Consider the following 56620-nt stretch of genomic DNA (forward strand, 5'->3'; position numbering starts at 1 on the left):
CCGTCGACCATATCGACGACATCGCCATCGCCGGGCTCACCGAACTGCTCGGCACGGTGAGTCCGGTAGCGCAACATTCGCGCAGCCGGCCGCGGTTCTGACATCTGTGCGCGCCCTCTTGCATCGTCTGCTGCCCGCGTTGAATGATCGGCCATGCGCAAAGATCGCGGCATCAACCGCTGGGAGTTGGTCACCTGCGCGCTCGCAGGCCATGTGACGTACGCGCCCGAGGAGCAGGGGCTTGCCGACCGGCTCAGTGGCATGACCGGACTCGGCGAAGTGTGGCGGTGCCTGCGCTGCGGGGAGTTCGTCGTCGGCGAGCCTCATGGCCGGGGCCACGCCGAGGACGCGCCGATGATCATGCGTGGCAAGGCTTTACGGCAGGCGATCATCATTCGTGCCCTCGCGGTTGAGCGCGTGTTCCGGGCGGTGGTGATCGCGCTCGCGGCGTACGCGGTGTGGACGTTCCGCGGCGCACGGGGATCCATCCAGGCCACCCTCGATCGCGACCTGCCGATTTTTCGGGCCGCCGGATTCAGGGTCGACCAAATGACGCTCGTGCACGAGCTGGAAAAGGCGTTGGCCGCCAAACCTTCCACGTTGGCGCTGCTGACCCTGATGCTGACCGCCTACGCCCTGGTCGAGATGCTCGAGGCCGTCGGCCTGTGGTTACTCAAGCGCTGGGGCGAATACTTCGCGGTGATCGCCACCTCGGTGTTCTTGCCGTTGGAGATCCATGACCTGGCCAAGGGCATCACGATGACGCGGGTGGTCACCTTCAGCATCAACATCCTGGCGGTGATCTACCTGGTGGTCTCCAAACGACTGTTCGGCGTGCGCGGCGGTCGCAGGGCCTACGACGAGGAACGACGCGGCGAGCAGCTCCTCGACGTCGAGCGGGCCGCTATGACGACGTGATGGTCACGCCCTGGGGGTGATGAAAATGCCCTCGGCTTCCACGGTGACACCGTCCGCGTCGGCGATGTGGCCGACGGAGAACGTCTTAACCCCTTCGATGCGGTCGACGTGTGCTTCGGCCCGCAGCAGACGACCGAGCGCGGTGCGGCGCCGGTAACGCAAAGTCAGAGTGCCGGTATAGGCGGGGCGGCCCAACTTGTGCGCCGTCGCCCCCAGCACGTGGTCGAGGATCAGGGCGGACACCCCGCCGTGCACGTGCTCCGGTGGGCCTTCGTAGGCCGCTCCGAGATTGAACTCCGACCACACCAGTCCGTCGGCCTCGTGATGCAGCACCAGCGGTGGGGCGACCGCGTTGCGCAGACCGACCACCGCATTTCCCCATGCGACGGTGTCGCCGTCCGGCGTGGTGTGGACGCCGAAGGTCCCCGGCCGCACCGATGCACTCAATTCGTCTGCGGCCCTGTCAATTTTGGCCTTTGCCGCCGCGACGGTCGCGGGGTCCGCTTCGGTCCGAATGCTGAGATCGACGAGCCGGCGCACCGATTCGGCCAGCGGGCCGTAAATCGATTCGAGCCGGCGGTAGTCAATGCAGAGCATCTCGTCAGACATATAGGAAACCTAACAGTCCGCTGGCGGCATGCCGCCGGCGGATGTGGCAGACTGGACCTGCCCAGCGTTGGGCTTAGGGGATTTCCCTTGTGGCAGCGGCATTTTCGCCGGCGTGAAGCTAACCGTTATCGTCGGGGAACACGATGGGCGTGGGCTCCCGCGTTTCTGCGCCGCAGACCGGATTAGTGCTGGTCACGGGCGTGGTGAGCGGGAATAGATGCCGTGGAATGTGCGCTACCACACAAGCCGGATTATCACCGCGTTTACCCGCTTGCTGCACACTTGTAAAACAGCTGGGGTGAAATTGACGAGTCGGCTGACTAGGCCGGCGAAGGAGGGGTCGAGACTGTGCCTACACTGCAGACCTTGATCAACCAGAGCTCCACCAACCTCGAGGTAGTTGCCCCGATCAAAGCCCGCGCCTGCGACGCACTGAATCTTGTGCTGAGGAACAGGTCGCGCGGGCAGGCAGATGGCTCCCGCGTCATGCGCAGGGGCGCGGAGCGCTGCTGACCCCCTGACCGGGCCGATACAATCGCCGACGGTGCCAGAGCCAATGGCCGGCGATTGGAGTTTCGAGTTGTCCCCCAACCCAGCGCGGTGACGGTCGGCGTCATCTGTGCAATCCCGCAAGAGTGGGCTTATCTGCGCAGTGCGTTGTCCGGGGCGCGGCGCGAACAGGTCGCACAGGTCACCTTCGACACCGGCGAACTCGGTGCACAGCGGGTGGTGTTGGCCGCAGCCGGCATGGGCAAGGTCAACACCGGTCTGGTGGCGACGTTGCTGGCTGATCGATTTCGTTGCCACACAATCGTTTTCACGGGTGTAGCGGGCGGACTGGATCCACGGCTGCACATCGGTGACATCGTTATCGCCGACCGGGTGGTGCAGCACGACTTCGGGGTCATCGAAAACGGGCGACTGGAGCCCTACCAACCGGGGCACGTCCCGTTCATCAACGCGACCGAGCGTTTCGGCTACCCGGTAGAACCCGAACTCTTCGATCGCGTTACCCGTCGTCTCGAGGGATTCACCCTTCCGGTGCTGCCACCGGCGGCGGGCGGCACCGGTACGCCGCCGCAGATCAGCTACGGCACTGTCTTGACCGGCGACCAGTACCTGCATTGTGAGTCCACCCGCGACCGGCTGCACGAGGATTTCGGTGGCCTGGCCATCGACATGGAGGGCGGCGCGCTGGCCCAGGTCTGCGAGGCATTCGGGATCCCCTGGCTGGTGATTCGCGCGTTGTCCGACCTGGCCGGCGCCGACTCCGGCGCCGACTTCAACCAGTTCGTGCAGCAGGTCGCGATCAGCTCGGCTCGGGTCCTGCTGCATCTGTTGCCGGCGCTGGACTGAGCCGGTCGTCCTGCGCGGCGCGCTCGCGTTCGCGCCGCCGCGCCCGCGAGGCCCGCAGGTTGGCGACGTTGCCGCACGTCTTGGCATTGCACCAGACGCCGCTGTTGTTCTTCGAGCGGTCATAGAAGGTCGACGCGCACGGTTGGTGATGGCATTTCTTGAGGCGCCGCCAGGTGCCGTCGCGTTGGCCCAGCAAGATCTCGCCCCACAATGCCGAGGCCAGCCAGCGCCAGCCGCTGCCCGCGGGTTCCAATCGGACATCGCCGGTCTCGGACACCGCGAAGGACGCCGAGGTCGCCGTCATGCCCGCCCCGGCCGCTGCTTCGCCGCGCACCAGCTGCGCGATCACCTCGCGCAATGCGCGAAGCTTCGGCAGGTCCGCGTCCGTGATGGCAGGCGGGTCGGCGGGCACGCCGCGGACCTGTGACCAGGTCCGTACCGCGCCGCCCACCCAGTCCCGCGCGAGCGTGGCGTCGTCGAGTAGATCCGGGCTGTCGCGCTTCACGTCGATGGTGTTGAGGAAGTCCTGGACCAGGCCGAGGCCGCCGGGTGCGGTCGCGAGTTCGTACCGGTGTGACGCAGACCATGAAGACATAACCAAATGCTACTTGACTATGTCGATAGCGGCAATTACTTTGACAGGGACAAAGCTATTTCACCTCAGTCAAGGAGTACGGATCATGGTCAACATCGAAGGCTCGACGGTCGTGGTAACCGGCGGACAGCGCGGACTCGGCAAGGCCATCGTGGACGAGTTCCTGCGTCGCGGTGCGGCCAAGGTCTACGCCACTGCACGCACACCCAAGCCCAGCACCGACCCTCGTGTCGTAAGTGTCGCGCTCGACGTTACCAAGTCGGATTCGGTTGCGGCGCTGGCGATTACCGCCGCCGACGCCGACATCGTGGTCAACAACGCCGGGATCCTCGGTGCGGCGAAGCTGCTGACCAGTGACGTCGACGAAGTCCGCGAAGTGTTCGAGACCAACTACTTCGGTGCGCTGCGGGTGGCCCAGGCGTTCGCCCCGATCCTGGCCGAAAATGGCGGCGGAGCGCTGGCGGATATCAGCTCCGTGTTGGCCTGGGTGGGCGGCTTCGGTGGCTATGGCGACTCCAAGGCCGCGATCTGGTCGCTGACCAACTCGCTGCGGGTCGAGCTCGAGAAGCAGGGCACCCTGGTCACCTCGGTGCACCTGGCCTACACCGACACCGACATGACCACGGGGTTCGACGTGCCGAAGAACGACCCGCAGGACGTCGCCAGGCAAATCGTCGACGGCATCCGGGACGGCGAGGCCGAGGTGCTGGCCGACGAGCAAACCCGTCAGGCCAAGACGGCTCTCTCGGGACCGGCCGAGTTACTGCGCATCGGCTGATCATCAGCCGGTTTGGGGGTCGGCACGATGCCGGCCCCCATTGCCGTACGCAACGTGTTTGGATTGGCGTATGGCTGATACCGATCCCGAAGGCATTGTCAGCGCCACCCGCGTCATCTCGGCCAGCGCCGAGCGCATCTTCGAACTGATCGCCGAGCCAACCAGTCAGCCCAGCTGGGACGGCAACAACAACCTCGCCTCGGCGCCGCCCGGGCAGCGCGTCCGTGCGGTCGGTGACGTGTTCAAGATGACGCTGACCAACGGTGCCGTGCGGGAGAACCACGTTGTGGAGTTCATCGAAGGCACCAAGATCGCTTGGCGCCCAGCCGAACCCGGAAAGCAACCGCCCGGTCATCTGTGGCGCTGGGAGCTCAGCGAGATCAACTCCACGCTGACCAACGTCACCCACACCTACGACTTCACCGCGCTGGCCGACCCGAAGCGGCTGGAGAAGGCGCATTCGACGACGTCGGAGATGCTGCGCGATTCGATGGACAAGCTCGCGATGCTCGCGCAGCGCCTCGGGTAGCGTCCGGCTTGCCGGACTGAACCTCAGCCGTTTTTGGCGCGCACCCACTGGAGCGTGCCGACGTTTTTGACGCGCACGCTCACGAAGCCGTTGTCTTCGAGAATGTCGCCGATTTCGTCTTCGCCGAAGATGTGCGCGCCGATGTTGGGCAGCAGCCGCCACGCCCGTGCGGCACGCCCCGCGGTCGGGACCATGATGGCCAGCCGTCCGCCGGGTCGCAGCACTCGCGCCATCTCGGCCAGCGCGGCCGCCGGATCTGGAACCAATTGCAGTACCGCCATCGAGACCACCGCGTCGACGGTGTCGTCGCGCAGCGGAAGCCGTTGTGCGTCAGCCCTTATGAAGCCGACGTGCGGGCCTGCCTCGTTGCGCACGGCCCGGGCCAGCATCGCCTCGGAAATGTCGACGCCCAAGGCCAGTCCGTCCTTGCCGGCCGCGCGCGCCAGCGACGCGGTGACGGTGCCCGGCCCGGAGCCCACATCCAGCGCGGTTCCGCCCGGCGGGATGTCCAGCCAGTCGGCCGGGTGCTGCAGCGCGGCGATCAGCCGTCGGGAGAAAGCCTGCGCGTTGTCGTAAAGCATCGAGCCGATGGGCGATGCCCACGCCGCCTGGATCGGGCCGGTGTTCTTCGGGATGTCTTCGTCGCCGAGCAGATCGAGGTACCCCTTGCTGGCATCCGGAATCGCCGGCGGATCGGCAAGCAAATCCAGCGCACGGCGCAACGCGGGCGGAAGCGAGACGTGCACGTCGGTCATGCGTACTCCTTCGATCAAATGTCAAGCTGTACGCCGAAATCCGGGAGCCGCGACGCTGACAGCTTCCCCAACGCAGCCTACGCGCGGGCGCCCGGAGCCTCGACTCGCCGAGTGGTGGCGTTCGTCAGCGCTTGACGACCGCGTGCTCGCTTACCAAGGCGTACAACCGCCACTGGCCCGGCACGCCTTTGAGCGCGGTCTCGCCGCGGTCGGTGAACCTGTGCCGTGAGCCGGTGACGATGTCGCGCAGCGTCGACGACACCAAGACCTCGCTCGGGCCTGCCTGGGCGGCGACCCGGGCGCAAATGTGCACCGCCATGCCGGCGATGTCGTCCTTGACGGCGCCGCCGCGCACCTCCACCTCACCCGCGTGGATGCCCGCGCGCACCTCGATGCCCAGCACCCGAACCGCGTCGACGATGGCGTCCGCGCACGCGATCGCCGCGCTCGGGCTGCTGAACGTGGCGACGAATCCGTCTCCGGCCGTGTTGACTTCGCGCCCGGAGAAGCGCTGCAGTTCCCGGCGCACGATGGCGTCGTGGTTGTCCAGCAGGTCGCGCCATCGATCGTCACCGAGCAGGGCGGCCCGCTCGGTCGAACTGACGATGTCGGTGAACACGATCGTGGTCAGCAGGCGTTCGGCGTCCGAGCCGCCGCGCAGGCCGGTGATGAACTCCTCGATCTCGTCGAGCATCGGAGCCGTGTTGCCGGTCCAGTACAGGGCATCTTCACCCGGTAACTCCACCAGGCGCGACCCGGCGATGTGCTCGGCCATGTAGTGCGCGTGGCCGATCGGGCTGAACTCCGGATTGTCGCGGTGCAGGATCAACGTCGGCGTGGCGATGCGAGGCAGGATGTCGCGCACGTCGGAGCGCCGGATGGTCTCGATGACCACGCGCGCCATGCTCGGGGATGCGGCGCGGTTTCCGGACTGGTCCCACCACGCGCGGAATGCGTCGTCGCCGGCGACCGAGGGCGCGATGATGCCCAGCATGTCGAAGCCCTGCTCGACGGCGTCCGGTTCGACCCCGACCGTCGTGTACGGCGTTGCCTCGACCTCGTCGGTGCCGATCGGGTAGTCAGGACCACGCATCGTCCTTGCCGCGCCGTTGAAGATCACCAGGTTGCAAACCCGATCGGGGAATTCGGCGGCGAGCACCAGTCCGGCCAACGAGGTGAAGCCCGGGGCGAAAACCGTCGCCCGCTCGCACCCCGCCGCGTCCATCACCGCGATCGCGTCCTGTGCCCAGGACCTGGGCCCGATCATGTCCAACGAGGGAACCCGCGACGACATGCCGATCCCACGCTGGTCGAACCGGATCACCCGGCTGAAGGATGCCAGCCGTCGATGAAAGCGGTACATCGACGGCTCACTGTCGACGCAGTCAATCGGAATGAGGGGGCCCGGCAGCACCAGCAAGTCGATCGGGCCATCGCCGAAGACCTGATAGGCGATGTCGAGTTCGCCGCAACTGGCGTACCGGGTCCGCGGAACCGGCGCCACGCCACCAGGTTAATGCAGGGCTACGACAAATCCGGGGCCGAGCCGCCGATGATGGGCACCAGGTACCGTCCGGCGTACTCCCGAACGGCGGTGTGGTCCGAGATGTCGAGCCGATCGGTGGGGAAGACGATGATCCCCAGCGCCACCCGCAGCAGCACGTCGGCGATGTTGGCCAGGTCGGCATCGGGAATGTCCGCGCCGCATCGGCGCAACGTGCGGGCGATCCCGGCGGCGAACTGGCTGATCGGGAAGACATGCGACCGCGAGAACAACCCGAACAGCTCGGGTTCGCTTTCCACGATGCGTGAGTACAGCGGGGAGTCCTGGACCAGCCGTACGCCCAGCGTGAACGCCTCGACAACTGCTTCGGCCGGAGTGCAGCCCGCGGTGGCCCGGTCCAAGGTCGCGAAGAACATCTCGCCCTCGCGGCGGACCACCTGTTCGACCAGGTCGTCCTTGGTGGGAAAACGCCGATAGAGGGTGCTGCGGCTGACTCCGGCCCGGGTGGCGACGTCCTCCATGTTCGCGCGGCGCACGCCGTAGGTCTCGAAGACCGCGCGCGCGGTGTCCAGGATGGTGTCGTCCGTGTCGCTGATGTCGACGAGGGTGCCGTCAAGGCTGTGTTTCCGCATGGACGACGACCTCCTCGGCAATGTTGGTGCCAGAATGCTACGTTGAAACAAAGATACAGTTTTGTGTCACTGATTCACGGGAGGTTGGGCATGACCGCCCAGAAGGACCAGTTGGCCGGCCCGACGGCCGGCGCCCGTTTCGACATCGGTGTTCGCGAAGCCGTCCCGGTGCTGGTCGAGGGACCGGTCGACGACGAGATCGCCGAGACCGCGCCGCGGCTGGGGCCCGATTCCCTGATCTGGAAGTTCTATGGCGATCACCGCACCCAATTCTTCGGGTTCCAGCGCGTCGCGGGTGTGGAGAACTGCATCGAGCAGCTTGCCCAGGGAGTGCTCGATCACTCGGTGATCTTCAGCGACACCTTGGGCCGCGCCAAGCGAACCGCGCCGCCGTTGATGAAGACCGTCTACTCCGACGATCCTTACGAGTGGGGTCGCAAGGTCCGCGACTTCCACAAATCGATCAAGGGCACCATCAGCGACGGCTCGCGCTACCACGCGCTCAACCCCGAGTTGTTCTATTGGGCGCACGCGACTTTCGTCGACCAGGTCATCTACAACACCGACACGTTCATCCGGCGGCTGTCGGAGGCGGAGAAGCAACGGATCTTCGACGAGGGCAAGGTCTGGTACAGCCTCTACGGCGTCAGCGGGCGCGGCCAGCCGCAGACCTATGCCGACTTCGTCAGCTATTGGGACGACATGCTCGAGCGGTTCGTGCCGCACAAGACCGTCCTGTACGGCACCGGCTACATCCGCAAAGGGATTCCGGGACCGCGTTGGATGCCCAAGGGCATCTGGAAGGTCTTGTCCGCGCCGCTGAACGCCTACACCCGTCTCGTCCTGGTCGGAACCATGCCGCCACAAATGCGCGAGGTGTGCCAGCTCGAATGGGATGCCAAGAAGGAGAAGCGGTTTCAGCGCTTTGCGGCGGTCGTGCGTGCGCTCAATCCGGTGCTCAACCGGTTTCCGCTCTGGTTCCTGTACACGCCGTGGGCGGTGACGGCGTGGCGGCGGGCGGGCGTCGATCCGCGCCGGCTGCACAACCGCGCCGGCTAGGTGATTCGCAGCAGCCGTTCGGCATTGCCGTGTGCGATCTTCTCGCGGTCGGCGCGCGCCAGCGTCGTCTGTTCGAATCCCTGGACGGCGTCGTAAGAGGATTCGTAGGGGTAGTCGATGGAGAACATCAACGCGTCGGCCCCGACCTCCAGCACGGCTCCGAGCATCACCGCCGGTGAAAACACGCCACTGTTGGTGAAGACGACGTTGGTGCCGAGGTACTCCGAGGGCGCGCGCCGCAGCGTGCTGGTCTCCGAGAGCGATGTCGAGGCGAAGCGGGAGTCGATGCGGCTGCGCTGGAACGGCAGAAACTCGCCCAGGTGCCCCAGGATCATCGTCGCCGCGGGATGGCGGTCGAATACGCCGCTGAACAGAATCCGCAGCGCATGCCCGCTGACCTCGGCGGCCCAGCTCCAGGTTGCACCGTACAGCTCGGGTCGCCCCTCGATGACCTGCCAGTGATCAGCCGGCGGTGCGCCGGGGTGCAAATACAGTGGCACGCCAAGAGATTCGACCGCCGCCCACAGCTCGTCGTATTCGGGCGCATCCAGGTAGCGACCGCCGGGTCCGGTGATGCAGTCGTTGACCAGCGCGCCGCAGAATCCGTCCTGGGTGACGGCGTGTTCCAGTTCAGTCACCGCCGCGGCGGGATCCTGCAAGGGCAACGCCGCGAATCCGCGGAAGCGGTCCGGATTTTCACCGATGGCCTTCGCCAGGTAATCGTTGGCGAAGCGCGCGTTGTCACGGGCATGTTCGGCGTCGATGTCGACCTGCAGACCGGGAGACGTCAGCGAGAGCACCTGGATGTCGATGCCGGCATCGTCCATCTCGGCCAGCCGGTGTTCGGCGAAGTCGGGGAGCCGCAGTTCGCAGCGCCGGGCCCATTCCGTCGTCATGCGCTTCTGCAGCTGCTGATGCTCCGTGGTGGGCTGACGCTCGGCCAGCTCGGGGATGAAAAATGCTTCCTCCAAGGCGATGTAGCGCATCGGCGTTCCTCACTGTCGGATTACTCTGTCTCCGTTCGACTCTGCACTCCGGCCAGCTATTTGTGAAATGAATATCCTGCATAGCGAGTATGTCTACGGCGCATACTGGGCGAGTTGGTCTGAAGGGTGGTGACTCCGGCGGAAACTCGTGGTTACCTCGAGGCATATCGAGGCATCCCGCTACGTCAGCCCGAGCGTGAGGAGCACAACCGATGGAAATGACGGGTAATACCGTTCTGGTCACAGGCGGCGGCAGCGGAATCGGCCGCGGTTTGGCGGAGTCGTTCCATCGGCTCGGCAACCAGGTAGTGATCGCGGGCCGCCGTCGCCAGCTGCTGCAGACCGTCGTCGAGGCCAATCCCGGCATCGGCTACCTGTCACTGGATCAATCCGACGCGGCCGACGTGAGGCGCTTTGCCGTCGAGCTGACGGACCGCTATCCCGACTTCAACGTCTTGGTCAACAACGCCGGCACGCAGCGCGTCGAGGACCTAACCGCCAGCAACGTCGGCCTGGCGGAGCAGAGCATCGCGATCAACCTGCTCGGCCCGATCCGGCTCACCTCTGCATTGCTCCCGGCGCTCCTCAGAAAGCCGCGCGCCACGATCCTCAACGTGACGTCCGGGCTGGCCTTCATGCCCAGCGCGCTCACACCGACCTATTGCGCCTCCAAGGCCGCGTTGCACTCCTACACGCAGTCGCTGCGTTTCCAGCTTCGTGACACCGCGATCCAGGTCATCGAGATCATTCCGCCGCATGTGCAGACCGCGCTGCAGGGCGACGAGCGCGGATTCGACCCGAGAGCGATGCCGCTGGACGACTATGTCGCGGAGACGATGTCGCTGCTACGGACGGAACCCCTGGCCGACGAGATCGTCGTGGAGCGTGTCAAGAATTTCCGCTACGCCGAACGCGACGGCACCTACCGCGACATCTATCCGGCCTTCAACGAGGCGATGACGGCCTGGCTGCGCAGTGCGAGCACCACCCAGGGTGCCCGCTGAAAACCTTACGGCCACACGGAATTCGCCGCGCCATGGGCTAACGTTCAGTGTTTGTATGCCCGGTGAGGTCCGAGCCTGCGTGGCGGGCGGAACCGGCATAAGACAGGATCGAGGGCATGGCCGATATCGACTTCTCGTTGTTGGACGTCCCGAGATCGGCACCGATCGACGACCCCGAGGCTTACCTGCGCGCGGCGATCGCGTGGCACTTCGGTGCGGACACCGGCTCCGCGTTTTGGCTGCGGACCGCCGAGACACTGGACTTCGACCCGTTGACGGACGTCAAGACCTTCACCGATTTGCGATTGTTCCCCAACCTGCTCAGCGAATTGCGCAATGTTCCGGTCGAGGATCTGATCCCGCGGGGATACGGCGCCCCGCCGCCGGTGCCGCAGGTTTTCGAATCCGGCGGGACCACCGGGGCTCCGAAACGTACTGCGCAGCTTCCCGATTGGGTCGCACAAGTCATCGAATGGCAAACCGAGGACTTCGCCACCGGCGGCTTCCAGCGGGGCCGGGGCTTCCTGTGCCTGATGCCGAGCGGTCCGCACGGCGTGGGCTTTTTCTCGCGGCTGGTCGCCGAGCGGCTCGGCTCGGCGTTTCACGCGATCGACATCGATCCCCGCTGGGTGAAGAAGATCGCCGCGCGCAATGCCGCCGGAGAAGTCGCGGCCTACGTCGACCACGTCCTCGAGCAGGCGGTTCACGTGCTGCAGACGCAGCACGTCGCGAACCTGCACGCCACTCCGCCGTTACTGGAGGCGATTGCCCGCAACGACGACCTGGTGGACTTGGTGAACGCCAAGATCCGCTATCTGTTGCTCAGCGGCGCGCACGTGGACGCGGACACGCTGGACCTGTTGCGCGACATCTTCCCCGAGACGACGATCACGATGGCGTTCGGCAGCACGATGATTCTGTCGCAGGCCGTCACCCGGACCGACGGCGACGCATTCGTCTTCGATCCGCGGACACCGTACGTCGTGTTCTGGGTGATCGATCCCGACACCGGAGAGCAGGTGCCCTACGGCGAACTGGGACAGGTGGTGATGAACCACATCAGCAAGGGCATGTTCCTGCCGAACAACCTGGAACGTGACATGGCGATCCGGATGCCCGGGCCCGCGGGCCAACTCAGCGATTCGGTCAGCGCGGTACGGCCGGTCGCCACTTTCGAGGGCGAGGCCGTCATCGAGGGCGTGTACTGAGGTGTCCGGTGAAACCCCAAGTTTAACAGCCGATTTAGTGCTACTCGACGCGCTCGGGCCTAGCGGCGAGTACCGGACCCGCAACCGTGAGATAGTGGCCACCACCGCAGGGGTGCCGGTCGCCGAATTGAGTTTGGTGCCAGCACTCTACGTGTCGCGCGCCATCGGCGCGCAGCGCAAGGTCGCGCCGCTGCCGGTCGCGGAGCGGGAAAAGGCATTGGCCGCCGCGGCCGACATCTTCCGGACCGCGCAGATCGGCGGCCTGGGCTTCGACGCCTATGTCGAACTGGCCAGCCGGATTTCGGGCGTACCGATCATGGTCACCCGGACCGGGGCCCGCAACGTCGCGGACGCCGTCGCGCACGCCTTCGATGCGGTGCGCCCGGCCCAGCCGATCGGCGCGGCCCGCGACTGGCGCGAAGAACGCACCCGTGCCGGCAGTGCGGTCTGGACACGGCGTGGCGAGATATTCGCGGTGCACGCCGCGGGAAACGGCCCGGGCGTGCACGGCCTGTGGCCCCAAGCGCTCGCCCTGGGCTACCGGGTCGCGGTGCGCCCGTCGCGGCGCGAACCGTTCACCGGACATCGACTGGTTAGTGCTTTGCGCCAGGCTGGGTTTCGGCCCGAGGATGTCGTCTTTCTGCCCACCGATCACGGCGGAGCCGACGAGATCATCCGCTGCGCCGACCTCGCGATGGTGTACGGCGGCCAGGACGTCGTCGACAAGTACGCCGTCGATCCGACGGTGATGGTGAACGGACCGGGCCGGGCGAAGATCCTGATCACCGCCGATCGCGATTGGCGTGACTACCTCGACCTGATCGTCGACTCGATCGCGAATCTCGGTGGTATGGCGTGTGTCAACACCACCGCCGTGCTCTACGAGGGCGACCCCGCCCCGCTGGCCGCCGCGATTGCTGACCGGTTAGCGGCGATCGAGCCACTGCCCACCGAGGACGAGCGGGCGATCCTGCCCACCCAGCCCGTAGACAAGGCGCAGGCGTTGGCCGGCTATCTGGCCACCAAGGCCGCCGGCACCACCGCGCTGCTCGGCGCCGACCAGGTCGTCGCCGCGTTGGGTGACGGCTATGCCGCGCTGCGCCCGGCCGTACATCTGCTGGCCGAGCCCGATGTCGACAAGCTCAACGTCGAACTGGCGTTCCCCTGCGTGTGGGTGTCGCCGTGGTCGCGCGCCGACGGCCTGACGCCACTGCGACAATCGTTGGTAATCAACGTAATTACCGGTGACGATGACCTGATCGACGACGTGCTGGCTGACCCCACCATCGGCAATGTCTACCGCGGTAACCACCCGACCTTCTACAGCGCGCCCGAGATCCCGCACGACGGATTCCTGGCCGACGTGTTGATGCGCAACAAGGGTTTCATCCGGGACTAGCGCTCGGCGATGTAAGGCAGCAGCGCCATCTCGCGGGCATTACGGATCGCGGTGGCCACCTGACGCTGCTGGCGCACCGTCAGGCCGGTAACGCGACGGGACCGGATTCGGCCCCGTTCGGAGAGGAACATCTTCAGCGTCGAAACATCTTTGTAGTCAACGTATTTGATACCGAGGCCGCTGAGCAGGTTCTTCTTCTTCTCGACCGGCTGGGTACGGCTTGGCCGGATCTTCTTGGCGGTCATCTACCAACTGGCCTTTCGTACGCCGGGAAGTTGCCCCTCGTGTGCCAGCTCGCGCACCCGCACCCGGGACAGGCCGAACTTGCGCAGGTGCCCGCGGGGACGACCGTCGACCGAGTCGCGATTGCGTACCCGCACCGCGCTGGCGTCGCGAGGCTGGCGGGCCAGTGCCCGTTGCGCGGCCAGCCGCTGTTCGGGAGTGCTTGCCGCAGAGCGGATGATCTGCTTGAGCATGGCGCGGCGCTCCGCGTAGCGGGCCACGATCGCGCGGCGCTGGTCATTCTTGGCGATCTTGGATTTCTTGGCCATTCAGCGTTCCTCCCGGAACTCGACGTGGCGGCGGATGACCGGGTCGTACTTGCGTAGCGTGAGCCGGTCGGGATCGTTGCGCCGGTTCTTGCGGGTGATGTAGGTGTAGCCGGTGCCGGCCGTGGAGCGCAGCTTGACGATGGGGCGAATCTCATTGCGCGCCATCAGATTCGCTGACCTTCGCGGCGCAGTCGCGCGACGACGGCCTCGATGCCGTCGCGGTCGACGACCTTGATGCCCTTAGCGCTGACTCGTAGCGTGATACGCCGGCCCTCCGAGGGCAGGTAATAGGTCCTGGTCTGGATGTTGGGCGACCACCGCCGCGAGGTACGGCGATGCGAGTGTGACACCGCGTTGCCGAAACTCACTGTGCGGCCGGTGACCTGACAATGCTTGGACATCACGCCTCCTCTCTGACGGTCGCCTTATTGAAAATCATTTTCGACAACGTCTGCTCGGCACTGTACCGTGGCGCAGGCGTTATTGAAAATCATTTGCAATAAGGAGTTGGGATGCGGACCCCGGTAGTGCTGGTTGCGGGTCAGGGCGACACCGACGCGGTGGCGGGGGCGTTCCTGCGCCGGCCTGCGACGGTGGTCGTCGAGCACCGGTTCGACGGCCACGTGGTGCGGCGCACGACGGCCATGTTGTGCAAGGGCGAGTTGACCACCGCCGAGGAAGCATTGGAGCTGGCGCACGGCTGCGTGTCCTGTACCGTCCGCAACGACCTGCTGATACTGCTGCGCAAGCTGGCCCGTCACGCCGGAGTCGAGCGCATCGTCGTGCATCTGTCGCAGTGGCTGGAACCCGAACCCATCTGCGTCGCGATCAACCACGTCCGGGTGCGTGTCGGCCCCGGCTACGCCGACGGCCCGGCAGCCCTGGACGTGGCGATCGCCGGGGTGGTGACGTGTATCGACGCCCACAGCTGGCTTTCCCGCGCGCTGGGCGAGGCCGTGCTGCGCGACGGTCGCACGATGGCCCAGGTCGTCGTCGGCCAGGCGGAGTTTGCCGACCTTTTGGTGCTGACGCGTCCGGAGCCCGTGACGCTGGCCGTGCTGCGCAGGTTGGCTCCGCGGGCGCGGATCACGGTGGGGCTCGAGCGCGTCGACATGGCGCTGGCGAACCTGGAGGACGACTCGCGACGGGGGCGCAGCGATCATCCGCATGGTTGGCTGCTGGCCGGCCGGCCGCCGCTGGGCGCCGAGGGAATGGTGCGAATCGTCGAGTTCAACGCCCGCCGCCCGTTTCACCCCGAGCGCTTGCACGCCGCCGTGGATCTGCTGTTGACCGGGGTGGTGCGCACCCGCGGCCGGCTCTGGCTGGCCAGCCGCCCCGACCAGGTCATGTGGATGGAGTCCGCCGGCGGCGGATTGCGGGTCGCCGGTGCGGGGAAATGGCTGGCGGCCATGACCGCGCAGGAGGCTGCCAAAGTCGACGCCGAACGGCGACTGTTCGCCGAGTTGCAGTGGGAATACCGCTTCGGTGATCGGCACACGGCGATGACCGTGCTGGTCTGCGGCGCAGAGCCGCCCGATCTTCTCGATGCCTTGCACGGGGCGCTGCTCACCGACGCGGAGATGGCGCAACCGCGCGAGTGGGGCGGCTACCCGGACCCGTTCGGCGACTGGCATGCGGACCCCTGCGACGAGTCCTCCCCGGGCTCCGAAGAAGTCGTGAGCGACGCCGACCGCCGGGAGTCGTGAACTCACACCTTCAGCCGGTACCGGGGTTCGCCCGGTGCGGGCGGTCTGGTAGCTGTAGGTTACGAGTCGCAAAGCGTTGGGAAAGCAGCGCTGCACCAGGACTCGGCACGCCATCTCGGTGAATGCGGTGTGAAGGTGAACTTGTTAAGCCAGGCCATTAAGACGGCGACGGACCGATTGGCCAACCCGGCGCGGGTGGGGGACCCCGACAAGCTGCGCGCCGCGGTTTCGGGCAAGACGGTGCTCGTCACCGGCGCTTCCTATGGGATCGGGGAGGCGACTGCCCGCAAGCTGGCCGCGGCCGGGGCGACGGTGCTGGTCGTCGCCCGCTCGGCGGAACGGCTCGACGACCTCGCCGCGGCGATCAACGCCGGCGGCGGGCATGCCTTCGCCTACCCGACGGACCTGAGCGACGAGGACGCCGTCCACGGACTGACCAAGCAGATCACCGAGAATCACGGCCCGCTCGACATCGTCGTCAGCAATGCGGGTAAATCGCTGCGCCGTTCGCTGCATCAGCAGTACGACCGCCCGCACGATTTCCAGCGCACCATCGACATCAACTACCTGGGGCCGATCTGGCTGCTGCTGGGTCTGCTGCCGGCCATGCGGGAAAACGGTGGCGGCCTCGTGGTGAATGTGTCGAGTGTCGGCGTGCGCGTGGTGCCGGGGCCGCAATGGGGCGCGTATCAGGCGTCCAAGGGCGCCTTCGATCGCTGGCTGCGCAGCGTGGCGCCGGAACTGCACGCCGACGGGGTGGACGTCACATCGGTGTACTTCGCCCTGGTTCGAACCCGGATGATCGCCCCGACGCCGATCCTGGGCCGTCTTCCCGGTCTGTCGCCCGGGCAGGCCGCCGACGCCATCGCCAAGGCGATCATCGAGCGCCCGCGCACCAACGAGCCGCCCTGGGTGTTTCCGGCCGAGCTGGCCTCGGTGCTGCTGGCAGGTCCCGCCGATTGGGCGGCCCGCGTGTGGCATCGTTCGCTGGCCAGCCGGTTTTTCGCCGACTCGCTCGGGCGAAAGGACCAGGGATGACCGACGGTGTGGTCGCCACGACGGCCCGGGCCCTGGTGTCGTCGCGGCTGCTCAGTGTGCCCACCCCGATCGCGGCGCTGCGGTTGATCCGCGAGCTGTATCGCGGCGGCACCAACCTGTCCACGCTGGTGGCCGTCGCGGCGGCGCGCTGGCCGGAGCGCACGGCGATCATCGACGACGACGGGGCGCTGAGCTACCGAGAACTGCAGTCCAAGACCGAGGCACTCGCGCACGAGCTCGTCCGCGACGGTGCCGGGCCGGGCGAGGCCGTGGGGATCATGTGCCGCAACGGCCGTGACTTCGCGGCGTCCGTGTTCGCCGCGTCCCTGGTCGGAGCCGACGTGGTGCTGGTGAACACGGAGTTTCGCAGCACGGCTCTCGCGGGTGCGCTGAGTTCGCATCAGGTCAGAAACATGTTCTGCGACAACGAGTTCACCGAACGAGTCGCCGAGGCCGCACCGTCGGTGGGTGTGATCGACCCGGCGACAGTGCCGACTCGGCCGGGCGCGCGGCGTCCACGCGTCGTCGAGTCCGGGCGGTTGATTCTGCTGACCTCGGGTACCACCGGTGTGCCCAAAGGTGTTCCGCGGATGCCGCGGATGAGTTCGGGCATCGGCGTCGGCATGACGATTCTCGAGCGCACCGGGCTGCGCGTCGGGTCGCGAATCGCGGTGGCGGTGCCGATGTTTCATGGCCTTGGCCTGGGCATGCTGATGCTCGCGGTCAGCCTGGGCGGCACGGTCCTGACGCGTCGGCGCTTCGATGCCGAGGCGACGTTGGCCCAGGCATCCCTGCAGCGCGCCGACGCGCTCAGCGTGGTCCCGATCATGCTGGCGCGCATCCTGGACTTGCCCAACCGGGTCCGGATGCGAAACCCGTTGTCGCTGCGGGTCGTGATATCCAGCGGCGATCGCCTCGACCCGAGCCTCGCGCGGCGGTTCATGGACACCTACGGCGAGATTCTCTACAACGGATACGGTTCCACCGAGGTGGGGATCGGCGCCCTGGCAACACCTTTCGAACTGCGCCACGCCCCGGACACGGTGGGACGGCCCGTCGCGGGCTGCCCGGTTCGCATCTTCGACAAAAACGGCCGAGCGGTCGGGCCGCGGGTGACCGGCCGCATCTTCGTGGGCGGCGAACTGACGACCAAGGGCTACATCGGCGGCGCCGACAAGACCGTCATCGATCAGATGACCAGCACCGGCGATATGGGCTATCTGGACAACGCGGGCCGACTGTACATCGTCGGCCGCGAGGACGACATGATCGTGTCGGGCGGTGAGAACGTGTATCCGCGTGCGCTGGAAAACGCGCTCGCCGCGCACCCCGACGTCGCCGAGAATGCGGTCGTCGGGGTGCCCGACGAACAATTCGGCCGCCGGCTTGCGGCGTTCATCGTCGCCCGCGCCCAGCGTCAGATCGACGTGACGGCGTTACGGGAATACTTGAAGGACAAAGTTTCTCGTTTCGAACAGCCCAGAGACATCCACGTCGTCGACAGCATTCCGCGTAATCCCGCCGGCAAGGTCATCCGAAAGGAACTGGCGACCTAGGCCTGCGGTTCGTCTTCGTCCTGGCCGTCGGGCTGGATGACACCGATGGCCTTGTTCAGCCAGTTGGGCGCCAGCCACGAAATCGCGGTGGCACCGGCCGTGGCTCCCATCACGCCCGACCAGGCGACCGGTCCCAGCGGTGTGCACCCGAAGAATTGGCTGACCACCGGGGTTTGCACGATGCCGACCAGCACCCCGGCGCTGCCCAGTGCGGTCGCCACGACGAGCGGGCTGTGCTGGCGCGTCAGCAGTGTCTGGGCCAGCTGCGTGGTCACCAGTGCGGTCAAACCCATTGTCGCCGTCCGGCGTTCACTTCCAGGGGTCCACCGCCCGATCGTCCAGGCGGCTGTCGCGCCGGCAGCCGTCACGACACCGCGGGTGACGATCTGGCGCATCAGTGGCGCGTCGAGCGACGGCGTGGGCCCGGTCAGCACCGCGAGTCGGTGTGCGGCGCGCGCCTTTTCGGCCTGCTCTTCGGATTCGTACTCGGTCTCGTCGGGCTCGACGTACTGCGATGTGACGGCAACCGCGAGTGCGGGGAACATGTCGGTGAGCAGGTTCACCAACAACAGCTGACGGGTTCCCACCGGCGCGCGGCCCTGGCCGAACGCCGTACCGATGATGGTGAAAAGTACCTCGCCGACGTTGCCGCCGACCAGGATCGTGACAGCGTCGCGAACGCCGGCCCACATGCTGCGGCCCTCCACCAGCGCGTCGAGCAGCACCGACAGATCGCGATCGGTCAGGACGATGTCCGCGGCGCTACGAGCGGCCGACGAACCGCGGCCGCTCACGCCGATGCCCACGTCGGCCATCCGGATGGCGGCGGCATCGTTGGCACCGTCGCCGACCATTGCCGTCACCCGCCCGCAGCGCTGCAGCGCGGCCACGATCTGCACCTTCTGCTCGGGGCTGACGCGGGCGAACACCTGGACGTTGGAAACGACCTTGGCGGCGGCGTCCTCGTCCAGACCGGCCAGCTCGGCACCGGTGATGACCCGCGCGTCCGCCGGCAGTCCCAGCTGCCGGGCGATCGCCCGTGCGGTGATCGGGTGGTCTCCGGTGATCAGCACCACGTCGCGGCCGGCCGCCTCCAGCGCCTCGATCAACGGGCGCGACGATGCGCGCGCGGTGTCGGCCAGACCGACGTAGCCCAACAACTCCAGGTCCTGCGCGGTGGCATCGACGGCTTCGACGTCGGTGTCTTTGTCGTGGGTGGTCCCGTTGGGCCAGGGGCGTCGCGCCACCGCCAACACCCGCAATCCCCGCTCGGCGAGGCTGTGCACCACCGACTCGGCGTGTGCACGGTCGGCCTCCGGGTCGGCGAAACGGCAGCGGGGCAGCACCACTTCGGGCGCGCCCTTGAGCATCAGCACCGGTTTGTCGGCGTCCGCGCTCAGGGTGCCGATCGCGGCGGCATAGCCACGACTGGACTCGAACGGCACCTCGGCCAGCAGCTGCCAGCCCGAATTGTTCTTGGTGAGAAGGAAGCTCGCCGCGGTGACGATCGCCTCGTCGGTGGCGTGCGCGTGGCCCTGACCGTCTTGGGGCTGGGGGGACGCCCAGGCCGCCGCCCGCAGGACCGCGGCCGAGCGCGGATCCTCGGCTTCGGGGAAGGGATCGCCCGGTCGAGCATCGTGCGGCATCGCGCACAGCACACGCAGCCGGTTCTCGGTGAGCGTGCCGGTCTTGTCGAAACACACGGTGTCCACCCGGCCCAGCGCCTCGATTGTGCGCGGCGAGCGGACCAGCACCCCATGCGACGTCAGCCGCTGGGCGGCCGCGAGCTGGGACAACGTGGCCACCAGCGGCAGACCCTCCGGCACGGCGGCCACCGCGATCGCGACGCCGTCGGCGACGGCCTGGCGCAGCGAGGCGCGGCGCAGCAACGCCAGCGCGGTCACCGCGGCACCGCCGGTCAGGGTCAACGGCAGCACCTTGGACGTGAGCTCGCGCAGCCGGGCCTGGACCCCGGCCGCCGTCTCGACGTCGGCAACCGCCGAAATCGCCCGGTGCGCAGCGGTATTGACGCCGGTGGCCACGACGATCGCGCGAGCGCGGCCCGCGACTATCGTGCTGCCCTCGAACAGCATGCTCGCGCGCTCGGGGTCGTTGACGGCAACGGGTTCCACCTGCTTGTCCACCGGCAGCGACTCCCCGGTGAGCAGCGACTCGTCGACCTCGAGGTCCTCGGCCACCAGCAGGCGCGCATCGGCCGGAACCACCTCCGGGGCGGCCAGGTCGATGACGTCGCCGGGCCGCAGCGACTTGGCGGACACCGTGACCGTGCGGGTGGCGTTCTGGGCCGCCTCCAGGCGACGGCGGGTGGTGGCCACCGCGGGGACCGCGACCCGGCGCACCAGCTGGTCCTGCTCGGCGAACAGCTCGGCGGCCGCCGCCTCGGCCCGCAAGCGTTGTGCCCCACCGGTTATCGCGTTGGCCGTCATGACGCCGCCGACCAGCAGGGCGTCGATGTTGCTGCCGACGATGGCCGATGCGGCGGCTCCCACCGCCAGAATCGGGGTCAGCGGATCGGAGAGCTCGACGCGCGTCGCCGCGGCCAACCGCGCCAGGTTGTGCAGCGGGGCGCGCAGGCCGGCGAAGGGTGGGCTGTAGGACAGGTCGTCGAGGCGGCGACGCCACGATGGGGTCAGCGTTTCGACGGCCAACGGTCGCGACCCGCCGGCCAGCCGCGAGTACACGATCTCCGGGTCCAGCGCGTGCCAGGCGGTGAGCGGTTGCGGGGTCGGGTCGGGTAGACGCAAAACCCGGCTGGCCGAGAAGGTTCCGGCCACCAGCGCGGTGACCGCGGCGGCGTTGACCGGGTTGAGCCAGCGGCGGAAGCTGGCCGGGTTTTTGGGCCGCTCCTGCTCGCTGCCGGTGACCAGCAGCAGCCCGGCCAGCGTGGTGCCGCCCTGGGCAAGGTGAATCGCCGACTCGCTGGCCCCGCGGGCCACCGGAATCGCGGACAGGATCCGCACCGCGTCGGCCAGGTCGGTGCCGGTGATGATGTCCGCGGTCCACGGTGTGGCGGCGCGTGGATCATCAAGTGCCACACCAACATCGGCGATCGCCAAGGCGGCCAGCGTGTCGGTCGACGCGAAGTCGCGGTGCACCGCGGTGATCAGCAGCACCGGGCCGCGATCGGCTCGCAGGTCACGTACCACGGTCAGCAGCGGGGTGCCGGGCGGATGCGTCGCAGCCACGCTCGCGGTCAGATCCTCGGTGCCGGCCACGTGCCGCAAGACCACTCGGGCCCCGGTCCGGTTCGCCGTCTGCAGCAACGGGATCGCGTACGGGTCGACTTCCCAACCGACTTCGACCCTGCCGACGCATTCGCCGTCGACCATCAGGTCGGCGCTCTCGAGGCCCTGCGCCGGGGTGGCCGACGGCCCTTGCACCGGAACCCATCTCAGATGTGCACCGGTGGCGGGCAACTCGTCGGGATCGGGTTCGGGCGCCTCTTCACCGTGTAGCAGCGCGTCGGCGACTTCGTAGACCCGGTCGTCGTCCCAGCCGGGTGCCTCTCCGATCGACTTCAATACGGCGCGGTGGTCACCGCGCAGCGCCGCACCGTCGATGACGACCACCTTCACCCGGTCCAACCGGCGCAACGCACCGGGGTCGAGGACCAGCTGTCCGTCGTTGGCGAGCCCGCGACCCAGCGTCGAGGCGAACGCTTGGCGACCCATGTGCGCGGCGCGGGGTACCCCGGCCTCGATCGCGGCGGCCGCGTCTTCGGTGCCACCGCCGGCCACCAGCGCACTGGCCGCGGCGATCAACGAGCCGTTGGCCGCCGATTCGACATAGGCCTCCACCGGCCCGGCCATCGAGCCCTTCTCGGTGTCCATCGCGGCGTCGATGGCCCCGCCGACCACCACGTGCGAGGCTTCGCCCGCCGCCGCGGCGGCCCAGCTGTGCCGGGGCAGGTGCGACTTGGGTCCGGCCGAGGAGATGACCGGAACCACCGGAGCCTGCGGTCGCTCGGGAGAGGCCAGCTGCGGCTCCCGCTCCCGCCACACCCGACGGTGTGCCGCCGCCTCGGTGATCTGCAGGGTCCGCTGGGTCATATCGAGCAGCGGGGTGCCGAACGACTGGGTGAGGCCGTGCGCCGCCGCGGTGGTGGCGGCGAGCACGATGTCGGTGCCCACCCGCCCCAGCCGCGACTCCAGCACCGACACCATGCGCGGTTGATGGTTGATCAGGGCGGCCGCCGCCCGGGTGGTTTGCGGCGCCGCGGGCAGCCGGGTCACCCAGCCGGTGACGGCGGCCGTCATCGCGACCATGTCCATGGCCGCCGAGGTGAGCGGCACCAGAATCGCCAGCGGGTTACCCGGGTCCGCGAACGGCGCGGAAATCGGTACGTCGGACTTCGTGGAAGCCAGGTCGGCGGCAATGGCCGCCACCGTCGAGCGCACCTCGTCGAGGACGGCGTCGTAGTCCTCGGCGTCGTCGGAGAGTTCGAAAACCAGTCGGCCCAGCGATCCCTCGACATGGGCTTCGGCCACGCCCGGAATCCGGCGAACCGGTTCCTCGACGACCGCGGAGTACTCATACCAGCGCGAGAAGGGCAGCAGCGGATCCAGGTCCAGATGTACTCGCCGACCGCTCTGCCAGCGCACCGGCGGCGTGATGGGGGCGGGAGATCCGTTCGACGAGGGGTTGATCCCGAGCGCCCGGGTGGTGGAGTCGGCCATCGACTGCACCACGGGCCCGGCAAGTTCGACGACCGGGCTCGCCAAGAGCTGCACCGCCCCCGCGGCGCCGGCGGCAGTGGACACGCCGGCTTTCACCAGCTGGGCTGCTCCGTCGGTGAGACCAGCGACCACGCTGGTTACACCCGGAATCTTCATTCGGTCATCCTTCAAATGCGTTCGTCGCGCTAATAATCCTGGGGTGCTGGGGACCTGTCCACATCTGCGGGCGACGGCAGGCCGTGCGATGACACCAACGGCTCTGGTGGGTGGGGATTCGCTGGGTTAACAGCGGGTGTAATCGCGTCCCCTGGGAAGTTTACCGGCTGGATGGCAAATCAAACGTCGCGAACAATGCCGGGTCGAGAAAAACGGTGATGGCGGCGATTCGGCCGGACGCCGCCGTGATGACGTGAATCGAATGGGCCCGCATAACGCCGTCGTCGGCGCGGCGGTACTCGGCCACGGCGGGTTGGGCATTCGCGGCAGTCCGGACCATCACAATGTCGCCGGGCGTCGTAAAGGCGCGTGCGGCAAGGAATTCCATCACGGTGTCGCGGCCGGTGAACCACACTGGCATCGGCGGCATTTCGAGTTTCACGTCGGCTTGCAGCAGCTCGGTCAGCGCGGCCATGTCGGCGTTTTCGAATGCCGCACAGTAACGGTCGAGCAATTCGCGGCGTTGGACATCGTCGGGCTCGGCCGCGTCGTCCTCGGACGGGGAGACCTCGGCGAGGCGGGCCCGCGCCCGCTGCAGCGCGCTGTTGACCGAGGCCGGGGTGGTTTCCAGGAGTTCGGCAACCTCGGCGGCGCTGAACTGCACCACGTCGCGCAGTATCAGGACGGCCCGCTGTCGCGCGGGGAGTTCCTGCAGCGCCGTCATCACGGCCAGCCGCACACTGTGCCGCGCCGTCACGGTGTCTTCCGGGGTCGCGAACGCACGAGTGTCCGGGATCGGCTCCAGCCACTGATGGGCGCCGGCCCCGGCGTCGAGATCGGCGTCCGGGTCGACCGAGCTGTCGCCCAGGCCGGCCGGCAGGACGCGCCGGGCGCGATTCTCCAGCGCGCGCAGGCATGCGGTGGTGGCGATCCGGTACAGCCAGGTGCGCAGCGCGGCGCGCTCCTCGAACGCCTGATAACCACGCCAGCCGCGCAGGTAGGTCTCCTGGACGAGGTCTTCGGCGTCGTGCACCGAGCCGAGCATCCGGTAGCAGTGCGCGATCAACTCGCTGCGATACGGGGCCGCGTGCTCGATGAAATCTTCCTGAGCCGGCACGGTCGCACTCCTATATCTCGCCGGGTGGGCCGAAACCCTACTCCTTCTGTAGAGACGTCGAGCCGGCGAAATTCATCGGTGTCGCGGCGATGAATTCGGTCGATGCGCCGTATCTGGACTAGTGGATGTCTAGCCACGCCGGCGTGATCTCCACGAACGTGCGGCCAGCCGCACACTCAAGCCCCAACGTGCGGCCAGCCGCACACTCGAGCGCCGGCAGCGACAGTTAGGAAGCGAGAACGGACATGAATAACCAAACCCACGCCGGCGACCTTGCCGGCAGCACCGCGATCGTCACCGGGGCGAGCCGGGGATTCGGTCGCGCCATCGCGACCGCGCTGACCGGGGCCGGTGTCGAGGTGGTCGGCGTCGCACGCACGGCCGCGCTGCTCGACGAGGTCCGTGGGCAACTCGGCGACTCCTTCGTCCCGGTGGTCGCCGACGCCGCCGATCCGGCCACGGCGAGTGCGCTCATCGACAAGTACACGCCCCGCACGCTGGTGTTGTGCGCCGGGTCTGCCCCGCGGATGAGCCCGTTGCAGGAACACAGCTGGGAAACCTTCAGCGCCAACTGGAATGTGGATGTCGCACAAGCGTTTCACTGGACCCGTTACGCGCTGCAGCGCCCGCTGGCGCCGGGCAGCTCGGTCATCCTGATGTCCAGCGGCGCCGCGGTCAACGGGTCGCCACTGTCGGGCGGATACGCGGGCGCGAAATCGACCGTCAAATTCATCGGCAGCTATGCCGCTGGGGAGTCGGACCGGGCCGGGCTGGGGATCACTTTCGTTTCGGTGCTGCCGCGCCTGACGGCGGCCACCGAGCTGGGCGCCGCGGCCGCGGCGGCTTACGCCGAGCGGCAAGGCGTCGATCTCGACACCTTCGTCGCATCGACCGGACCCGCGCTGACCGCCGAGCTGGTCGGCACGTCGGTATCGGCGATCGCCGGTGCCGGGCCCGGACAGCACGGCGCCTATCTGCTCACCGCGTCGGGATTGTCGTCCCTGTCCTGACACCAAATCGAAAGGCGGACAACGCAATGCACACACCACCAATCGTGTCGGCCCAGGAGTGGGAGGCCGAGCATCAACGACTGCTGGTCAAGGAGAAGGAGGTGCTGCGGGCCCACGATGCACTGGCGGCGATGCGACGGCGCATGCCCTGGCTGGCCGTGCAGGCGCGGTATCAATTTGACGGGCCCGACGGCATGGTGAACTTGCCGGCGCTCTTCGCAGGCCGGCGTCAGCTCGTCGTCTATCGCGCCTTCTTCGGACCCGACGTGCACGGTTGGCCCGACCATGCCTGCCGCGGCTGCTCGATGATCGCCGACCATATCGGGAACCTTGCTCATCTCAACGCCCGCGACACCACCCTGGTGTTCGTGTCGCGGGCACCCCAGCCCGACATCGAGCGCCTCAAGGAGCGGATGGGCTGGCAGATGCCGTGGTACACGATCACCGACAGCTTTGACGTCGACTTCGGTGTCCACGAATGGCACGGCACAAACGCGTTCGTCCATGAACGCGACCGGGTCTTCCGCACCTACTTCATCAACAACCGGGGCGACGAGGTGCTGGGCAATACGTGGAGCTTCCTGGACATGACGGCGCTCGGGCGCCAGGAGGCGTGGGAGGATTCGCCGCCGGGCTACCCGCAGTCGGCACCCTACGAGTGGTGGGACTGGCACGACGCCTACGGGCAGCACCAACCGTCGCGATGGTTCGGCGAACCCGATCCCAACGATCCCACCGATCAGCGGCCGCCGCGCGGCGACTAAACGGGTCCCCGAATTGCCCGGAATTAGTGCGAATAACACGAATGCGCGGTAGCCGTCCAACGGCTACTCGCGCATTATTTTCCGACGCGTGAATTCGTTCTACAAAATTCGGTGGTGCGCCCTGTCGACCTGGTACCCGGCCGGGAACGATTTCTCGATGACCTGCAGCTGGTGGTCCACCCGGGACTCCAGTTCGAGAACGACACAGCTATCGCCGAGGGATTTTGATTCGAGAACGATGTACCGCTGGCCACAATCGGTGATCGGGTCGCCCGAGTGCAATTTCTCGACCGCAACCGACTCCGGAGTTGCATCTGCCTCCATCCATGACACGTTAGGTCAATTCCGCGAATCAGGGAATAGACCGCTACGTGACGTCGGCGTGGCGCTGCTTGAAATAGACGCTGACCCGAGAGATCAGGCCGTCGTTGTCTTGCTCGAACAGGATGCACTCGGGCCACGTCGTCGCGACGTCATCGATCTCGAATGTCTCGGACAACTCGGCGTAGGACACCCGGGAGTCGACGTGGGAGACCCGCGCAACGTGTAACCGATGGCCCGCGAGATTGGTGCATACCTTGCGCAAGTAGGCGACGTAGTGCGCCTTGCCTTCAATGACATCGCAGAACGGGCCCTCCCGGGTCAGTCCTTCGTCGGCGATCGTGTCGGCCAGTCCCTGCCAGTCGTGAGCGGCCAGGCATTCCAGGTAGCGCTCGACCACTTGACCGTGCGTGCTCATGTCGCCTCCGCTCGCTGCTTGGGTCCACGGTAAGCGCGCCGCGGTGGCAGGGCTAGGTTCTTCGGTATGAGTTTGTGGACCGCGCACTCCGAACACGCGCTGTCAGAAGATGTGCCCGCCCCGCCGGATGCGGTGCGCGACTTCTACGTGGATTTGGACAGCGTCAAACTCGTGCACCCGCTGATCGTGTCGGTGGAGTCACTCGAGCGCAGCGAAACGCCGGATGGCTACCGGCAGACCTACCGGGTGGTCGATCGAATTCCGTTGGGGCCCTTCACCAAGGAGATTACTTACCAGGCGTGCCTGCACGTCCGCCATAGCGGCTACGTGCTCACCGAGGCCGATCAATCCCCGGGGGTGCGCCTGCGCGGAATGGTGAGCTTCGAGCCGATCCAGGAGCCGATAGTCGGCACCCGGCTCACCGAGCGGATCCGGATATCGGCGCCCCGGTTACTGGCCCCGATCACCCGGCGCGAGGGCGTCAAGGCGCACCGCAAGATGCTGGCCGGCATCCGGGAGCATTTCGAATCCGCCCGAGCGACGGAGGGTTAGACGCCGGCGAAGTCGATCACGCCGCGAATGTTGCGGCCCTCGCGCAGATCCGTCATCGCCTCGTTGATCTCGTCGAGTTGATAGTGCCGGGTGACCAACTCGTCGAGCTTCACCGCGCCGGCCTGGTACATCGACAACAGCAGCGGCACACTGGTGCGCGGATTCATGCCGCCGTACAGCGCTCCTTTGAGTTGCTTGGCCGAGAGCACCATCTCCTGCAGGACCAGCGGAACCATCGCCTCGGTGTACGGGGTGATGCCGGTGACCACGCAGGTCCCACCCTTGCGAAGCAACCTCATGGCCATGGGGATCAGCTCCACGTGCAGAACGCCGGGGGTCAAGACGACGCGGTCGGCCATCACACCTGCGGTGATGTCGCTCACCAGGGGTGTCGCCTCCTCGGCGGAGGCGGCGGCATGCGTGGCACCGAAGATCTTCGCCGAATCCCGCTTGTATTCAACGGGATCCACTGCGACGACATATTTCGCGCCGGCGGCGCGCGCTCCCTGCAGGGCGTTCATCCCGACGCCACCGGTGCCGATGACCACCACGGTGTCACCGGGTTGGGTGCCGGCCGTCACCGTCGCGGAGCCCCAGCCGGTGCTGACGCCGCACGATACGAGCGAGGCGGCATGGAAGGGGACCGCGTCGTCGATCTTGATGACGGATCTCTCCGTCAGGACCGCGTACTCGGCGAACGTGCCGAGTTGACCGTAGGCCATCAGGTTTTCGTCGCCGAGATGCCGGCGGCAGGTTCCGTCGGTCGGCATCTCTCGGGAGAACAGACTTGCGCCGGCATCGCAGATGTAGCTCTGCCCGTTCACACAGAACCGGCAATCCCCGCACGCGGGAATGAACGACATCGCCACCCGATCGCCCGGCCGCACCGTTGTCACGCCCGGTCCGACTTCTTCGATGACACCGGCGCCCTCGTGACCGCCGATCATCGGGAACCAGTCCGGCTCAGGAATTCCCGTCGCGGCCCGCACCTCGGCGGTCGGCAACACGTCGCCGGTGTACAGATGGTCGTCGGAGTGGCAGATTCCGGCGACGGCCATCCGCACCAGGACTTCACCGGCGCGGGGCGGGTCAAGCTCGATCTCGCTGATCTCCCAGTCCTGGCCGACTCCGCGAATCACAGCGGCACGACACTTCATTGTGTTCTCCTTGATCTTTCGTTGCGGCTTACTGCGCCAGGCTGGCGCGCAGTTCCCGCTTGAGCACCTTGCCGTAGCTGTTTTTCGGTAGCTCGTCGACGAATTCGTAACGCTTGGGCCGCTTGAAGCGGGCGATGCGCCGCAATAGATGTGCGTCCAAGGCCGCCGGGTCGACCGCACCGACGATGAACGCGACCACCACCTCGCCCCACTCGGCGTCGGGTGTGCCGACCACGCACGCCTCAGCGACGCCGGGGTGCTCGAGCAGCATCTCCTCCACCTCGCGGGGGTAGATGTTGCTTCCGCCGCTGATGACAACATCTTTCGACCGATCGCGCAGCGTCAGAAAACCGCGCGCGTCGAATGAACCCATGTCGCCGGTGTAGAGCCAGCCGTCTTTGAGCGTGGCGTCGGTCGCGTCGGGATTGCGCCAGTATCCGGACATGACAGCGTCGCCGCGGCAGACGATTTCGCCGATTTCGCCGAGTGGGGCCGGGTCGCCGTCCGCGCGCAGCACCGCGACCTCCATCCCCGACCGCGCATAGCCGACCGAACCCAGAATCGCGTCATCGTCGCAATCGTGATCGGGACCGCGTAACCCGGTGATCGTCATCGGGGATTCGCCCTGTCCGTAGATCTGCGCGAAGATCGGGCCGAATGCCGTGATCGCCCTGCGCAGGCTTTCGACGTACATGGGCCCGCCGCCGTAGATGATCATCTTGAGATTGGCCGGGCGGCCGCGGCCCGTATCGACCAGTCGTTGCACCATCGTCGGAGCCAGAAACGCACTGACGGCCGGGTGGTGTTCGCAGAGATCGAGGAACTCCGCGGGGTCGTAGGAACCCGATTCGGGCACCACCTGGCGGGCAGCGCGCAGCACGTACGGCAGGACATAGAGGCCGGAGCCGTGCGACATCGGCGCAGCGTGCACGAGGCTGCAGTCCTCGTCGACAGCGTCGATGTCGGCGAGGTGTGCGACGGACATCGCCGTGAGGTTGCGGTGCGACAGCATCGCCCCCTTGGATCGCCCGGTGGTGCCGCTGGTATAGAACAGCCACGCCAATGCGGCCGGGTCGGTGTGCGGCGGCGGCGCCGACGGACTGGCTCTGAACCGTCGTGAATAGTCCTCGGAATCAATGATTTCCGTGCGCGTGGTGGTGATTGGCGCGAGGTCGGCGCCGATCTTGGTGGAGGCGAACACCTGCGCGACGCCCGCATCCTGGAAAATTTGCGCCATCTCGAGCGGATGCAGCTTGAAGTTGACCGGGACGACGACGCATTCGGCGGCCCAGATCGCGAACATCAATTCGATGATCTCGGGGCAGTTGTGGGTCGCGATCGCGATTCGCGCATCCGCGCCGTGCTGCTGCCGGATCGACGCCGCCAGCCGTAACACCCGGTCGCGCAGCTCAATCCAGGTGTGGATCCGGCGGCTTCCGTAGTACACGGCGCCGCGATCGGGGAACCGGCTCGCAGCCTGATCGAGCAGCGCGAACAGGTTCATTAATCGGTCCACCGTGATTCCAGCGCGAAGTCCGACAGATACTTCGTCGAACTCCACCCGCCGTCCACGACGATCGTCTGGCCGTTGATGAAACTTCCGCCCGGCGAGCACAGGAAGGCCACGGTGCTGGCGATGTCGTCGATGCGGCCCAACCGCTGATGCGGGGTCATCTCGGTGTTGATTTTGCGGAATCGCTCGTCCCGCAACCGCTTCTCGACCATCGGTGTCACCGTCACCCCGGGCGCTACGGCGTTGCAGCGGATGCCCGACGCGCCGTACTGGCAGGCGATGTGGGTGGTCAGCGCGGTCAGCCCGCCCTTGGCGGCGGAGTAGGCGCCGCCGCGCAGGCCACCGACGACGGCGAATGTCGATGTCACGTTGATGATCGCCGAGCCCGGTGCCATGTGCGGCAGCACCTCGCGTGCGAGTCGAAACGGTGCCCGCAACATCAAACCCAAGAAGTAGTCCAGGGTTTCGTCGTCGGTCTCGTGCAGCGGTTTGGGGCTGCCCACTCCGGCGTTGTTGATCAGGAAGTCGATGTGACCCCAGCGCCGCACCGCGAGATCCACGATGCGTCGCGGTGCGTCATCGTCGGTCAAGTCGACCGCGAGCGTGGCTACCCGACCCGGATCGTTGATCGTCCTTTCGAGCGCGGCGAGCCGATCCGGGTCGCGGCCTGTGCCCAGGATCGCCATGCCCATCTCGGCGAGTTTCGTCGCGCAGCCCGACCCGATACCGCTGCTGGCTCCCGTGACGATTGCGACCTGCATCTCACTCATCCTCGGTTCCCGCCGCGGTCAAAGACGCTCGGATCTGATGCTTGAGGACCTTGCCCGCGTCGTTTTTCGGCAGGGCATCGGTGATCACGACCTGCTCCGGTGCCTTGAACTTGGCGACACCCTTGCTCACCAGCAGCGCAAGCAGGCTCGCGACGTCCGGGGCGGCGGTGTCGGCGGGAACGATCACCGCGCACGCCCGCTCGCCGGTGCGCTCGTCGGGCAGCCCGACGACCGCGATCTCGGCGATGCCGGGGTGGTCGGCGAGCAGGTCCTCGACCTCCTTGGCCGAGATGTTCTCGCCGCTGCGGATGATGACATCCTTGGCTCGGCCGGTCACGACCAGGTACCGGTCGTCTACCCAGCGCCCGAGGTCCCCGGTGCGGAAAAAGCCTGCGGCATCGAAGGAGTCGTCGCGCCCGTGGCGGTAACCGGTCAGCATCTGCGGTCCGCGCACGCAGATTTCCCCGTCACCGGCAGGTGCGGACTGGTGCGCGACGAGCTTGATCCGCGCGATCCCGGCTCTGCCATCGGTGTCCGCCGCGTAGTCGGCTTCGTCGGCCCCCGGAGCGCCGACCGTCGTGACGGGCACTTCCGTGCACCCGTACACCCGGGTCACCACGGCACGACTGAAATACGTCGCGGCACGGCGGATCAGCGCCGGCGACACCGACGCGCCACCGCAGATGAACACCTTCAAGTCGGGCAGCCGGGTCCCGGCTTGCTCGGCGGCAGACAACAGTTGCTGCAGAAATGGCGTGGCCCCGGCCATGTGGGTACATCGCTCGGCGTCCATCAGGGCGACGGCCTCCGACGATTCCCACCGGTCCATCAGCACCGCGGTCGTCCCCAGCAGGAGCGGGCATTCGAAGGCATAGATAGAGCCACCGATATGAGCGATCGGCGACGGGACCAGGAACGTGTCGCCCGGCGCGATCATCCAGTGGTCACGGATCTGACAGATCAGGGCGTGGATCGAATTATGAGTGTGCAGGACGCCTTTCGGGCGGGTCGTGGTGCCGGAGGTGTAGAGGATCATGCGCACCGAATCGGGATCCAGTTCGGGAAGCACCACATCCCGTGCCGGCTGCTCCGCCAGCAGGTCCGCGTAGGGAGTGTGCGAACGGCCGGCGCCGCGGACCACACCCCCGGCCGGCGCCGGACTCATCGCGGCCGTCCCCCGGTCGAGCATCGCCGCGTAGTCATGCCCGCCATATTGACCCGGGACGAAAATCATTGCGGCATCCGCGTCTTCGAGGATGAAAAGCAGATCGTGGTCGCGCAACGACGGCAGGATCGGGTTCACCACCATCCCGGCCAGCGTCGCGGCCAGATAGATGACAGCGGCCTCATGCCAATTCGGCAGCATGAACGACACGACGCTGCCCGTCGGCATCCGCGACAGCAGAGCGGTTGCCAACGCGCCGGCCTGCGTGTAAAGCGCGACACAATCCATCCGGACGTCCTTGTCCACCAAAACTATTCGCTGCGGCGATATTTCGGCGGCGGTGCGCAGCGAATCGGCCAGCGTGGTGCGCACCCAGAGCCCGCGGCGGTATGCCTCGGTGGTGTCCTGCGGGGCCCGCGCGGTCACCTCAACCGGCCTGACCAGCGACGCGACGCATGGTCATCGCGTACCGAAACCTCGACGACAGGTGAGTGTTGATCGTCACCTGAGCCACCTCGCCGTCTGAGGTCGTGTAGGTGCGGCGCATCTGTAGTGCAGCCGTCCCCGCTTCGACGCCCAGGCCGTCGGCCAGTTCCGGCGATAGCAAGACGGCGGCGATCTCCTGATGCAACGCGGCGACACTGACGCCGAACAGATCCTCGATCAGCGGGAAAATAGGGCCGGCATGGCGCTGCAGCAGCCTGCCGACCGCGGCGAAACCGCGGTTGATGTAGTACTCGGTTCGGCACATCGGCACCGGTGCGCCGTCGGCTTGCCGATAGCCGCGTACCGATAGCCACTGGGTGCCGGTCTCGAGTCCGGTCGCAGCGGCCAGCTCCTCGTCGATCGTCACCATCGCGTTGGATTCGATGGTCAGTTGCGCGCCGGCCGCGAACGCGAGGAGATCGTCGATCGACATCGCGTCCTGGGCATAGGAACTCGATGCCGGCCGGGGCACTACCCGAGTGCCGGCCCGCGGCCGGGATGCGACCAGATTGTCCTCGCGCAGTCGGCGCAGTGCTTCGCGGACGGTGTAGCGGCTGACCGCGAAGCGCTCGCACAGTTGGTGTTCGGTCGGCAGCTGCGAGCCCACCGGGTAGACGCCGTCGACGATCTCCTTGCGCAGCGTGCGTGCAATCTGTAAGTAGCGGTGGTCACCCGCGATGATCTGGGGCATCAGCCGCCGTCCTTGCGCAGTGCCAGCACGCTGCCGTCGCCGTCGGCCGAGAGGTAGATCGTCCCGTCGGCCGCGGCGGTGATCCCGGCGAACGGGCCCTGCGGTCCGGAAAACGGCGGCATGCCTAGCAACGGCTTGGGCGTGACGCCGGGCGGCGGACCGACCGGCAGCCCGGATGCGATCGTGCGCCGTGCGCTACTGGTCAGATCGAACGCGATCAACTCCTTAGCGCCGGCATCGACGACGTAGAGAACTCCGCCATGTATCAGAATGCCTTGCGGGCGTTGTAGATCCGTGACAACGGTATCGATTTTCGACCCGCTCACCCTGACCACTCGGCCCGCACCTGCCTCGGCGACCAGACAAGTCCCGTCGGCATCGATCGTGACGCCGACCGGCTCACGCAGGTCGGTGGCCAGCGCCTCGATACCGCCGGACCGCAGCGACAGCAACCGGCCGGTACCGAGCTCCGCAAACACCACACCGTCGGGGCTCATCGCGACACCGTAGAGCTGATCGAAACCGTCTGCCAGCAACTCGGATTCGTTCGTCTCGGGCCGGTAGACGCTGACCTGACCGCCGGAGGTCGTGACGACGAACTCGCCGGGCCCGCTGGCGACAACGCCGCGCAGGAATCCGGGATAGCCGGGGCTGAACAGCATGCCCGCGGTCTGCAATGACCCGTCGGGCAGCGCGACGTAAAAGTATGTGCCGTCGGCGATGTAGAGCTGTCCGTCGTATCCGACCGCGAGGTCCAGCGGCCAGTTGAGTCCGCCGGCCAACACGGATCTCGTGGTGCCATGCGGCGATATCTCGGTGATCTCGCCGGTGAAGTTGGAGACGAACAGCTGCTCGCCGACGAAGGTGCAGTTGTCCAGGCCGGGATTCAACTGGGCGAGCAGTTGCCGTTCCCCGTTGCGGGGATCGATGCGCAGCACCTGACCGCTGGCGACCTGGGTGGAAACGATATGGCCCTGCGCGTCGAATTTGACCGAATCGGGCACGCCGAGATCGCTCGCGACACATTGTGGTTCGCCGCCGTCGGGGTCGATGCGCCAGATTTCATTGGCGCCCATCACCGGGAAATACAGCAGGCCGTCCGGGCCGACCTCCATCGCGTTGGGGGAGGGCACGTTCTCCAACAGCACCCGGGGCGGTCCGCCCGCCAGGTCGAACTCCAGCAGCCGTCCGCCCGCACGGCATTCACCGATGAACAACCGGCCCCGGTGAAAGGTGATGCCATTGGCCGACGGCACGTCGTCACGCAGCACCCGCGTGCGGCCACTGGTGTCGCGCACGCTGACCCGGCCGTCCATCACCTCGGTCGCATACAGGTTGCCGTTGGCGTCGAATGCGACGTCGTCGGGCGCCACGATGTCGCCGCCCTTGGGGCTGGCGGTCACAAGCTCCCCGGTGCGGTGATCCAGCGCGCTGATCTGACTGCCGGTGACTTGGGCGATGTAGATGCGACCGTCCGGGCCGGTCCGCAACCCGTTGGCGCCGAACAACCGACTGGGCGCGGTGACTCGTTCGAGCTCCCAACCTTCGGCGACGTCCACCGGGTGCGTCGCCGGGTACCGCGAGGTGCGCGTTGAGATCGCCATTGACTCGCCGAGATCCTTCCGTCAGCCGTTGGGGCTGGACGTTATCAACTCGTCTTAGTCCAGACAATAGCCGCGTAAGCGTCCCGGCTCGACCTTGACAGCCAAGTCTGCCGATCGGAATAGTGTTCTCCAACGGGCAGAATCCGATGTTTTGTCCGGACAAATCGAGTGTGAGATCCGGCTGCGGACGATGACGACAGGACACGTCCAAGGCGGGCGAAAGCAGGTCATGGACGATCTTCTGGGGCGCCTCTTGGGATTGGAAGGCCGCGTCGTGGTGGTTTCCGGTGCCGGCGGCGGCGGCATCGGCACGACCGTCACGACCATGGCCGCCCGGGCCGGCGCCACCGTGATCGCGGTCAGCCGGTCGAAGGAAAACCTTGACGAGCACGTCTCGCCGCTGGCGGCCCAGGGGCTGCCCGTGGTGCCCGTCGCGGCCGACGCGGCCAGCGACGAGGGCATCGCCACGGTGATCGATCACGCGCGCCGCGCCGAGGGCAGCCTGTATGGGCTGGTCAACGTCGCCGGCGGCGCGCAGCCGTCGACGTGGATGCCGTCGACGCGGGTGACGCGCAGCGATTGGCGCAAGATCTTCGCCGACAATCTCGAAACGGCGTTCTTCATGAGCCAGGCCGTGGCGCGCGAACTAGTCGCGCAGCGACGGCCGGGGTCGATCGTGTCGATCTCCTCGATCAGCGGCATGAACACCGCTCCGTTTCACATCGCCTACGGGACGGCCAAGGCCGCGATCGTCGCGATGACCCGGACCATGGCCGTCGAGTTGGCGGACTCGGGAATCCGGGTGAACGCGGTGGCACCCGGCGTCACCGAGACCGCCGCGTCGCGCACTTATGTCGATGAGGACCCCGAGCGGGACCGGCAGGCAATCGCGATGGGCCGGCGTGGCCGGCCCGAAGAGCAGGCCGCCGCCGTCCTGTTCCTGCTGTCCGAGATGTCGAGCTATATCACCGGTCAGACGCTGCTGGTCGACGGCGGCCTGGACCTCAAGTGGACCCATCTCGGCGCCGACAACACGTCGCTGTTCCTCAAAGACGAATCCTTCCGCGCCGAGATTAGGAGGATGTGATGACCGACCTGGCCAAAGACACTGTGGCCGAAGAACTTTCGACACCGATGACCATCGGCGTCGAGGCATACATCTCCGAGGACTATGCCCGCGCCGAGCGTGATAAGTTGTGGCGCCGGGTCTGGCAGCAGGCCGGCCGCGTCGAAGAGTTGCCCGAGGTGGGCAGTTACCTCACCTACGACATCCTTGACGACTCGATCATCGTGGTGCGCACCGGGAGCGACGAGTTCCACGCGCACCATAACGTCTGCATGCACCGTGGCCGCCGGCTGATCGACACCCCAGAGGGCGCCAAGAACGCCTGCGCTCGCACCCGAAAGTCGTTCGTCTGCGGCTTCCACGGCTGGACCTATGGCCTGGACGGCGCGTGCACGCATATCCGCGAACAGCAGGACTGGCAGGAAGCGCTCACGCCCGACAACACCCACCTGCGGCCGGTCCGGGTCGACACCTGGGGCGGCTGGTTGTGGATCAACATGGATCCCGACTGCGAGCCGCTGGCTGACTACCTGTTTCCGGCCGCGAAGATCCTCGACCCGTTCGGCCTGGAAAACATGCGCTACAAATGGCGCAAGTGGGTGGAATTCGACTGCAACTGGAAGGTCGCGCTGGAGGCGTTCAACGAGACCTACCACGTCTACACCACGCATCCCGAGTTCAACCAGTTCGGCGAGTTCAAGGGCTGGGCGAAAGCACAAGGCAAGCACAGCAACATCGGCTATGACGCCCCGGACGACCTCGCGGCGACCAAGTCCAAAATCCGCCTCGGCACCGGCGCCGATCCCCGGGTGTCAACGGCGCAGATGCAGATCTACACGATGGAGGAAACCAACACCTCCACCACCGAGACGCTGGTGAACGCCGCCAAACGGCTGGTCGACGAACTGCCCGAGGGCACCCCGGCCGACAAGGTCCTCGAACATTGGCTGGCTTCGGCGCGCCGCGACGACGAGGCCCGAGGCGTGATCTGGCCGACGATTCCGTCCGACATCCTCGGACAGGCCGGCACCGCGTGGCAGATCTTCCCGAACTTCCAGATCGGGCAGGGCCTGACGGTCGCGCTGTGCTACGGCGCACGGCCGCACCCCAGCTACCACCCGGACAAGTGCATCTTTGAGGTGTCGGTCTTCGAGCTCTACCCGAAAGGTCAAGAGCCGCAGACGCAGTGGGAGTACACACCGGTCGGCGACCCAAGATGGCGGTCGGTGCTTCCGCAGGACTTCGCCAATATGGCCGCCGTCCAGCAGGGCATGAAATCGCTGGGCTTCCCGGGCACCAAGCCCAACCCATACCGGGAACGCAGCACGGTCAATCTGCACTATCAATTGTCGAGGTACATGGGTGCCGGTGAGCCCCAGGAGCTTTTAGGTAAGGAGCGCCCACGGGCATGACCCCCGGCACGGAAGAGCACCAAGACGGTTGCGGGCCCACCGAGGTGCCGCAGGACGTCGACATCGACGCGACGCGGGCCAAGTACGCCCAGGAGCGCGAGAAGCGCCTGCGCACCGACGGCGGCGCGCAGTATCTCGAACTCGACGACGACCTGGCGGACCTCTACGAGGTAGACCCGTACACCCCGGTGGCCGACCGCCCCCCGATCGATGCGGACATCGAGGTCGTGGTGCTCGGCGGCGGCTTTGCCGGGTTATTATCCGGCGCTTACCTGAAAAAGGCAGGCGTGCAAGATGTTCGGGTCATCGATATGGCCGGGGACTTCGGCGGTGTGTGGTACTGGAACCGCTTCCCCGGCATTCAGTGCGACAATGACGCCTACTGCTACGTCCCGATGCTTGAGGAACTCGACTTCCTGCCGAGCAAGAAGTTCGCCGACGGCGCCGAGATCTTTGGGCATTGCCAGGCCATGGGCAAACACTTCGACCTCTACGACGGCGCGATCTTCTCCACCCAGGTCGAGACCATGCGCTGGAACGAGGAGACCAAGCGCTGGCGGCTGACCACCAACCGCGGTGACGACATCCGCGCGCGGTTCGTGGTGATGGCGCAGGGCTCGTACAACAAGCCGAAGTTGCCCGGCATCCCCGGCATCAAGGAGTACCTGGCCGCAGGCGGCCACGCATTCCATTCGGCACGCTGGGACTACGACTACACCGGGGGCGATGCCAACGGTGGTCTGCACAAGCTCGCCGACAAGCGTGTGGCACTCATCGGCACCGGTGCCACCGGCGTTCAGCTGGTGCCGCATCTCGGCCGGGATGCCAAGCAACTGTTCGTGTTCCAGCGCACCCCGTCGTCGGTGGACATGCGCGCCAACACGCCCACCGATCCGGCCTGGGCGGCGACCCTGCAGCCCGGTTGGCAGGAGGAGCGTAAGCGCAATTTCCACAACTGGTCACCGTTTGTCGGGGTGGTCTTCGGCGAACCGGATTTAGTGTGTGACTTCTGGACCGAATTGGGCCGCAACATGACCGCGCGGATTGCCGCCAGCCCGGATCCCGCCTCGCTCGGGATCGAGGAGATCATGCGCATCCGGGAGGAAGAGGACTACAAGATCATGGAGCGGCTGCGGAACCGCGTGGCCGCGCTGGTTGACGATCCCGACACCGCCGAGGCGCTCAAGCCGTACTACCGCTTCATGTGCAAGCGGCCGTGTTCGAGCGAGACGTACCTGCCGGCGTTCAACCTGCCCAATGTCACGTTGGTGGACGTGTCGGAATCCAAGGGCGTGGAGCGTCTGACGGAGAAGGGCATTGTCGCGAACGGTGTTGAGTACGAGGTCGATTGCGTCGTGTTCGCCAGTGGGTTCGAGATCTCCACGGAGATTAGTCGCCGCTTCGCGGTCGACATCATCGAGGGCCGCGACGGGCTGTCGCTGTTCGATTACTGGCGCGACAGGTACCAGACGCTGCACGGCATGACCACTCGCGGATTCCCCAACCAGTTCTTCACCGGTTTCATCCAGGGCGGCGTTTCGGCCAACACCACCGCGATGTTCGAGCAACAGGCCGAGCACATTGCTTACATCATCGCCGAGGCGCAGAAACGCGGCGCTACCACCGTCGAACCTAGTCAAGAGGGCCAAGACGGTTGGGTCAATACGGTCGGTGAACTCGCGATCGACAACTCCGCTTTCGAGATGGCCTGCACGCCTGGTTATTACAACAACGAGGGTCAGGGTGGCGCCAAGGACAATGGTGCGTTCCTCGGTGATTTCTACTCGCCGGGTTTCTATGCCTTCGGCGAGCTGATCGCCGAGTGGCGCAACGAGGGTGATCTAGCAGGTCTCGAGCTTTCATGAGCGAGTTGCGATTCGACGACCGCGTGGCCGTGGTGACCGGAGCAGGCCGCGGGTTGGGCCGCGCCTACGCGCAACTGCTGGCCGCGCGCGGAGCGAAGGTGGTGGTCAACGACGCCGGTGGCAGCCTCGACGGCGCGGGGGTCGATGCCGGTCCGGCCGAACGGGTGGTAGAAGAGATCACCGCGGTCGGGGGAACGGCAGTCGCGTGCAGCGCGTCGGTTGCGACCCGAGAAGGCGGCGAGGTGATCATCGCGACCGCGCTCGAAAACTATGGCCGCATCGATGTTTTGGTGCACAACGCCGGCAACGTCCGGCGCGATTCGCTGAAGGAGATGAGCTACGAGGACTTCGACGCCGTCCTCGACGTGCATCTGCGCGGCGCGTTCCACGTGGTGCGGCCGGCGTTTCCGCTCATGTGCGCGGCGGGCTACGGCCGCATCGTGCTGACGTCGTCGATCGGGGGCCTGTACGGAAACCACAAGGTGGCCAACTATGCCGCCGCCAAGGCTGGGGTCATCGGATTGTCCAACGTCGCCGCGCTGGAGGGCGCCGCCGAGGGCGTGCGGTGCAACGTGATCGTGCCGGCCGCGGTGACACGCATGGCCGAGGGTATCGACACCTCGGCCTATCCACCGATGGGTGCGGAACTTGTTGCACCCGTGGTGGGTTGGCTTGCGCACGAGTCGTGCTCGGTGACCGGTGAACTGTTCATCGCGCTGGCGGGGCGGGTGGCCCGCGCGGTCATCGCGGAAAGCCCGGGCGTATGCCGGCCAGCATGGACGATCGAGGACGTCGGGAGCCATCTGGACGCGATCCGTTACGTCGAAGCGCCGCTGATCTTTCCGGTCGCTCCGGACGGCCACAACGAGCACATTCGCTACAGCTTCGACCTGGCTCAGAGGTCAAACGACCAAGGAGCGCTCCATGGCTAACCCGACGGGCCCACCGCCGCGTCGAGCGTGTGGCTTAGGTACACAATGCGGCTGGTTTTCGGGCATACGGCCCACACTCGGCGAGATAAGACACCAGGGAGCGCTTCGTGGCTAGCCCGACGGGCCCGATGACCGGGGTGCGCGTGGTCGATCTCACCGCAATGGTGATGGGACCCTACTGCACGCAGATATTGGCGGACATGGGTGCCGATGTCATCAAAGTCGAACCACCCCAAGGGGATAACACCCGCTACATCTCGGTGGGGCCGGCGCCCGGCATGAGCGGGGTATTCGTCAATGTCAACCGCGGCAAGCGCAGCGTCGTGCTGGACCTGCAGACCGAGGCGGGAGCTGATGCGCTGCGCACTCTCGTCGAGACCGCTGACGTATTCATCCACTCGATGCGCGCCAAGGCAATCGCGAAGCTCGGCTTCGGCTACGACGATGTCGCGGCGATCAATCCCGCGATTATCTACACCAATTGCTATGGGTATGGGCGACGCGGACCCGATCGCGACCGTCCCGCCTACGACGACACGATTCAGGCCGAATGCGGTCTGCCCGCGGTGCAGGAGCAATTGACCGGTGAGGCCGATTACGTCGGCACCATCATGGCCGACAAGATCGCCGGGCTGACGGCGCTGTACGCGACGATGATGGCGTTGTTTCACCGCGAACGCACCGGGGTGGGGCAAGAGGTCGAGGTCGCCATGTTCGAAACCATGGCCTCGTTCATGCTCGTCGAACACGCCAACGGTGCCATGTTTGACCCACCGCTGGGGCCGGCGGTGTATCCGCGCACCGTCGCCCCCAACCGCCGCCCGTATCGCACCAGCGATGGCTATATCGCCGCATTGATCTACAACGACAAACACTGGAACGCATTCATGCAGGCCGTGCAGCCGCCGTGGGCCAGCGAGCGGTATTCGACGCTGGAACAACGTGCTCGCGAGATCGACACCGTCTATGGGCTGGTCGCCGAGACGATGAAAGAGCGTTCCACCGCGGAGTGGCTGACGTTGTTGCGCCGACTCGAGATACCGGCCGCGCCACTGAACACCCCCGGCGCGCTCTTCGACGATCCGCATCTGAGCGCCGTCGGCATGTTCGAGACGGTGGACACCCCGCATGGTCCGGTGCGTTTCCCGGGGGTGCCCACCTGGTTCTCCCAGACGCCGGGTCGCGTCGCGGGGCCCGCGCCGGAGCTCGGCGCCCACACCGAAGAAGTGCTCGCCGAAATCGGCCTGGCCGTCGACGCGAACCAGGGATAGTGCTCAGTCAACGAAATGTGTTGCCAGCAGAGGAGTTTCCAACGATGACCGTCCCCGTTTACCAGCGGATCCTCGACCTGTTCGAGGTCGAGGGCGTCAACACCCTGTTCGGCATCCCGGACCCGAACTTCGTGCACATGTTCGCCGAGGCGGACGCGCGCGGGTGGTCGGTGGTTGCCCCGCATCACGAACTGAGCGCGGGATTCATGGCCGAGGCGGCGTCGCGGATGACGGGTAGCCCCGGACTGTGCATCGGCACCCTCGGCCCGGGCATGGCCAACATCGCCGGAGCGATCCAGTGCGCGCTCGTGGAGAACTCGCCGGTGATCTTCCTCGGCGGCCAGCGGGCTCGCGTCACCGAGCGCCGGGTGCGCCGCGGCCGCATCCAATTCGTGCAACAGGAGCCGCTTTTCGCCGCGTCCGTGAAGTACAGCAGCTCGATCGAATACGCCGACCAGACCGACGAGATCATTCACGAGGCCATCCGCAAGGCGATGTCCGGCACCCCGGGTCCGACCTACGTCGAGTTCCCTTCGCACGTCATCCTCGAGGAGCTCGACGTCGCCGAAGCGCCACCGCCCAGTACCTACCGGCTGGTCAACCAGGGCGCCGGCACCCGCGAGATTACCGAGGCCGTCAAGCTGATCCGTGAGGCCAAGAGCCCGGTCCTGCTGGTCGGCCACGCCGTGCACACCACCCGTACTCAACAACAGGTCAGGGAGCTGGCCGAGCTGATGGCCTGCCCGGTGATCCAGACCTCCGGGGGCACCTCGTTCATCCCGGGACTGCAGGAGCGGACGTTCCCCTACTTGTTCTCCCCGGCGGCCAACGACGCCGTCGAGGAATCCGACCTGTGCGTCGCGCTGGGTACCGAACTCGGTGAGCCGATGCACTACGGCCGCACCCAGCACTGGGCGGGCAACAATGCGAGCCGCAAATGGGTTCTGGTCGAGCAGGATCCGACCGCCATCGGCGTCAACCGCCCGGTCGACGTGGCGCTGGTCGGCGATCTGCGCGGTGTCGTGCCGCAGCTGGTCTCCGCACTCAAGGATGGTGCGCGCCAACCCGCAACGACGCTGGCGGCCCTGATCGAGAAAGATGCGAAAGAGCTTGCGGACGTGGCGGAATCGGCACCGTCCGGACGCTCGCCGATCCACCCGGCGCGCTACGTCGTCGAAGCCACCAAAGCGTTCAACGAACTCGAGGATGGCATCATGGTGCGCGACGGCGGCGCAACTGTGATCTTTCAGTGGACCTACTCGCAGTCCAAGCCGCGCGACGTCATCTGGAACCAGAATTTCGGCCACCTCGGCACCGGATTGCCCTACGCGATCGGAGCGTCCGTCGCCGAGGGCGGTAAGCGACCGGTGATGCTGCTGACCAGCGACTCCGCGTTCCTCTTCCATATAGCCGAGTTGGAAACCGCTGCGCGACAGAACCTTCCGCTGGTATGCGTGGTGGGTGTCGACCACCAGTGGGGCTTGGAAGTGGGCGTGTACAAGCGCACCTTCCCCCAGCCGTCGCCGCAGCCCGGCGTGCACTGGAGCAAGGATGTGCGGATGGACAAGGTTGCCGAGGGCTTCGGCTGCCACGGTGAGTACGTCGAGAAGGAATCCGAGATCGGCCCTGCGATCGCTCGCGCCTACGCCAGTGGCAAAGTCGGTGTTGTGCACGTGTGCATCGACCCCAAGGCCAACTCCGAGGAGATGCCCAAGTACGACCGATTCCGGACCTGGTATGCCGAGGGCACTCAGTAAGCGCACTTCGCCGAGAAAGGGATGATTTCATGCGCGAATACCTGAACTTCTACATCGACGGCAAGTGGGTTGAGCCGTTGGCGCCCAATCCTTTCGACGTGGAAAACCCGGCAACCGAGCAGGTGTCCGGCCAGATCTCGCTGGGTACGGCGGCCGACGTCGACGTGGCGGTCAAGGCCGCGCGGCACGCCTTCGCGAGCTGGTCGCAAAGCAGCCGCGAACAGCGGCTGGACCTGTTGCAGGCCATCCTCGCCGAATACCAGAAGCGCTCGAGCGACCTCGCCGAGGCGGTTACCGAGGAAATCGGCGCACCGGCGACGCTGGCCGCGGGGCCACAGGTCTTCCTCGGGATCGGACACCTGAACACGGCCATCGAGGCGTTGAAGCACTTCGCGTTCGAGGAACAAAAAGGGGCCAGCCTGATCACCAAGGAGCCGATCGGCGTCTGCGGACTGATCACGCCGTGGAACTGGCCGATCAACCAGGTCGCCGTCAAGGTGTACCCGGCGTTGGCGACCGGCTGCACCGTCGTCTTGAAACCGTCTGAGGTAGCACCGTATTCGCCGTATATCTTCGCCGAGATCCTTGATGCCGCGGGCGTGCCACCCGGGGTGTTCAACCTGATCAACGGCGACGGCCCGGGCGTGGGCGCCGCCCTGGCCAGCCATCCCGACATCGACATGGTGTCGTTCACCGGATCCACCCGCGCCGGTATCGAGGTGGCCAAGCTTGCCGCCCCGACCGTCAAACGAGTGACCCAGGAGCTCGGTGGCAAGAGCCCCAACATCGTGCTCGATGACAGCGGCTTCGCCGACGGTGTCCGCGCCGGTGTGGCCAACATGATGCCGAATTCCGGGCAGAGCTGTAACGCGCCGACGCGCATGCTGGTGCCCAACTCGCGCATGGCCGAAGCGATCTCCATCGCGCGGGAGGCCGCTGAGCAGGTCACGGTGGGCCATCCCGATGCGGGGACGACGATCGGGCCGGTGGCGTCGAAGACTCAGTTCGACAAGGTGCAACGGCTGATCCAGCTGGGTGTCGATGAGGGCGCGACTGTGGTGGTGGGAGGCCCGGGCCGGCCGGACGGGCTGGACCAGGGTTATTACGTCAAGCCGACGGTTTTCGCGCACGTCACCAACGACATGACGATCGCGCGCGAGGAGATCTTCGGGCCGGTGCTGTGCATTCTCGGTTACGACGACCTCGACCAGGCCGTCGAGATCGCCAACGACACCGAATACGGGCTGGCGGGATTCGTCTCAGGAGCCGACCTCGACAAGGCACGTGAGGTCGCCCGCAAGATTCGCGCCGGCTGGGTGACGATCAACCACGCCTTCGACATGAACGCGCCCTTCGGCGGCTACAAGCGCAGCGGCAACGGCCGTGAGTGGAGCGAGTTCGGCTTCCACGAGTATCTGGAAGTCAAGAGCACCCTGGGCTATTCCGCCTAGAAGGCCCCTGACAAGGCCTAACACTTTAGGCCGAAAACCGAGCACACCACCGCCGAAAACCGGCGCGTGTCTGCGCCCTATCCGACGCGGTCGCCCCTAAGCTTGCTGAAATCAAGAGGAGGGGCACGACGTATCGGCAGCAACTACCGCGCCGGGCACCGCAGTGGTCAGGGCGCGTTAAAAGCGGGCACTGAGCCGGACGGAACAGACTCCGCGCCGGCGAGTTCTGCTCGGCAGAATCGGTGGGTAGACCCCGTACGTCGTGTCGGCCGGCTGGCGATATGGGATAAACCCGAGCAGCGCAGCGGCATTCCCGCACTCGACGGACTGCGCGCGGTAGCGGTAGCCCTGGTGCTAGCCGACCACGGCGGCATCCCCGGCGTGAGCGGCGGGTTTCTGGGCGTCGACGTCTTCTTCGTGCTCAGCGGATTCCTGATCACCTCGTTGTTGCTCGACGAACTCGGGCGTACCGGCCGCATCGACCTCACCGGGTTCTGGATTCGCCGGGCCCGCCGGCTGCTTCCGGCGCTGGTGTTGATGGTGCTGGCCGTCGGCGCCGCCCGCGAACTGCTTCCCGCTCAAGCTCTTACCGGGTTACGCGACGACGCGATCGCGGCGTTTTTATGGGTGGCGAACTGGCGTTTCGTCGCGCAGAAGACCGACTACTTCACCCAGGGTGCGCCGCCGTCGCCGCTGCAGCACGCCTGGTCGCTCGGCGTCGAGGAGCAGTACTACTTCGTCTGGCCGGTCCTGCTGATCGTGGTCACCCTGCTACTGGCCGCGCGGGCCAAGCGCTACTTCATGCGGGCCACGGTCGGCGATGTGCGCTTCGCCATCTTTGTGATCGCCACGCTGGGTGCGCTGGCTTCCGCGGCGGCAGCGATCGTGTTCGTCTCCGCCACCACGCGTGATCGCATCTACTTCGGCACCGACACGCGCGCGCAGGCGTTGCTGGTCGGTTCCGCGGCGGCGGCTCTGCTGGTGCGGGATTGGCCGTCGTTGAACCGCGGCTGGTGCATGATCCGCAGTCGCTGGGGGCGGCGGGTCGCCCGGTTGCTGCCGATGATCGGAGTGGCGGGCCTGGCGGCGGCGGCGCACTTCGCGACGGGCACTGTCGGTGATTTCCGGCACGGCTTGCTGATCGGTGTCGCGATCGCGGCGGTCTTCGTGGTCGCCCCGGTGGCGTTGGAGCAGCGCGGCCTGGTCGCCCGCATTCTCGCCGCGCCACCACTGGTCTGGCTGGGCACCATCTCCTACGGCATCTATCTTTGGCATTGGCCAATCTTTCTGGCGCTCAACGGCGAGCGCACCGGATGGTCGGGGCTGCCGTTGTTCGCCGCCCGGTGCGGGCTCACGCTGGCGGTGGCCGCCGCGTCGTATTGGCTGATCGAACAACCCGTCCGGCGCTGGCGACCGGCCCGGGTGGCGCTGCTGCCACTGGCAGCTGCCACCGTGGCCAGCGCCGCGGCGATCACGCTGCTGCTGATTCCGGTCGGCACCGGAACCGGTCTGCGCGAGACCGGCCTACCCCCGGGCGTTTCGGCGGTCGCCGCGGTGTCGAACGCCCCGCCGGGTGGCAGCCGTCCGGTCGGGCCGCGAAACCCCAACCGGCCGTTCACCGTTTCGGTCTTCGGTGATTCGATCGGGTGGACCTGGATGCACTTCCTGCCCCCGACACCCGGATTCGCGTTCCTCGACCACACGGTCATCGGGTGCAGCCTGGTTCGCGGCACGCCATACCGGTACATCGGCCAGACCCTGGATCAGCGAGCCGAATGCGATACGTGGCCGAGTAGATGGGCAGCGCAGATCAGTCAGGACCAGCCGGACGTCGCGCTCCTGATCGTCGGTCGCTGGGAGACCGTGGACCGGGTCAACGAGGGGCAGTGGACCCACATCGGTGACCCGACATTCGACGCGTATCTCAACGCCGAGCTGGAGCGAGCACTCAATATCGTGAGCGCCAGCGGGGTTCGGGTAGTGGTTGCCACGGTGCCGTACAGCCGGGGCGGCGAGAAGCCGGACGGCCGCTTGTATCCCGAGGACCAGCCGGACCGAGTCAATCAGTGGAATGCCATGCTGCGCAAAACCGTTGCGCAGCACAGCGGCGTTGAGATCCTTGACCTGAACAAAAAGCTTTGCCCCGACGGCGTTTACACCGCCAAGGTCGACGGCATCAAGGTGCGCAGTGACGGTGTGCACTTGACCCCGGAAGGGGTCAAGTGGCTGACGCCGTGGCTCGAAGAGTCGTTGCGGTAGGCGCTTAATCGTTGGTTCGGCAGCTGACTTCCATGCTGTCGCTTTCCCGGACCAGGAAATTGAAGCTGGTGTAGCCGTTAACGGGGTCGCGCACGCGGTCGAGATACGGCGCCATGTCGGGCGCGCTGGCGTTGTCGGCGATCACCAAAGCGCCTGTGGTGAGCCGGGGTTCGAGCAATTTGAGCACCGGAAGATAGAGATCCTTCCAGCCGTCCAGCAAGACGAATTCGATCGGCCCGTCTTGGTCCACCAGCGTGGTCAACGCATCGCCTTCGAGAATGGTGATCACGTCGTCCAAGCCGGTCTCGGCGAACGTCTTCTTCGCGGCGGCAATCTTGCTGGCGCTGAGCTCCGTGGTCACCACGCGCCCCACGCCGTTGTCGCGGACGGCCGCCGCGAGATGAATGGCCGAGATACCGAACGACATTCCGAACTCGACCACCGTTATCGGACGGGTCGCGCGAACCAGTGCGTACAGCAGCCGGCCGGCGTCCGGCGTCACCGGGATGTAGAACTCGCTCATCGCCTCGGTGCGTTCGGCGGTGGTCATCGGGCGCTCGAGCTGACCTTGCCGCTCACGCAGCAGTGACATCTGGTTCTTCGTCTCTGTGTACATCCGGTCGAGCACGCTCTCGACGCGAGGGTCTTGCAAGGTTGTCGCCATGCCCTCGAGGGTATGCCTCGGCGACTTTTGCCAGGGCGGTGACCGCATGCTCCGGCGTGTGACCCAGAACACGGATCGTCGCAGTTGCGACAAAAGGGGTTTGACGAGCAGCGGGTGGCAGTGCCAGCATGGTTGGGCAAGCACCTCGGTAGGTGAGGCGTCTGCACGGACACAGGCCACTGACCCCGAACGTCGAGAGACGCCCCGGGTCAGGACAGCTCTTCCCGGACACAAGGGTTGAGCCCAAGTGGCTTCTGGACGAGGAGCGATCGCAAGCGCGGCGAAGCGCAGCGGGTCGCGACCATCGGTCGATCCAGATACGCCGTGCAGTGCCGAAGCTCCGACGAGAGGGGTGCGGCCGGCGGGCTCATGGCCCGGCATTCGTACCTCTCCCGCGTGTGAAACGTGGACACCCGCGCGTGTCATGGCCGTGAGGAGGTGAGGGCGAGATGAGTCCCGGCGATAGTTGCTATCCGAAATCCATCTTGAACCGATCCGGTTCCGGCATTTCTTTCTGCTGACGCAGCTCAAATTGGCTGTTCCGCAACCGTATTGACGGCGGCGAATGCGGGATGTATTTGGCGTGCCGGCGATCCGATCGGGCTTCCGACAGGGGAAGACCATGACTTTTGTTGTTGCGGACCGTATTCGCGGTCTTGGAAGGTTGCGCGGACGGTCGATGCTGCGTGCGGGTCGGCTGCTGACAAACAGGTTGTGCGCCATGCACATCCCGACGCCCGAAGAGCGGGCGGACCTGTATGTGTCGCTGACACCGATCGCCGTGCTCTCGTCCGCGCCCGGCGGACAGTCACCGGGCGGTGGGAAAGACCACCGGTGATGTGTTCCGCCAGCGGTCCCCAGCGGCGGGCGGGGGGTTGGTAGCCCGCCGCTGGGGCGCGTTGAACACCCGACTTTTGTAGCCCGACTTCGAGATAGCGAGAACGACATGACGTTGACTTCCACCCGTCCGCAGGCCGCGCTGGATTCCGCGCACACCGGCGACATCGTCGGAGCGTTCGGCCGCATCAAGCGCGATGACGCCGGTGCGTCGGGCGGCCGGTGGCGGCGGTTACGCACCCTGCTGGTGATCACCGGGCCCGGATTGATTGTCATGGTGGGCGACAACGACGCCGGCGGCGTCGCGACGTACGCGCAGGCGGGCCAGGACTACGGGATGAACCTGTTGTGGACACTGGCCTTGCTGATTCCGGTGCTGTACGTGAACCAGGAGATGGTGCTGCGCCTGGGCGCGGTAGCGCGAGTCGGTCACGCACGCCTGATCTTTGAGCGTTTCGGAAAGTTTTGGGGGGCGTTCAGCGTCGGCGATCTGCTGGTGCTGAACGCCCTGACGATCGTCACCGAATTCATCGGTGTCGCACTGGCGTTGGGATTCCTGGGCTGTCCGAAGATCGTCGCGATTCCCGCCGCCGCGGTGCTGTTGTTCGCCGTGGTCGCCGGCGGCTCGTTCCGGCGCTGGGAAGGCCTGATGTTCCTGCTGATCGCCGTGAACGTCGTGATGCTCCCGATGGTGCTGATGGTGCATCCGAGTCCGAAAGTGGCTGCCGGCGGTCTGGTTCCACAGTTCCCGGGTGGACTGAACGCAGGCGTCCTGCTGTTGATCATCGCGATCGTGGGGACCACGGTGGCGCCGTGGCAGCTGTTCTTCCAACAGTCCAACGTGGTTGACAAGCGCATCACGGCACGCTGGATTCCCTATGCACGAGCGGATTTGATCATCGGTATCATCGTGGTCATTGTCGGCGCGACGGCGTTGATGGCAGTCACCGCCTTCGGTCTGACAACAACCGGCAGCTTCACCGATGCCGGTGCGGTCGCAAAAGCGCTGCGCCACCCCGTTGGCGTGCTGTTCGCGATCATTCTTCTCGATGGTTCGTTGATCGGTGCCAATGCGATCGGGCTGGCCACCACCTATGCCATCGGCGACGCGATGGGCAAGCGGCATTCGCTGCACTGGAAAATCACCGAGGCGCCATTATTTTACGGAGGGTATGCCCTGCTGCTGGGGGCGTCGGCCGCGGTGGCGTTCAGTCCGGATCACATCCTCGGGCTGGTCACCCAGGGTGTGCAGGCGCTGGCCGGTATCCTGTTGCCCTCGGCGACCGTGTTCCTGGTATTGCTCTGCAATGATCGGGCGATCCTGGGACCGTGGGTAAACACGTTGCGGCAGAACGTCGTTGCCTGGGCCATCGTGTGGGCACTGGTGCTGCTGTCGCTGGCGCTGACGGCGGCCACGCTCTTCCCGGATCTGTCCACGGCAGCTCTCGAGGCAGGGCTGGCGGCAGGTGCAGCGGTCGGCGTGGTGTGCGGCGCGGTGGCGATCATCGGTGACCAGTGGTACAGCGACACCCGCGCGGCCAAACTCGCCTCGCCGGTAGGCCGTGCCGAAAGCCGGGCCCTGCGCCGGCAGGAACAGCAGTCTTGGCAGACGCCAGAGCTGAGGTCTCTTGCCCGCCCCGCTCTTTCGCCGATTCGCCGGACCGGGCTGTTGATCCTGCGCGGTTACCTGGTGCTGGCCGTCATATTCGTGATCGTCAAGATCGTGGAGGTCGGCGTCGGCTGACAACTACGGCGAACCATTGGGCAGCAGAACGATTTTGCCGTGCGTGTGCCGGCGCTCGAGTTCCTCGAAGGCGTCAGCCACCCGATCCATCGGGAACGTCGCCGCGATGTCGAAATCTACGGCGCCGCTGGCGACGAGATCGGCGACCTCGGTGAGCACTTCCGCAGTCGACGCGTCGGTGCTGCCTTCGGTCTTAGCGCCCACTTCGCCGGCCTTCTGGAAGGAGATGATCGTGTCGATGCGTTGCGGTGGCACCCCGAGATCGACGGCGAGCTGGACGTAATCCGGGCCGAATAGGTCGATGAACGCGTCGATCCCGTTCGGTGCCGCCTCGCGCAGCCGCTCGGCCAACCCTTGAAAATCACCCCCGTAGCCGATCGGAATGACGCCGTGTGCCCGTAGCCATTCGGCGTTGCCTTGGCCGGCGATGCCGAGCACGCGCGCCTCGCGCCGGACCAACAGCTGGACGACGAGACTGCCGACACCTCCAGCCGCCGCCGACACGGCGACGGTCTCGCCCGGCTGCGCTGCGACCGCGCGCACAGCAGCGTACGCGGTCGCACCGACGACATAGAGCGAACCCGCTGCCTCCCAACTCAATTGCGCAGGCTTGCGGATCAACTGATCCACCCCGACGGCGGTGTGGGTGGCATGGCTCGATCGCCGGAAGCTGAACCCCAGCACCTCGTCGCCCACGGTGAACTCGGTGACCCCCGGACCGGTTGCCGTTACGACACCGGCGAGGTCGCTGCCTTGCCCGGACGGAAACGTGGCGGGGAACATCTCGTGCATCGCGCCCGATCGGATCGCGGCCTCGCCGGGATTGATGCCGGCGGCGCGAACCTCGACAACGACTTCACCCTGTCCGGGTGCCGGCATGTCGATATCTTCCACGTACAGCACGTCACGGCCCCCGTACCGGTCGAACCGTACCGCCCGCGCCACCGTAGCCGTCATCTCGATCTCCTCACCCAGTTGAATCGAAACCTGCGCCCGGCCCCTGGCCAGGATAGGCCCCTGCCGACTGGGCGTATGTTCATATGCGCCCACCCTGTTCTCGACCGAAAGGATGCCCATGCGACGCGCGCGTAGGACTGTCACCGGTTGGGTAGCCATCACCATGGTGGTCGGCATCGCGATCACCGGCTGCGGCAAGACGTCGGCCCCGCCATCCGGGAGCGGCACTACGTCGGCACCCAGCACCCCGGCGGGACCGCCCCCGGATTACAGTGCGTTGCTGATCCAGCCCGGTGACATCGGCGGAGATTTCACCGCGCCGCAACCCCCGGTGCTGAATTCCAACAACACGACCGGCGTTGCCCAGCTGTTCGTCAACGCGGACAACAGCCGGCGTATCGGGGACACCATCCTGGTCGTCGCCGATCCCTCGATCGCGGCCGCCGCCCTGGAGAACACCAAGACGAATTACGCGAAGAAGGTCACCGGCCCGTGGCAGCCCGTCGACGTCGGCACTAACGGCGCGATGATCTCGGGCGCGTCGCCGGATAACTCGCAGGCGATCGCGGTGTTGTTGTTCACCGAGGGCAGGGCGCTGGTCAACCTGGAATTCGACAGCGCTCCCAACGACCCAGTCGACCCGGCGGTTGCCACCGACGTCGGCCGCAAGCAAGCCGCGGCGGTCAAGAACGGTTTGCACGGTTAGCTTTTCGGGCTACACCAGCCCGAGCAGGCGCAGATCCGCGACGTATTTTTCGATCAGCCCCTCCGACAAGTGCGGAATGTCTTTGTCCGCACCGATTTTCGCTGCCCGCACCGCACCGCGGAACACATCCGTTGGCGCCGGCGCCCCACGCAGCGGTGCCTCGGGCTTGCGGTAGACGTCGAGCAACGCAAGCACCGAGTGCTGACGCTGTTTGTCCGGCAGCGCCCGCAGCGCCGTTTCGAAACGCCCGAACCATTCGTCATGGTCGTCGATGCGCCGGATGTCGTTGCCACCGGCGATCAGCCAGTCCACGAAGACGTCCAGCGAGATGCCGTCGTCGTGCGGGTTCATCACGTCGAAGGACCGGTACCCTCCGGCCACCGCCGTCTGCTCGCCCAGCGTGGTCACCGACTCCGCCACGAAGTCGGCCGGCAGACCGTCGTAGTGCGCCACCGCCCGGTTTCCTTGCGGGTCGGTCTGGTAGAACGACGACGGTGCGATACCGGTCACCAGCAAGCTGAAGATCAACCGGGTGAACGCATCCGGGACATTGAGCTGGCCCGCGTACTGGCTGTGCGCGAGGATCATGTCGGACCGGAACACCGTGGCCGGCAACCCGCACAGGTCGTGCGCCTCCCGCAACAGCACCTCACCGCCCCACTTGCTGTTCGCGTACCCGTTCGCGTAGCTGTCGTCGACGGGACGTACCGGGCTGACGGCGCGGATGTCGCCGTCCTCGGCGAACACGCTGGGATCCACCGACATGGCCACCGCAACGGTCGACATGTAGGTGACCGGCTTGATGCGTATCGTGATCGCCAGCCGGATCAATTCGGCGGTGCCCACGACATTCGGGCCGAACAGCTGGTCGTACGGCAGGACGTGGTTGACCAGTGCCGCGGGGTGCACGATCATTTCGACGTCTTCGGCGAGGCGCTGCCAAGTCGCTTGGTCCAAACCAAGATTCGGCTCGGCGATGTCGCCGACGATGACTTCGAGATGATCGGCGGCCAGGGTGCGGTACCGCTGCAGCAGTCCCGGATCACCACCGTCGAAAACAGCCTCCAGGCGTTTGGCGGCGGCTTCGCTGTCGGTGCCGCGGATGATGGTGATGAGCTTTCCGCCTCTATCGGCAAGTCGCTCAAGCCATTCCAGGGTGAGGAAGCGACCCAGATAGCCGTTGGCGCCGGTGAGCAGCACCGTATGCGGCGTGCCGGTGGCGTGCGGCAGCTTCGGGGCGGCGTTCAGGGTGGCGGCGTCGATGAACTTGTCGAGAGTGAGTTCGGACGCGCGAACTTCGCTGGCGCCGCGGCCGTGCACGGTCGAGAAGGTGGGCCGCTTGGCGCCGGATTCACGTTCGGATTCCACATATTCCGCGAGTTGACCCAAGTCGGACGCCGGGCTGATGATCTGGCCCACCGGGACTTGGACATCGAAGATGTCCTGCAGCAGGTTAGAGAAGGTCAGGGCGGACAGCGAGTCACCACCCAGCTCCAGGAACTGGGTATGCGGTTGCGGCGAACCGCCGGGCAGGCCTAGTAACGCCTGGGCGGCGCGCGTCAGCGTGTCGATGACCGGGCGGTCCGCCGCGCCTTCGCGCAGCGCGCGCAGCTCGGCGGTGCGGGTGGCGGCGAGCTCGGCGTAGAGGTCTTCCAGTCGAGCGCCGTAGTGCTCTTTCAGCTTGGGGCGCAGCAACTTTCCCACCCCGGACAGTAGTCCGTTGTCCTCGCTGAACGGCTCGGAGTCGACCAGGAAGTCGGCCGGCACTTCGTAGGATTGCAGCTCGGCGAGTTTGGCGGTGCGGCGCAGGGATTCGCTCAGCGCTGCCTTGAGGCCGTCCGGATCGCCGGCGAATCGTTGCTCGGCTTCCCGGGTCGGGACCACGACCGCCACCAGGTAAGGCCGTTCGCTGTTGCCGTACACGAAGATCTGCCGCACCAGCGCGGCGCTGCTGAAGACGGCTTCCAGGCGTGCCACCGCGACGAATTCGCCTTGCGCCAACTTCAATACGTTGTTCCGCCGGTCGACGTAGACCAGACGATCCGGGCCGATTTCGGCCATCACGTCACCGGTGCGATAGTAGCCGTCGGGGTCGAACGCATTCGCCGTCACATCGGGCCGTTTGAAATACCCGCCGAACGCGGTCTGCGACTTCACCAGCAGCTCGCCGCGCGGGTACGGCTTGTCGGTGTGGAAATAACCCAGCTCGGGCACGTCGATCAGTTTGTAGTCGAGGATCGGCGGCCGGCTCACCACACCGTCCTTGAATACCATCCCCACCTCGGTCAGGCCGTAGCCGTCGAGCACATGGGTGTCCAAACACGATTCGATGAAGGTCTTCATCTCCGCGGCCAGCGGCGCGGTGGTGGAGAAGGCAGTGATCACGCGACCGCCCAGAAGTTGTTCGCGCAGTTCGGCTTTCGCCGCCGCGTCAGCATCCTCGGGTTCGGCACCCTGACCGATCAGGCGCTCCACCGCGCTTTGGTAACGCTGGTAGAGCATCTCGACCACCCGCGGCACCATGCCCATCTCCGTCGGGCGCACCAGGTTCCAGTCGTCGAACAACGTGGACAGGTCACTTTCCGGCACGAAATAGCTGGTGCCACCGGCTTGGAACGACGACGACAGCGGTATCCGTCCGCCCACGTGGTTGAGCGGCATGAAGTTGACGTTGAACACCGGTACGTCTGCGAATTCGGGGTAGAGCTCGTTGGTCCACAGCCTCAAGATCATGCGCTCGGTGTACATCGCTCCCTTGGGCAGGCCGGTGCTGCCCGAGGTGTACATGATCATGGCCAGCCGCTCGTCGGTTTCGCCGGTGTAGAACGGCTCCGGTGGCAATGCGCGGCCACGCTCGACCAATTCGTCGAAGATCTCGACGGTGACCGCCATGCCGGCCTCGGCCAATTTCGCCTGCGCGCGCTCGAGGTTCTCCCGCTGATCGTCGATATCCGTCTGATAGTCGAAGACCACCAGGCGCCGCAACGATGTGCTGCCCAGCGCGGCCTCGACGGCGAGGTCCAGATACTCCGCTCCGGCCGCCAGCACCTGGGGTTCGATTTCGGCGACGATCCGCTGTAGCCGCGACGCCGTTGCGTTGTGCTGCAGCGGCACCGCCACCAGACCCAGGTAGCCGGTCACCAGGTCAAGCGTCAAGTACTCGGGGCTCGCGAAACCGAGAGTCGCGACCACGTCCCCCGGCGCCACCGGGGTGGCCTCGTCGCGCCGCCACGCCGTGGCGACGGCGCGCACGTTGGCCCACAGATCGCGGTAGCTGATCGTGTCGAATCGGGGGAGCAGCCGAGTGGTGGTGCGGCCGGTCGTAGGATCGGTGCTCAGCTCGCGAGCGCGCCATCCCAATGCGGGACGGTCGCCGTAGCCTTCGACGAACGTCTCCAGGATCTGCGGAAGCCGAAGACCGGGCCGGCGGGCCGCGGCCTGCAGCGCGAGATCCGGCCTGGCGTATTGATATTGCTCGTCGGTCGCCACCACACGCCTGATGCGCTCGGCCACTCGTTCTCGTGGGGTGGTCGTCACACTCGCGCTGGTGCCGTTGTCGCGCTTCGCATCAATAGTCATGACCAGCCCCAGGCTCTCGTTCGGACGACTCTCTAGCGCAAACCGTCGGCCCGCTACGAGTCTTCCACCCGGTCACTGTGACCGTGGCCACACCCAGCTCGAGGCCCTCCACCGGGGCCCGAAATGGTTACGCGACGACCTGAATGGGATCGCCGACGTTGACGTTGTTGAAGTACCACGCGGCGTTGTCCGGGCTCAGGTTGATGCATCCGTGGCTGACGTTGGCGTGGCCCTGCGAGTCGACGGACCAGGGTGCCGAGTGCACGTACACACCGCTCCAGGTGACGCGGACCGCGTACTGGGCGGTGATCTTGTATCCCTCGGGCGAACTCAGCGGGATACCGATCGTCCGCGAGTCCATCACGACGCTGCGTTGTTTCTCGAGGGCGGTGAAGTTACCGATCGGCGTCGGGCGGCTGGGCTTACCCATCGAGGCGGGCATCGTGCGCAGAATTTCCCCGTCCCTGCTCACGGTGAAGGTGTGCGCGGAGAGGCTGGCCACCCCCAGGAATGCGTCACCGGTGTCGAAGCCCGTTGTCAGCTCCTGCACGCCCACCGAAACGTGGCTGTGGGCAGGCCAATACTGGTTCGGAACCCATTGCACGACGTTGTTTTCGGGCCACTCGAAGTGTCCGGTGATGTTGCTAGGGGAGGCCACGTGGATGGAGCGTTCCACGGCGGACCGGTCGGTCACCGGCGCGGTGAATTTCACGACGACCGGGTGTGCAATTCCCACCACCGCGCCGTCGGCCGGCAAAATCGAGGCAATTGCGGGGGTTGGTGCCGGTACCGGGACCGAGGCGACCGCGTGGGAACCGGATCCCAACACGCCAAAGCCCGTGATCGCGACCATAACAAATAGATAACGAACCCCACGACGCATGGCGTCAACCCTCCGAGATGGTGCGATCAACACGACGATATTCTACTGGCAGTCTGATCATTACGGTTTTTAGCAAACAATGACACTCCGCCCGGTCTCCACGGTAACGATCGGATCAACGGATGAGTTCGATCGGCGGCGACCGGCTGACCTCAGCGGAATCGGCGCCGCCGAACCGAGGAGGTGCGAGTGCTCTTTCGTCAGCTGGAGTACTTCGTCGCGGTCGCCCAGGAGCGCCACTTCGCTCGGGCCGCCGAGAAGTGTTACGTGTCGCAGCCCGCGCTGTCCGCCGCGATCGCCAAGCTGGAACGTGAATTGAACGTCACGCTGATCAATCGCGGACACAGCTTCGAAGGCCTCACCCCCGAAGGGGAGCGACTGGTCGTGTGGGCCAAACGGATTCTGGCCGAGCACGACGCATTCAAGGCCGAGGTAGATGCGGTGCGATCGGGAATTACCGGAACGCTTCGGCTGGGCGCTGTGCCCACCGCATCGACAACGGCGTCACTGGTGCTGTCTGCCTTCTGCTCGGCTCATCCATTGGTCAAGGTGCACATCAATTCCCGGCTGGCCGCCACTGAACTGTACCGGCGCTTGCGGGAATTCGAGCTCGACGCCGCGATCGTGCACGCA

Annotated in this window: 51 protein-coding genes and 1 riboswitch (2 of these 52 cut by a window edge); of the genes, 27 read left to right on the plus strand and 24 right to left on the minus strand. The window is 66.4% G+C overall.

The features are described 5' to 3' along the window. Both MAAFP003_RS00760 and MAAFP003_RS00765 read left to right on the plus strand, forming a co-directional pair. Positions 1–101, plus strand: the 3' portion of a protein-coding gene (locus MAAFP003_RS00760) for an MmgE/PrpD family protein (RefSeq protein WP_096283571.1). The gene continues 1288 nt to the left of window position 1, outside the view; only the last 101 of its 1389 coding nucleotides appear in the window; its start codon lies beyond the left edge, outside the window; it ends in the stop codon at positions 99–101. 52 nt (positions 102–153) lie between these two features. Continuing rightward, positions 154–918 carry a DUF2127 domain-containing protein gene (locus tag MAAFP003_RS00765; RefSeq protein ID WP_096283572.1) on the plus strand — a complete coding sequence of 255 codons (765 nt, stop codon included), beginning with the start codon at positions 154–156 and terminating at the stop codon, positions 916–918. A gap of 3 nt (positions 919–921) precedes the next feature. On the opposite strand, the gene MAAFP003_RS00770 is transcribed toward MAAFP003_RS00765, so the two are convergent. Further along, on the minus strand, positions 922–1527 hold the full coding sequence (locus MAAFP003_RS00770) for a PaaI family thioesterase (protein WP_096283573.1): 606 nt from the start codon (positions 1525–1527) through the stop codon (positions 922–924). A gap of 600 nt (positions 1528–2127) precedes the next feature. On the opposite strand from MAAFP003_RS00770, the gene MAAFP003_RS00775 reads away from it, so the two are divergent. Beyond that, positions 2128–2883: a 5'-methylthioadenosine/adenosylhomocysteine nucleosidase gene (locus MAAFP003_RS00775; RefSeq protein ID WP_096283574.1), complete on the plus strand. Its 756-nt coding sequence runs from the start codon at positions 2128–2130 to the stop codon at positions 2881–2883. Here MAAFP003_RS00775 and MAAFP003_RS00780 read toward each other — a convergent pair. Continuing rightward, positions 2837–3478 (minus strand): CGNR zinc finger domain-containing protein, encoded by a 642-nt coding sequence (locus MAAFP003_RS00780; RefSeq protein WP_243393726.1) that lies wholly within the window; start codon positions 3476–3478, stop codon positions 2837–2839. The two genes, MAAFP003_RS00775 and MAAFP003_RS00780, sit on opposite strands and share 47 nt — an antisense overlap. A gap of 85 nt (positions 3479–3563) precedes the next feature. On the opposite strand from MAAFP003_RS00780, the gene MAAFP003_RS00785 reads away from it, so the two are divergent. Both MAAFP003_RS00785 and MAAFP003_RS00790 read left to right on the plus strand, forming a co-directional pair. Next, positions 3564–4256: an SDR family oxidoreductase gene (locus MAAFP003_RS00785; protein WP_096283576.1), complete on the plus strand. Its 693-nt coding sequence runs from the start codon at positions 3564–3566 to the stop codon at positions 4254–4256. Between the two features lie 70 nt (positions 4257–4326). After that, positions 4327–4785, plus strand: a complete 459-nt coding sequence (locus tag MAAFP003_RS00790) for an SRPBCC family protein (RefSeq protein ID WP_096283578.1) — start codon at positions 4327–4329, stop codon at positions 4783–4785. 23 nt (positions 4786–4808) lie between these two features. On the opposite strand, the gene MAAFP003_RS00795 is transcribed toward MAAFP003_RS00790, so the two are convergent. The 3 genes from MAAFP003_RS00795 to MAAFP003_RS00805 all read right to left on the minus strand — a co-directional run bounded on the left by MAAFP003_RS00795 (position 4809) and on the right by MAAFP003_RS00805 (position 7676). After that, positions 4809–5540, minus strand: a complete 732-nt coding sequence (locus MAAFP003_RS00795) for a class I SAM-dependent methyltransferase (RefSeq protein WP_096283580.1) — start codon at positions 5538–5540, stop codon at positions 4809–4811. 124 nt (positions 5541–5664) lie between these two features. Then, positions 5665–7044 carry an adenylate/guanylate cyclase domain-containing protein gene (locus tag MAAFP003_RS00800; RefSeq protein ID WP_096283582.1) on the minus strand — a complete coding sequence of 460 codons (1380 nt, stop codon included), beginning with the start codon at positions 7042–7044 and terminating at the stop codon, positions 5665–5667. A gap of 20 nt (positions 7045–7064) precedes the next feature. Then, positions 7065–7676 carry a TetR/AcrR family transcriptional regulator gene (locus MAAFP003_RS00805; protein ID WP_096283584.1) on the minus strand — a complete coding sequence of 204 codons (612 nt, stop codon included), beginning with the start codon at positions 7674–7676 and terminating at the stop codon, positions 7065–7067. Positions 7677–7766: 90 nt separating this feature from the next. Between MAAFP003_RS00805 and MAAFP003_RS00810 the strand changes: the two genes are divergently transcribed. Continuing rightward, positions 7767–8735 carry an oxygenase MpaB family protein gene (locus MAAFP003_RS00810; protein ID WP_096283586.1) on the plus strand — a complete coding sequence of 323 codons (969 nt, stop codon included), beginning with the start codon at positions 7767–7769 and terminating at the stop codon, positions 8733–8735. Here MAAFP003_RS00810 and MAAFP003_RS00815 read toward each other — a convergent pair. Next, complete coding sequence (locus tag MAAFP003_RS00815; RefSeq protein WP_096283588.1) at positions 8732–9721, minus strand: amidohydrolase family protein; 990 nt, start codon at positions 9719–9721, stop codon at positions 8732–8734. The genes MAAFP003_RS00810 and MAAFP003_RS00815 overlap by 4 nt on opposite strands. A 212-nt stretch (positions 9722–9933) precedes the next feature. Here MAAFP003_RS00815 and MAAFP003_RS00820 point away from each other — a divergent pair, with 212 nt between their 5' ends. The 3 genes from MAAFP003_RS00820 to MAAFP003_RS00830 all read left to right on the plus strand — a co-directional run bounded on the left by MAAFP003_RS00820 (position 9934) and on the right by MAAFP003_RS00830 (position 13332). After that, positions 9934–10725, plus strand: coding sequence for an SDR family oxidoreductase (locus MAAFP003_RS00820; protein WP_096283590.1), 792 nt, complete (start codon positions 9934–9936; stop codon positions 10723–10725). 116 nt (positions 10726–10841) lie between these two features. Beyond that, complete coding sequence (locus tag MAAFP003_RS00825) at positions 10842–11933, plus strand: acyl-CoA synthetase family protein (RefSeq protein WP_096283592.1); 1092 nt, start codon at positions 10842–10844, stop codon at positions 11931–11933. 1 nt (position 11934) lies between these two features. After that, a complete protein-coding gene (locus MAAFP003_RS00830) occupies positions 11935–13332 on the plus strand; it encodes an aldehyde dehydrogenase family protein (protein WP_096283594.1) in 1398 nt (465 codons plus the stop codon). Here the strand turns inward: MAAFP003_RS00830 and rpsR are convergent. Genes rpsR through rpmB form a run of 4 tightly spaced genes read right to left on the minus strand, consistent with a single transcriptional unit; the run spans position 13329 to position 14284 of the window. Continuing rightward, positions 13329–13577, minus strand: a complete 249-nt coding sequence (rpsR, locus tag MAAFP003_RS00835) for a 30S ribosomal protein S18 (RefSeq protein ID WP_096283596.1) — start codon at positions 13575–13577, stop codon at positions 13329–13331. The genes MAAFP003_RS00830 and rpsR overlap by 4 nt on opposite strands. After that, the gene (rpsN, locus tag MAAFP003_RS00840; RefSeq protein WP_096283598.1) at positions 13578–13883 is read right to left on the minus strand and encodes a 30S ribosomal protein S14; all 306 of its coding nucleotides are present in this window, start codon (positions 13881–13883) and stop codon (positions 13578–13580) included. Next, positions 13884–14048, minus strand: coding sequence for a 50S ribosomal protein L33 (gene rpmG / locus MAAFP003_RS00845; RefSeq protein WP_096283600.1), 165 nt, complete (start codon positions 14046–14048; stop codon positions 13884–13886). Continuing rightward, positions 14048–14284: a 50S ribosomal protein L28 gene (gene rpmB / locus MAAFP003_RS00850; RefSeq protein ID WP_096283602.1), complete on the minus strand. Its 237-nt coding sequence runs from the start codon at positions 14282–14284 to the stop codon at positions 14048–14050. The genes rpmG and rpmB overlap by 1 nt, the downstream gene beginning before the upstream one ends. Before the next feature lie 111 nt (positions 14285–14395). Here rpmB and mrf point away from each other — a divergent pair, with 111 nt between their 5' ends. The 3 genes from mrf (at position 14396) to MAAFP003_RS00865 (ending at position 18183) form a co-directional block, all read left to right on the plus strand. Beyond that, on the plus strand, positions 14396–15589 hold the full coding sequence (mrf, locus tag MAAFP003_RS00855) for a ribosome hibernation factor-recruiting GTPase MRF (RefSeq protein ID WP_096283604.1): 1194 nt from the start codon (positions 14396–14398) through the stop codon (positions 15587–15589). Between the two features lie 129 nt (positions 15590–15718). Continuing rightward, positions 15719–16627: an SDR family NAD(P)-dependent oxidoreductase gene (locus MAAFP003_RS00860; RefSeq protein ID WP_423790840.1), complete on the plus strand. Its 909-nt coding sequence runs from the start codon at positions 15719–15721 to the stop codon at positions 16625–16627. Continuing rightward, positions 16624–18183, plus strand: a complete 1560-nt coding sequence (locus tag MAAFP003_RS00865; RefSeq protein ID WP_096283606.1) for an AMP-binding protein — start codon at positions 16624–16626, stop codon at positions 18181–18183. The genes MAAFP003_RS00860 and MAAFP003_RS00865 overlap by 4 nt, the downstream gene beginning before the upstream one ends. Here the strand turns inward: MAAFP003_RS00865 and MAAFP003_RS00870 are convergent. Continuing rightward, positions 18180–23036, minus strand: a complete 4857-nt coding sequence (locus tag MAAFP003_RS00870) for a cation-translocating P-type ATPase (RefSeq protein ID WP_096283608.1) — start codon at positions 23034–23036, stop codon at positions 18180–18182. The genes MAAFP003_RS00865 and MAAFP003_RS00870 overlap by 4 nt on opposite strands. Before the next feature lie 160 nt (positions 23037–23196). After that, positions 23197–24225: a sigma-70 family RNA polymerase sigma factor gene (locus tag MAAFP003_RS00875; RefSeq protein WP_096283610.1), complete on the minus strand. Its 1029-nt coding sequence runs from the start codon at positions 24223–24225 to the stop codon at positions 23197–23199. Positions 24226–24398: 173 nt separating this feature from the next. Here MAAFP003_RS00875 and MAAFP003_RS00880 point away from each other — a divergent pair, with 173 nt between their 5' ends. Then, positions 24399–25163, plus strand: a complete 765-nt coding sequence (locus MAAFP003_RS00880; RefSeq protein ID WP_096283612.1) for an SDR family NAD(P)-dependent oxidoreductase — start codon at positions 24399–24401, stop codon at positions 25161–25163. Between the two features lie 26 nt (positions 25164–25189). After that, positions 25190–25927, plus strand: a complete 738-nt coding sequence (locus MAAFP003_RS00885; protein ID WP_096283614.1) for a DUF899 domain-containing protein — start codon at positions 25190–25192, stop codon at positions 25925–25927. Positions 25928–26026: 99 nt separating this feature from the next. Here MAAFP003_RS00885 and MAAFP003_RS00890 read toward each other — a convergent pair whose 3' ends face one another. Together MAAFP003_RS00890 and MAAFP003_RS00895 are read right to left on the minus strand one after the other, a co-directional pair. Further along, complete coding sequence (locus MAAFP003_RS00890; RefSeq protein ID WP_036465859.1) at positions 26027–26251, minus strand: hypothetical protein; 225 nt, start codon at positions 26249–26251, stop codon at positions 26027–26029. Between the two features lie 43 nt (positions 26252–26294). Next, positions 26295–26666: a nuclear transport factor 2 family protein gene (locus MAAFP003_RS00895; protein ID WP_096283616.1), complete on the minus strand. Its 372-nt coding sequence runs from the start codon at positions 26664–26666 to the stop codon at positions 26295–26297. A 66-nt stretch (positions 26667–26732) separates the two neighbouring features. On the opposite strand from MAAFP003_RS00895, the gene MAAFP003_RS00900 reads away from it, so the two are divergent. Beyond that, the gene (locus MAAFP003_RS00900; RefSeq protein WP_096283618.1) at positions 26733–27218 is read left to right on the plus strand and encodes an SRPBCC family protein; all 486 of its coding nucleotides are present in this window, start codon (positions 26733–26735) and stop codon (positions 27216–27218) included. Here MAAFP003_RS00900 and MAAFP003_RS00905 read toward each other — a convergent pair. The 6 genes from MAAFP003_RS00905 to MAAFP003_RS00930 are packed head-to-tail and all read right to left on the minus strand — an operon-like array spanning position 27215 to position 34604. Further along, the gene (locus MAAFP003_RS00905) at positions 27215–28375 is read right to left on the minus strand and encodes an NDMA-dependent alcohol dehydrogenase (protein WP_279304242.1); all 1161 of its coding nucleotides are present in this window, start codon (positions 28373–28375) and stop codon (positions 27215–27217) included. The two genes, MAAFP003_RS00900 and MAAFP003_RS00905, sit on opposite strands and share 4 nt — an antisense overlap. A gap of 28 nt (positions 28376–28403) precedes the next feature. Then, on the minus strand, positions 28404–29879 hold the full coding sequence (locus MAAFP003_RS00910; protein ID WP_096283622.1) for an AMP-binding protein: 1476 nt from the start codon (positions 29877–29879) through the stop codon (positions 28404–28406). Next, positions 29879–30658 carry an SDR family NAD(P)-dependent oxidoreductase gene (locus tag MAAFP003_RS00915; RefSeq protein ID WP_207768430.1) on the minus strand — a complete coding sequence of 260 codons (780 nt, stop codon included), beginning with the start codon at positions 30656–30658 and terminating at the stop codon, positions 29879–29881. Before MAAFP003_RS00915 ends, MAAFP003_RS00910 begins: the two co-directional genes overlap by 1 nt. Next, entirely contained in the window at positions 30651–32249 is a 1599-nt protein-coding gene (locus MAAFP003_RS00920) for an AMP-binding protein (RefSeq protein WP_096283626.1), read from the minus strand. Before MAAFP003_RS00920 ends, MAAFP003_RS00915 begins: the two co-directional genes overlap by 8 nt. A gap of 1 nt (position 32250) precedes the next feature. Then, entirely contained in the window at positions 32251–33000 is a 750-nt protein-coding gene (locus tag MAAFP003_RS00925) for a GntR family transcriptional regulator (protein WP_096283628.1), read from the minus strand. Continuing rightward, entirely contained in the window at positions 33000–34604 is a 1605-nt protein-coding gene (locus MAAFP003_RS00930; protein ID WP_096283630.1) for a Vgb family protein, read from the minus strand. Before MAAFP003_RS00930 ends, MAAFP003_RS00925 begins: the two co-directional genes overlap by 1 nt. A gap of 229 nt (positions 34605–34833) precedes the next feature. Between MAAFP003_RS00930 and MAAFP003_RS00935 the strand changes: the two genes are divergently transcribed. The 8 genes from MAAFP003_RS00935 to MAAFP003_RS00970 all read left to right on the plus strand — a co-directional run bounded on the left by MAAFP003_RS00935 (position 34834) and on the right by MAAFP003_RS00970 (position 46617). After that, positions 34834–35691, plus strand: a complete 858-nt coding sequence (locus tag MAAFP003_RS00935; RefSeq protein WP_096283632.1) for an SDR family NAD(P)-dependent oxidoreductase — start codon at positions 34834–34836, stop codon at positions 35689–35691. Beyond that, on the plus strand, positions 35691–37082 hold the full coding sequence (locus MAAFP003_RS00940; RefSeq protein ID WP_096283634.1) for an aromatic ring-hydroxylating oxygenase subunit alpha: 1392 nt from the start codon (positions 35691–35693) through the stop codon (positions 37080–37082). The genes MAAFP003_RS00935 and MAAFP003_RS00940 overlap by 1 nt, the downstream gene beginning before the upstream one ends. Continuing rightward, a complete protein-coding gene (locus MAAFP003_RS00945; protein ID WP_096283636.1) occupies positions 37079–38947 on the plus strand; it encodes a flavin-containing monooxygenase in 1869 nt (622 codons plus the stop codon). Before MAAFP003_RS00940 ends, MAAFP003_RS00945 begins: the two co-directional genes overlap by 4 nt. Beyond that, positions 38944–39879 (plus strand): SDR family NAD(P)-dependent oxidoreductase, encoded by a 936-nt coding sequence (locus MAAFP003_RS00950; RefSeq protein ID WP_096283638.1) that lies wholly within the window; start codon positions 38944–38946, stop codon positions 39877–39879. The genes MAAFP003_RS00945 and MAAFP003_RS00950 overlap by 4 nt, the downstream gene beginning before the upstream one ends. Positions 39880–40007: 128 nt before the next feature. Then, positions 40008–41150 carry a CaiB/BaiF CoA transferase family protein gene (locus tag MAAFP003_RS00955; protein ID WP_096283640.1) on the plus strand — a complete coding sequence of 381 codons (1143 nt, stop codon included), beginning with the start codon at positions 40008–40010 and terminating at the stop codon, positions 41148–41150. A gap of 44 nt (positions 41151–41194) precedes the next feature. Further along, positions 41195–42907: a thiamine pyrophosphate-binding protein gene (locus tag MAAFP003_RS00960; RefSeq protein ID WP_096283642.1), complete on the plus strand. Its 1713-nt coding sequence runs from the start codon at positions 41195–41197 to the stop codon at positions 42905–42907. Between the two features lie 29 nt (positions 42908–42936). After that, positions 42937–44358, plus strand: coding sequence for an aldehyde dehydrogenase family protein (locus MAAFP003_RS00965; RefSeq protein ID WP_096283644.1), 1422 nt, complete (start codon positions 42937–42939; stop codon positions 44356–44358). A gap of 273 nt (positions 44359–44631) precedes the next feature. Continuing rightward, entirely contained in the window at positions 44632–46617 is a 1986-nt protein-coding gene (locus MAAFP003_RS00970; protein WP_096290789.1) for an acyltransferase family protein, read from the plus strand. A 4-nt stretch (positions 46618–46621) separates the two neighbouring features. Here the strand turns inward: MAAFP003_RS00970 and MAAFP003_RS00975 are convergent, their stop codons facing one another. Further along, the gene (locus MAAFP003_RS00975; protein ID WP_096283646.1) at positions 46622–47281 is read right to left on the minus strand and encodes an O-methyltransferase; all 660 of its coding nucleotides are present in this window, start codon (positions 47279–47281) and stop codon (positions 46622–46624) included. A 137-nt stretch (positions 47282–47418) separates the two neighbouring features. Beyond that, a riboswitch (M-box (ykoK) riboswitch) is annotated at positions 47419–47640 on the plus strand. Positions 47641–47903: 263 nt separating this feature from the next. On the opposite strand from MAAFP003_RS00975, the gene MAAFP003_RS28895 reads away from it, so the two are divergent. Then, positions 47904–48119, plus strand: a complete 216-nt coding sequence (locus tag MAAFP003_RS28895; RefSeq protein WP_133160812.1) for a hypothetical protein — start codon at positions 47904–47906, stop codon at positions 48117–48119. Positions 48120–48227: 108 nt separating this feature from the next. After that, on the plus strand, positions 48228–49862 hold the full coding sequence (locus tag MAAFP003_RS00980; RefSeq protein ID WP_096283648.1) for an NRAMP family divalent metal transporter: 1635 nt from the start codon (positions 48228–48230) through the stop codon (positions 49860–49862). A 3-nt stretch (positions 49863–49865) separates the two neighbouring features. Here the strand turns inward: MAAFP003_RS00980 and MAAFP003_RS00985 are convergent, their stop codons facing one another. Next, entirely contained in the window at positions 49866–50819 is a 954-nt protein-coding gene (locus MAAFP003_RS00985) for an NADP-dependent oxidoreductase (protein WP_096283649.1), read from the minus strand. Between the two features lie 118 nt (positions 50820–50937). Here MAAFP003_RS00985 and MAAFP003_RS00990 point away from each other — a divergent pair, with 118 nt between their 5' ends. After that, complete coding sequence (locus tag MAAFP003_RS00990; protein WP_243393728.1) at positions 50938–51525, plus strand: hypothetical protein; 588 nt, start codon at positions 50938–50940, stop codon at positions 51523–51525. A 9-nt stretch (positions 51526–51534) separates the two neighbouring features. Here MAAFP003_RS00990 and car read toward each other — a convergent pair whose 3' ends face one another. Further along, positions 51535–55104, minus strand: a complete 3570-nt coding sequence (gene car / locus MAAFP003_RS00995) for a carboxylic acid reductase (protein ID WP_165796269.1) — start codon at positions 55102–55104, stop codon at positions 51535–51537. Positions 55105–55231: 127 nt separating this feature from the next. Next, entirely contained in the window at positions 55232–55987 is a 756-nt protein-coding gene (locus tag MAAFP003_RS01000) for a L,D-transpeptidase (protein ID WP_096283653.1), read from the minus strand. A gap of 189 nt (positions 55988–56176) precedes the next feature. On the opposite strand from MAAFP003_RS01000, the gene MAAFP003_RS01005 reads away from it, so the two are divergent. After that, positions 56177–56620: the 5' portion of a LysR family transcriptional regulator gene (locus tag MAAFP003_RS01005; protein ID WP_096283655.1), read on the plus strand. The gene runs 489 nt beyond the window's last position; the window shows 444 of its 933 coding nt (coding positions 1–444); its start codon is at positions 56177–56179; its stop codon lies beyond the right edge, outside the window.

The sequence above is a fragment of the Mycobacterium ahvazicum genome, from assembly GCF_900176255.2.
Taxonomy (GTDB): domain Bacteria; phylum Actinomycetota; class Actinomycetes; order Mycobacteriales; family Mycobacteriaceae; genus Mycobacterium; species Mycobacterium ahvazicum.

Bases quoted from the DNA above. Each gene is read 5' to 3' on its own strand.
- MAAFP003_RS00910 (WP_096283622.1), bottom strand. From the start codon at position 29,879: ATGAACCTGTTCGCGCTGCTCGATCAGGCTGCGAGCCGGTTCCCCGAT.
- MAAFP003_RS00820 (WP_096283590.1), top strand. From the start codon at position 9,934: ATGGAAATGACGGGTAATACCGTTCTGGTCACAGGCGGCGGCAGCGGA.
- MAAFP003_RS00780 (WP_243393726.1), bottom strand. From the start codon at position 3,478: ATGTCTTCATGGTCTGCGTCACACCGGTACGAACTCGCGACCGCACCC.
- MAAFP003_RS00980 (WP_096283648.1), top strand. From the start codon at position 48,228: ATGACGTTGACTTCCACCCGTCCGCAGGCCGCGCTGGATTCCGCGCAC.
- MAAFP003_RS00870 (WP_096283608.1), bottom strand. From the start codon at position 23,036: ATGAAGATTCCGGGTGTAACCAGCGTGGTCGCTGGTCTCACCGACGGA.
- MAAFP003_RS00785 (WP_096283576.1), top strand. From the start codon at position 3,564: ATGGTCAACATCGAAGGCTCGACGGTCGTGGTAACCGGCGGACAGCGC.
- MAAFP003_RS00975 (WP_096283646.1), bottom strand. From the start codon at position 47,281: ATGGCGACAACCTTGCAAGACCCTCGCGTCGAGAGCGTGCTCGACCGG.
- MAAFP003_RS00940 (WP_096283634.1), top strand. From the start codon at position 35,691: ATGACCGACCTGGCCAAAGACACTGTGGCCGAAGAACTTTCGACACCG.
- MAAFP003_RS01000 (WP_096283653.1), bottom strand. From the start codon at position 55,987: ATGCGTCGTGGGGTTCGTTATCTATTTGTTATGGTCGCGATCACGGGC.
- MAAFP003_RS00945 (WP_096283636.1), top strand. From the start codon at position 37,079: ATGACCCCCGGCACGGAAGAGCACCAAGACGGTTGCGGGCCCACCGAG.
- MAAFP003_RS00825 (WP_096283592.1), top strand. From the start codon at position 10,842: ATGGCCGATATCGACTTCTCGTTGTTGGACGTCCCGAGATCGGCACCG.
- MAAFP003_RS00925 (WP_096283628.1), bottom strand. From the start codon at position 33,000: ATGCCCCAGATCATCGCGGGTGACCACCGCTACTTACAGATTGCACGC.
- MAAFP003_RS00895 (WP_096283616.1), bottom strand. From the start codon at position 26,666: ATGAGCACGCACGGTCAAGTGGTCGAGCGCTACCTGGAATGCCTGGCC.
- MAAFP003_RS00790 (WP_096283578.1), top strand. From the start codon at position 4,327: ATGGCTGATACCGATCCCGAAGGCATTGTCAGCGCCACCCGCGTCATC.
- car (WP_165796269.1), bottom strand. From the start codon at position 55,104: ATGACTATTGATGCGAAGCGCGACAACGGCACCAGCGCGAGTGTGACG.
- MAAFP003_RS00865 (WP_096283606.1), top strand. From the start codon at position 16,624: ATGACCGACGGTGTGGTCGCCACGACGGCCCGGGCCCTGGTGTCGTCG.
- mrf (WP_096283604.1), top strand. From the start codon at position 14,396: ATGCGGACCCCGGTAGTGCTGGTTGCGGGTCAGGGCGACACCGACGCG.
- MAAFP003_RS00965 (WP_096283644.1), top strand. From the start codon at position 42,937: ATGCGCGAATACCTGAACTTCTACATCGACGGCAAGTGGGTTGAGCCG.
- MAAFP003_RS00950 (WP_096283638.1), top strand. From the start codon at position 38,944: ATGAGCGAGTTGCGATTCGACGACCGCGTGGCCGTGGTGACCGGAGCA.
- MAAFP003_RS00900 (WP_096283618.1), top strand. From the start codon at position 26,733: ATGAGTTTGTGGACCGCGCACTCCGAACACGCGCTGTCAGAAGATGTG.
- MAAFP003_RS00885 (WP_096283614.1), top strand. From the start codon at position 25,190: ATGCACACACCACCAATCGTGTCGGCCCAGGAGTGGGAGGCCGAGCAT.
- rpsR (WP_096283596.1), bottom strand. From the start codon at position 13,577: ATGACCGCCAAGAAGATCCGGCCAAGCCGTACCCAGCCGGTCGAGAAG.
- MAAFP003_RS28895 (WP_133160812.1), top strand. From the start codon at position 47,904: ATGACTTTTGTTGTTGCGGACCGTATTCGCGGTCTTGGAAGGTTGCGC.
- MAAFP003_RS00915 (WP_207768430.1), bottom strand. From the start codon at position 30,658: ATGAGTGAGATGCAGGTCGCAATCGTCACGGGAGCCAGCAGCGGTATC.
- MAAFP003_RS00880 (WP_096283612.1), top strand. From the start codon at position 24,399: ATGAATAACCAAACCCACGCCGGCGACCTTGCCGGCAGCACCGCGATC.
- MAAFP003_RS00905 (WP_279304242.1), bottom strand. From the start codon at position 28,375: ATGAAGTGTCGTGCCGCTGTGATTCGCGGAGTCGGCCAGGACTGGGAG.
- MAAFP003_RS00810 (WP_096283586.1), top strand. From the start codon at position 7,767: ATGACCGCCCAGAAGGACCAGTTGGCCGGCCCGACGGCCGGCGCCCGT.
- rpmG (WP_096283600.1), bottom strand. From the start codon at position 14,048: ATGGCGCGCAATGAGATTCGCCCCATCGTCAAGCTGCGCTCCACGGCC.
- rpmB (WP_096283602.1), bottom strand. From the start codon at position 14,284: ATGTCCAAGCATTGTCAGGTCACCGGCCGCACAGTGAGTTTCGGCAAC.
- MAAFP003_RS00930 (WP_096283630.1), bottom strand. From the start codon at position 34,604: ATGGCGATCTCAACGCGCACCTCGCGGTACCCGGCGACGCACCCGGTG.
- MAAFP003_RS00955 (WP_096283640.1), top strand. From the start codon at position 40,008: ATGACCGGGGTGCGCGTGGTCGATCTCACCGCAATGGTGATGGGACCC.
- MAAFP003_RS00765 (WP_096283572.1), top strand. From the start codon at position 154: ATGCGCAAAGATCGCGGCATCAACCGCTGGGAGTTGGTCACCTGCGCG.
- MAAFP003_RS00795 (WP_096283580.1), bottom strand. From the start codon at position 5,540: ATGACCGACGTGCACGTCTCGCTTCCGCCCGCGTTGCGCCGTGCGCTG.
- rpsN (WP_096283598.1), bottom strand. From the start codon at position 13,883: ATGGCCAAGAAATCCAAGATCGCCAAGAATGACCAGCGCCGCGCGATC.
- MAAFP003_RS00805 (WP_096283584.1), bottom strand. From the start codon at position 7,676: ATGCGGAAACACAGCCTTGACGGCACCCTCGTCGACATCAGCGACACG.
- MAAFP003_RS00935 (WP_096283632.1), top strand. From the start codon at position 34,834: ATGGACGATCTTCTGGGGCGCCTCTTGGGATTGGAAGGCCGCGTCGTG.
- MAAFP003_RS00770 (WP_096283573.1), bottom strand. From the start codon at position 1,527: ATGTCTGACGAGATGCTCTGCATTGACTACCGCCGGCTCGAATCGATT.
- MAAFP003_RS00890 (WP_036465859.1), bottom strand. From the start codon at position 26,251: ATGGAGGCAGATGCAACTCCGGAGTCGGTTGCGGTCGAGAAATTGCAC.
- MAAFP003_RS00815 (WP_096283588.1), bottom strand. From the start codon at position 9,721: ATGCGCTACATCGCCTTGGAGGAAGCATTTTTCATCCCCGAGCTGGCC.
- MAAFP003_RS00990 (WP_243393728.1), top strand. From the start codon at position 50,938: ATGCGACGCGCGCGTAGGACTGTCACCGGTTGGGTAGCCATCACCATG.
- MAAFP003_RS00960 (WP_096283642.1), top strand. From the start codon at position 41,195: ATGACCGTCCCCGTTTACCAGCGGATCCTCGACCTGTTCGAGGTCGAG.
- MAAFP003_RS00985 (WP_096283649.1), bottom strand. From the start codon at position 50,819: ATGACGGCTACGGTGGCGCGGGCGGTACGGTTCGACCGGTACGGGGGC.